Annotated in this window: 60 protein-coding genes (1 of these 60 only partly in view); 16 read left to right on the top strand and 44 right to left on the bottom strand. The window is 58.5% G+C overall.

Translation table 11 applies throughout. The features are described 5' to 3' along the window. Nucleotides 1-62 carry the 5' portion of a hypothetical protein gene (locus tag HUO14_RS05830; RefSeq protein ID WP_176278950.1) on the bottom strand. The gene continues 271 nt to the left of window position 1, outside the view, so the window shows 62 of its 333 coding nt (coding positions 1-62); its start codon is at nucleotides 60-62; its stop codon lies off the left edge, out of view. Between the two features lie 119 nt (nucleotides 63-181). Between HUO14_RS05830 and HUO14_RS05825 the strand changes: the two genes are divergently transcribed. Next, nucleotides 182-2,479, top strand: coding sequence for an ATP-dependent helicase (locus HUO14_RS05825; protein ID WP_484555885.1), 2,298 nt, complete (start codon nucleotides 182-184; stop codon nucleotides 2,477-2,479). Between the two features lie 358 nt (nucleotides 2,480-2,837). Here HUO14_RS05825 and HUO14_RS05820 read toward each other — a convergent pair whose 3' ends face one another. From HUO14_RS05820 to HUO14_RS05805, 4 genes are all read right to left on the bottom strand, one after another. After that, the gene (locus HUO14_RS05820) at nucleotides 2,838-3,125 is read right to left on the bottom strand and encodes an addiction module antidote protein (protein WP_176278948.1); all 288 of its coding nucleotides are present in this window, start codon (nucleotides 3,123-3,125) and stop codon (nucleotides 2,838-2,840) included. 8 nt (nucleotides 3,126-3,133) lie between these two features. Next, nucleotides 3,134-3,427, bottom strand: a complete 294-nt coding sequence (locus tag HUO14_RS05815) for a type II toxin-antitoxin system RelE/ParE family toxin (RefSeq protein ID WP_176278947.1) — start codon at nucleotides 3,425-3,427, stop codon at nucleotides 3,134-3,136. Between the two features lie 224 nt (nucleotides 3,428-3,651). Then, complete coding sequence (locus HUO14_RS05810; protein WP_176278946.1) at nucleotides 3,652-3,894, bottom strand: hypothetical protein; 243 nt, start codon at nucleotides 3,892-3,894, stop codon at nucleotides 3,652-3,654. 36 nt (nucleotides 3,895-3,930) lie between these two features. Beyond that, nucleotides 3,931-4,071 carry a hypothetical protein gene (locus HUO14_RS05805; protein ID WP_176278945.1) on the bottom strand — a complete coding sequence of 47 codons (141 nt, stop codon included), beginning with the start codon at nucleotides 4,069-4,071 and terminating at the stop codon, nucleotides 3,931-3,933. Nucleotides 4,072-4,491: 420 nt separating this feature from the next. On the opposite strand from HUO14_RS05805, the gene HUO14_RS05800 reads away from it, so the two are divergent. Continuing rightward, the gene (locus HUO14_RS05800) at nucleotides 4,492-5,559 is read left to right on the top strand and encodes an aspartyl/asparaginyl beta-hydroxylase domain-containing protein (RefSeq protein WP_176278944.1); all 1,068 of its coding nucleotides are present in this window, start codon (nucleotides 4,492-4,494) and stop codon (nucleotides 5,557-5,559) included. A gap of 32 nt (nucleotides 5,560-5,591) precedes the next feature. Here the strand turns inward: HUO14_RS05800 and HUO14_RS05795 are convergent, their stop codons facing one another. Beyond that, the gene (locus tag HUO14_RS05795; protein ID WP_246255404.1) at nucleotides 5,592-6,284 is read right to left on the bottom strand and encodes a L,D-transpeptidase family protein; all 693 of its coding nucleotides are present in this window, start codon (nucleotides 6,282-6,284) and stop codon (nucleotides 5,592-5,594) included. A gap of 171 nt (nucleotides 6,285-6,455) precedes the next feature. After that, nucleotides 6,456-8,174, bottom strand: coding sequence for a DUF885 domain-containing protein (locus HUO14_RS05790; RefSeq protein ID WP_176279499.1), 1,719 nt, complete (start codon nucleotides 8,172-8,174; stop codon nucleotides 6,456-6,458). Between the two features lie 173 nt (nucleotides 8,175-8,347). Here HUO14_RS05790 and HUO14_RS05785 point away from each other — a divergent pair, with 173 nt between their 5' ends. From HUO14_RS05785 to HUO14_RS05775, 3 genes are read left to right on the top strand one after another with little or no spacing between them, the layout of a single operon-like run. Then, nucleotides 8,348-9,628 (top strand): MFS transporter, encoded by a 1,281-nt coding sequence (locus tag HUO14_RS05785; protein WP_343046062.1) that lies wholly within the window; start codon nucleotides 8,348-8,350, stop codon nucleotides 9,626-9,628. 15 nt (nucleotides 9,629-9,643) lie between these two features. Beyond that, on the top strand, nucleotides 9,644-10,564 hold the full coding sequence (gene cysK / locus HUO14_RS05780; RefSeq protein WP_176278943.1) for a cysteine synthase A: 921 nt from the start codon (nucleotides 9,644-9,646) through the stop codon (nucleotides 10,562-10,564). Further along, on the top strand, nucleotides 10,561-11,304 hold the full coding sequence (locus tag HUO14_RS05775; RefSeq protein WP_176278942.1) for a dienelactone hydrolase family protein: 744 nt from the start codon (nucleotides 10,561-10,563) through the stop codon (nucleotides 11,302-11,304). The genes cysK and HUO14_RS05775 overlap by 4 nt, the downstream gene beginning before the upstream one ends. A gap of 52 nt (nucleotides 11,305-11,356) precedes the next feature. Here the strand turns inward: HUO14_RS05775 and HUO14_RS05770 are convergent, their stop codons facing one another. Next, entirely contained in the window at nucleotides 11,357-11,629 is a 273-nt protein-coding gene (locus HUO14_RS05770) for a hypothetical protein (protein WP_176278941.1), read from the bottom strand. A gap of 272 nt (nucleotides 11,630-11,901) precedes the next feature. Here HUO14_RS05770 and HUO14_RS05765 point away from each other — a divergent pair, with 272 nt between their 5' ends. Next, nucleotides 11,902-12,687: an aspartyl/asparaginyl beta-hydroxylase domain-containing protein gene (locus HUO14_RS05765; RefSeq protein WP_176278940.1), complete on the top strand. Its 786-nt coding sequence runs from the start codon at nucleotides 11,902-11,904 to the stop codon at nucleotides 12,685-12,687. Nucleotides 12,688-12,696: 9 nt separating this feature from the next. On the opposite strand, the gene HUO14_RS05760 is transcribed toward HUO14_RS05765, so the two are convergent. The 4 genes from HUO14_RS05760 to hisI are packed head-to-tail and all read right to left on the bottom strand — an operon-like array spanning nucleotide 12,697 to nucleotide 15,920. Next, a complete protein-coding gene (locus HUO14_RS05760; protein ID WP_176278939.1) occupies nucleotides 12,697-14,499 on the bottom strand; it encodes an acyl-CoA dehydrogenase C-terminal domain-containing protein in 1,803 nt (600 codons plus the stop codon). 53 nt (nucleotides 14,500-14,552) lie between these two features. After that, nucleotides 14,553-14,990, bottom strand: a complete 438-nt coding sequence (locus HUO14_RS05755; RefSeq protein ID WP_176278938.1) for a MerR family transcriptional regulator — start codon at nucleotides 14,988-14,990, stop codon at nucleotides 14,553-14,555. 37 nt (nucleotides 14,991-15,027) lie between these two features. Beyond that, nucleotides 15,028-15,552: a hypothetical protein gene (locus tag HUO14_RS05750; protein ID WP_176278937.1), complete on the bottom strand. Its 525-nt coding sequence runs from the start codon at nucleotides 15,550-15,552 to the stop codon at nucleotides 15,028-15,030. Further along, nucleotides 15,549-15,920 (bottom strand): phosphoribosyl-AMP cyclohydrolase, encoded by a 372-nt coding sequence (gene hisI, locus HUO14_RS05745; protein ID WP_176278936.1) that lies wholly within the window; start codon nucleotides 15,918-15,920, stop codon nucleotides 15,549-15,551. Before hisI ends, HUO14_RS05750 begins: the two co-directional genes overlap by 4 nt. A gap of 177 nt (nucleotides 15,921-16,097) precedes the next feature. Here hisI and purF point away from each other — a divergent pair, with 177 nt between their 5' ends. Further along, nucleotides 16,098-17,621: an amidophosphoribosyltransferase gene (purF, locus tag HUO14_RS05740; RefSeq protein WP_176278935.1), complete on the top strand. Its 1,524-nt coding sequence runs from the start codon at nucleotides 16,098-16,100 to the stop codon at nucleotides 17,619-17,621. Nucleotides 17,622-17,623: 2 nt separating this feature from the next. Then, nucleotides 17,624-18,325: an SDR family NAD(P)-dependent oxidoreductase gene (locus HUO14_RS05735; protein WP_176278934.1), complete on the top strand. Its 702-nt coding sequence runs from the start codon at nucleotides 17,624-17,626 to the stop codon at nucleotides 18,323-18,325. Here HUO14_RS05735 and HUO14_RS05730 read toward each other — a convergent pair. The 8 genes from HUO14_RS05730 to HUO14_RS05695 form a co-directional block, all read right to left on the bottom strand. Next, complete coding sequence (locus HUO14_RS05730; protein WP_176278933.1) at nucleotides 18,318-19,523, bottom strand: serine hydrolase domain-containing protein; 1,206 nt, start codon at nucleotides 19,521-19,523, stop codon at nucleotides 18,318-18,320. The two genes, HUO14_RS05735 and HUO14_RS05730, sit on opposite strands and share 8 nt — an antisense overlap. A 20-nt stretch (nucleotides 19,524-19,543) precedes the next feature. After that, entirely contained in the window at nucleotides 19,544-20,788 is a 1,245-nt protein-coding gene (locus HUO14_RS05725) for an SAM-dependent methyltransferase (RefSeq protein ID WP_176278932.1), read from the bottom strand. A 67-nt stretch (nucleotides 20,789-20,855) separates the two neighbouring features. Continuing rightward, the gene (locus tag HUO14_RS05720) at nucleotides 20,856-21,638 is read right to left on the bottom strand and encodes an SDR family oxidoreductase (RefSeq protein WP_176278931.1); all 783 of its coding nucleotides are present in this window, start codon (nucleotides 21,636-21,638) and stop codon (nucleotides 20,856-20,858) included. Between the two features lie 160 nt (nucleotides 21,639-21,798). Next, nucleotides 21,799-23,187: a cryptochrome/photolyase family protein gene (locus tag HUO14_RS05715; protein WP_176278930.1), complete on the bottom strand. Its 1,389-nt coding sequence runs from the start codon at nucleotides 23,185-23,187 to the stop codon at nucleotides 21,799-21,801. After that, nucleotides 23,184-24,239: a metal-dependent hydrolase gene (locus HUO14_RS05710; RefSeq protein WP_176278929.1), complete on the bottom strand. Its 1,056-nt coding sequence runs from the start codon at nucleotides 24,237-24,239 to the stop codon at nucleotides 23,184-23,186. The genes HUO14_RS05715 and HUO14_RS05710 overlap by 4 nt, the downstream gene beginning before the upstream one ends. A gap of 45 nt (nucleotides 24,240-24,284) precedes the next feature. Next, on the bottom strand, nucleotides 24,285-24,674 hold the full coding sequence (locus HUO14_RS05705) for a GxxExxY protein (RefSeq protein WP_176278928.1): 390 nt from the start codon (nucleotides 24,672-24,674) through the stop codon (nucleotides 24,285-24,287). A 45-nt stretch (nucleotides 24,675-24,719) separates the two neighbouring features. After that, complete coding sequence (locus tag HUO14_RS05700; RefSeq protein ID WP_176278927.1) at nucleotides 24,720-25,751, bottom strand: 2-oxoacid:ferredoxin oxidoreductase subunit beta; 1,032 nt, start codon at nucleotides 25,749-25,751, stop codon at nucleotides 24,720-24,722. Next, nucleotides 25,748-27,640: a 2-oxoacid:acceptor oxidoreductase subunit alpha gene (locus HUO14_RS05695; RefSeq protein WP_176278926.1), complete on the bottom strand. Its 1,893-nt coding sequence runs from the start codon at nucleotides 27,638-27,640 to the stop codon at nucleotides 25,748-25,750. The genes HUO14_RS05700 and HUO14_RS05695 overlap by 4 nt, the downstream gene beginning before the upstream one ends. A gap of 182 nt (nucleotides 27,641-27,822) precedes the next feature. On the opposite strand from HUO14_RS05695, the gene HUO14_RS05690 reads away from it, so the two are divergent. From HUO14_RS05690 to HUO14_RS05680, 3 genes are read left to right on the top strand one after another with little or no spacing between them, the layout of a single operon-like run. Next, complete coding sequence (locus HUO14_RS05690) at nucleotides 27,823-28,767, top strand: alpha/beta hydrolase (RefSeq protein ID WP_176278925.1); 945 nt, start codon at nucleotides 27,823-27,825, stop codon at nucleotides 28,765-28,767. Then, entirely contained in the window at nucleotides 28,764-29,252 is a 489-nt protein-coding gene (locus HUO14_RS05685) for an RNA pyrophosphohydrolase (protein WP_176279497.1), read from the top strand. Before HUO14_RS05690 ends, HUO14_RS05685 begins: the two co-directional genes overlap by 4 nt. Before the next feature lie 23 nt (nucleotides 29,253-29,275). Further along, entirely contained in the window at nucleotides 29,276-30,226 is a 951-nt protein-coding gene (locus HUO14_RS05680) for a DUF481 domain-containing protein (RefSeq protein WP_176278924.1), read from the top strand. Nucleotides 30,227-30,246: 20 nt separating this feature from the next. Here HUO14_RS05680 and HUO14_RS05675 read toward each other — a convergent pair whose 3' ends face one another. The 5 genes from HUO14_RS05675 to HUO14_RS05655 form a co-directional block, all read right to left on the bottom strand. Next, nucleotides 30,247-30,777, bottom strand: a complete 531-nt coding sequence (locus HUO14_RS05675; RefSeq protein WP_217907932.1) for a tetratricopeptide repeat protein — start codon at nucleotides 30,775-30,777, stop codon at nucleotides 30,247-30,249. A gap of 69 nt (nucleotides 30,778-30,846) precedes the next feature. Beyond that, nucleotides 30,847-32,025 (bottom strand): RsmB/NOP family class I SAM-dependent RNA methyltransferase, encoded by a 1,179-nt coding sequence (locus tag HUO14_RS05670; RefSeq protein ID WP_176278923.1) that lies wholly within the window; start codon nucleotides 32,023-32,025, stop codon nucleotides 30,847-30,849. Next, nucleotides 32,022-32,240, bottom strand: coding sequence for a hypothetical protein (locus tag HUO14_RS05665; protein ID WP_176278922.1), 219 nt, complete (start codon nucleotides 32,238-32,240; stop codon nucleotides 32,022-32,024). Before HUO14_RS05665 ends, HUO14_RS05670 begins: the two co-directional genes overlap by 4 nt. A gap of 9 nt (nucleotides 32,241-32,249) precedes the next feature. Next, the gene (guaB, locus tag HUO14_RS05660; protein WP_176278921.1) at nucleotides 32,250-33,728 is read right to left on the bottom strand and encodes an IMP dehydrogenase; all 1,479 of its coding nucleotides are present in this window, start codon (nucleotides 33,726-33,728) and stop codon (nucleotides 32,250-32,252) included. 50 nt (nucleotides 33,729-33,778) lie between these two features. After that, nucleotides 33,779-35,281: a M28 family peptidase gene (locus HUO14_RS05655; protein WP_176278920.1), complete on the bottom strand. Its 1,503-nt coding sequence runs from the start codon at nucleotides 35,279-35,281 to the stop codon at nucleotides 33,779-33,781. A gap of 102 nt (nucleotides 35,282-35,383) precedes the next feature. On the opposite strand from HUO14_RS05655, the gene HUO14_RS05650 reads away from it, so the two are divergent. Beyond that, complete coding sequence (locus tag HUO14_RS05650) at nucleotides 35,384-36,352, top strand: SPFH domain-containing protein (protein ID WP_176278919.1); 969 nt, start codon at nucleotides 35,384-35,386, stop codon at nucleotides 36,350-36,352. Between the two features lie 26 nt (nucleotides 36,353-36,378). After that, on the top strand, nucleotides 36,379-36,858 hold the full coding sequence (locus HUO14_RS05645; protein WP_176278918.1) for an NfeD family protein: 480 nt from the start codon (nucleotides 36,379-36,381) through the stop codon (nucleotides 36,856-36,858). Here the strand turns inward: HUO14_RS05645 and HUO14_RS05640 are convergent. Next, the gene (locus HUO14_RS05640) at nucleotides 36,848-37,228 is read right to left on the bottom strand and encodes a hypothetical protein (protein ID WP_176278917.1); all 381 of its coding nucleotides are present in this window, start codon (nucleotides 37,226-37,228) and stop codon (nucleotides 36,848-36,850) included. The two genes, HUO14_RS05645 and HUO14_RS05640, sit on opposite strands and share 11 nt — an antisense overlap. A 27-nt stretch (nucleotides 37,229-37,255) precedes the next feature. Next, a complete protein-coding gene (locus tag HUO14_RS05635) occupies nucleotides 37,256-37,831 on the bottom strand; it encodes a DUF937 domain-containing protein (protein WP_176278916.1) in 576 nt (191 codons plus the stop codon). 247 nt (nucleotides 37,832-38,078) lie between these two features. Between HUO14_RS05635 and HUO14_RS05630 the strand changes: the two genes are divergently transcribed. Together HUO14_RS05630 and HUO14_RS05625 are read left to right on the top strand one after the other, a co-directional pair. Continuing rightward, a complete protein-coding gene (locus tag HUO14_RS05630; protein ID WP_176278915.1) occupies nucleotides 38,079-38,444 on the top strand; it encodes a DUF3597 domain-containing protein in 366 nt (121 codons plus the stop codon). A gap of 41 nt (nucleotides 38,445-38,485) precedes the next feature. Continuing rightward, the gene (locus HUO14_RS05625) at nucleotides 38,486-39,166 is read left to right on the top strand and encodes a uracil-DNA glycosylase family protein (RefSeq protein ID WP_176278914.1); all 681 of its coding nucleotides are present in this window, start codon (nucleotides 38,486-38,488) and stop codon (nucleotides 39,164-39,166) included. On the opposite strand, the gene aguB is transcribed toward HUO14_RS05625, so the two are convergent. From aguB to rpsD, 5 genes are all read right to left on the bottom strand, one after another. Beyond that, on the bottom strand, nucleotides 39,139-39,987 hold the full coding sequence (gene aguB / locus HUO14_RS05620; protein ID WP_176278913.1) for an N-carbamoylputrescine amidase: 849 nt from the start codon (nucleotides 39,985-39,987) through the stop codon (nucleotides 39,139-39,141). The genes HUO14_RS05625 and aguB overlap by 28 nt on opposite strands. Nucleotides 39,988-40,005: 18 nt before the next feature. Next, nucleotides 40,006-40,860 carry a class I SAM-dependent methyltransferase gene (locus HUO14_RS05615; protein WP_176278912.1) on the bottom strand — a complete coding sequence of 285 codons (855 nt, stop codon included), beginning with the start codon at nucleotides 40,858-40,860 and terminating at the stop codon, nucleotides 40,006-40,008. A 77-nt stretch (nucleotides 40,861-40,937) separates the two neighbouring features. Further along, entirely contained in the window at nucleotides 40,938-41,918 is a 981-nt protein-coding gene (locus HUO14_RS05610) for an agmatine deiminase family protein (RefSeq protein WP_176278911.1), read from the bottom strand. Nucleotides 41,919-41,938: 20 nt separating this feature from the next. Further along, nucleotides 41,939-43,615, bottom strand: a complete 1,677-nt coding sequence (locus HUO14_RS05605; protein ID WP_176278910.1) for a M28 family metallopeptidase — start codon at nucleotides 43,613-43,615, stop codon at nucleotides 41,939-41,941. Between the two features lie 192 nt (nucleotides 43,616-43,807). Beyond that, nucleotides 43,808-44,422 (bottom strand): 30S ribosomal protein S4, encoded by a 615-nt coding sequence (rpsD, locus tag HUO14_RS05600; protein WP_176278909.1) that lies wholly within the window; start codon nucleotides 44,420-44,422, stop codon nucleotides 43,808-43,810. Nucleotides 44,423-44,640: 218 nt separating this feature from the next. Here rpsD and HUO14_RS05595 point away from each other — a divergent pair, with 218 nt between their 5' ends. Next, nucleotides 44,641-44,949 carry a chorismate mutase gene (locus HUO14_RS05595; protein ID WP_176278908.1) on the top strand — a complete coding sequence of 103 codons (309 nt, stop codon included), beginning with the start codon at nucleotides 44,641-44,643 and terminating at the stop codon, nucleotides 44,947-44,949. A 12-nt stretch (nucleotides 44,950-44,961) separates the two neighbouring features. On the opposite strand, the gene HUO14_RS05590 is transcribed toward HUO14_RS05595, so the two are convergent. The 12 genes from HUO14_RS05590 to ccmC form a co-directional block, all read right to left on the bottom strand. Beyond that, nucleotides 44,962-45,702, bottom strand: a complete 741-nt coding sequence (locus tag HUO14_RS05590) for an RNA methyltransferase (RefSeq protein WP_335647044.1) — start codon at nucleotides 45,700-45,702, stop codon at nucleotides 44,962-44,964. Then, complete coding sequence (gene nrdR, locus HUO14_RS05585) at nucleotides 45,699-46,160, bottom strand: transcriptional regulator NrdR (protein ID WP_176278907.1); 462 nt, start codon at nucleotides 46,158-46,160, stop codon at nucleotides 45,699-45,701. The genes HUO14_RS05590 and nrdR overlap by 4 nt, the downstream gene beginning before the upstream one ends. A gap of 15 nt (nucleotides 46,161-46,175) precedes the next feature. Continuing rightward, nucleotides 46,176-47,483 (bottom strand): serine hydroxymethyltransferase, encoded by a 1,308-nt coding sequence (gene glyA, locus HUO14_RS05580; RefSeq protein ID WP_176278906.1) that lies wholly within the window; start codon nucleotides 47,481-47,483, stop codon nucleotides 46,176-46,178. Then, nucleotides 47,480-47,932, bottom strand: coding sequence for a ribose 5-phosphate isomerase B (gene rpiB, locus HUO14_RS05575; protein ID WP_176278905.1), 453 nt, complete (start codon nucleotides 47,930-47,932; stop codon nucleotides 47,480-47,482). The genes glyA and rpiB overlap by 4 nt, the downstream gene beginning before the upstream one ends. Before the next feature lie 215 nt (nucleotides 47,933-48,147). Next, on the bottom strand, nucleotides 48,148-50,088 hold the full coding sequence (locus HUO14_RS05570) for a potassium transporter Kup (protein ID WP_176278904.1): 1,941 nt from the start codon (nucleotides 50,086-50,088) through the stop codon (nucleotides 48,148-48,150). A 154-nt stretch (nucleotides 50,089-50,242) separates the two neighbouring features. Then, on the bottom strand, nucleotides 50,243-50,899 hold the full coding sequence (locus HUO14_RS05565) for a tetratricopeptide repeat protein (protein ID WP_176278903.1): 657 nt from the start codon (nucleotides 50,897-50,899) through the stop codon (nucleotides 50,243-50,245). Further along, a complete protein-coding gene (locus HUO14_RS05560; RefSeq protein ID WP_176278902.1) occupies nucleotides 50,896-51,312 on the bottom strand; it encodes a cytochrome c-type biogenesis protein in 417 nt (138 codons plus the stop codon). Before HUO14_RS05560 ends, HUO14_RS05565 begins: the two co-directional genes overlap by 4 nt. Further along, entirely contained in the window at nucleotides 51,309-51,836 is a 528-nt protein-coding gene (locus tag HUO14_RS05555) for a DsbE family thiol:disulfide interchange protein (RefSeq protein ID WP_176278901.1), read from the bottom strand. Before HUO14_RS05555 ends, HUO14_RS05560 begins: the two co-directional genes overlap by 4 nt. After that, complete coding sequence (locus HUO14_RS05550; RefSeq protein ID WP_176278900.1) at nucleotides 51,833-53,770, bottom strand: heme lyase CcmF/NrfE family subunit; 1,938 nt, start codon at nucleotides 53,768-53,770, stop codon at nucleotides 51,833-51,835. The genes HUO14_RS05555 and HUO14_RS05550 overlap by 4 nt, the downstream gene beginning before the upstream one ends. Further along, nucleotides 53,767-54,216, bottom strand: a complete 450-nt coding sequence (gene ccmE, locus HUO14_RS05545) for a cytochrome c maturation protein CcmE (RefSeq protein WP_176278899.1) — start codon at nucleotides 54,214-54,216, stop codon at nucleotides 53,767-53,769. Before ccmE ends, HUO14_RS05550 begins: the two co-directional genes overlap by 4 nt. Then, nucleotides 54,213-54,344: a heme exporter protein CcmD gene (locus tag HUO14_RS05540; RefSeq protein WP_176278898.1), complete on the bottom strand. Its 132-nt coding sequence runs from the start codon at nucleotides 54,342-54,344 to the stop codon at nucleotides 54,213-54,215. The genes ccmE and HUO14_RS05540 overlap by 4 nt, the downstream gene beginning before the upstream one ends. Then, nucleotides 54,341-55,060 (bottom strand): heme ABC transporter permease CcmC, encoded by a 720-nt coding sequence (ccmC, locus tag HUO14_RS05535; protein ID WP_176278897.1) that lies wholly within the window; start codon nucleotides 55,058-55,060, stop codon nucleotides 54,341-54,343. Before ccmC ends, HUO14_RS05540 begins: the two co-directional genes overlap by 4 nt. Between the last annotated feature and the right edge of the window lie 58 nt (nucleotides 55,061-55,118).

The following is a 55,118-nucleotide window of genomic DNA, read 5'->3' as shown; positions in this document are numbered from 1 at the left end:
GCCACGCCACCGATCATCAATCCGGTTGCCGCAACGGCGCTCCATATCAATCGCTTGCTCATTTCAATCTCCTTCATACCCGGCCAATCCGGTAGGGAGATAATGATCCTGATGGTGAAAAGTTCCCCAAAAGGCCCTAATCCACTTGCCGCCGTCGCCGATGTTCCCTAACTGTTCACGCGTGTCCGAACCTGTCAAACATCCGCAAGAATCCGATCCGCCTTATGTGAAGGGATTGAACGCGCCGCAGCGCGAAGCCGTTCTCACGACCGAAGGCCCGGTACTGGTGCTGGCTGGCGCAGGCACCGGCAAAACCGCTGCCCTCACCCGGCGGCTGGCGCATATCGTCTTTTCGCGCAAGGCCTGGCCGAGCGAGATTCTCGCGGTGACCTTCACCAACAAGGCCGCCCGCGAGATGAAGGAACGGATCGGGTCAATCGTCGGCGAGAGTTTCGAAGGCATGCCGTGGCTCGGCACCTTCCACAGCATCGGCGCGAAAATGCTGCGGCAGCATGCCGAGCTGGTCGGCCTGCAGAGCAATTTTACCATTCTCGATACCGATGACCAGCTTCGCCTGCTCAAGCAGCTGATCCGCGCCGCCGAGATTGACGAGAAACGCTGGCCCCCACGGATGCTGGCCGGCCTGATCGACCAGTGGAAGAACCGGGGGCTCAATCCCCAGGACCTCGATGCCAGTGAAAACGAACGCTACGCCAATGGCCGCGGCCAGGAATTTTACGCTGCCTATCAGGCCAGACTGATCGCGCTCAACGCATGCGACTTCGGCGATCTTCTGCTCCATATTCTCAACCTGCTGAAAACCGACCGGCAGATATTGAAACGCTATCAGGAGCGGTTCAAATATATTCTCGTCGACGAATATCAGGACACCAACAGCTCGCAATATCTCTGGCTGCGACTGCTCGCCCAGAGCCATCAGAATATCTGCTGCGTCGGCGATGATGACCAGTCGATCTATTCGTGGCGCGGCGCGGAGGTCGCGAACATCCTGCGCTTCGAGAAGGATTTTCCCGAAGCAAAGGTGGTCAAGCTGGAGCAGAATTACCGATCCACCCCGCATATTCTGGCCGCCGCATCGGGGCTGATCAACCACAACTCGGGTCGTCTCGGCAAGACATTGTGGACCGAGGAAACCGAAGGCGAAAAAGTACAGGTTGTCGGCGTCTGGGACGGTCCCGAGGAGGCCCGGCGTACCGGCGACGAGATCGAGGCGCTGCAGCAGATCAAGCAGGCATCGCTCAACGATGTCGCGATCCTCGTCCGCGCCCAGTTCCAGACCCGCGAGTTCGAGGACCGCTTCATCTCGATTGGCATGCCCTACAAGATCATTGGTGGCTTCCGTTTTTACGAGCGTCAGGAAATCCGCGATGCCCTCGCCTATCTGCGGGTAATCGCCCAGCCCGCCGACGATCTCGCCTTCGAACGGATCGTCAACACGCCCAAGCGCGGCCTTGGGGATAAAACTGTGGAAAAGGTCCACCGCCTTGCCCGGGCCCAGGGTATCTCCATGGCCGCCGCCGCGCTCACTATCTGCGATACCGACGAACTGCCGACCCGCGCGCGCAGCACCTTGCTCGCACTGATGCGCAATTTCGGGCGATGGCGGGAACTGGCCAGCGTCACCGATCACGCCGAACTGACCCGGATCGTGCTCGACGAATGCGGCTATACGACGATGCTCCAGGCCGACCGTTCCACCGAAGCCGCCGGTCGCCTCGAGAATCTCACCGAACTCGCCCGCGCGATGGAGGAATATGAAACGCTCGGCGATTTTCTCGAACATGTCAGCCTCGTCATGGACAATGACGCACGCGACGACGAGGCCAAGGTCACGATATTGACCATGCACGGCGCAAAAGGCCTCGAATATGAATATGTCTTTTGCGCCGGCTGGGAAGAAGGCGTGTTTCCCTCGCAGCGCAGCCTTGACGAGGGCGGCATAGCCAGCCTCGAGGAAGAACGCCGCCTCGCCTATGTCGCGATCACCCGCGCCCGCAAGAAATGCACGATCTTCCACGCCGCCAACCGGCGGATCTACGGCCAGTGGAACAGCGCGATCCCCTCACGCTTCATCGGCGAATTGCCCGAGGACCATATCGATCAGGAAAGCAGCATGAGCGGCGGCGAAAGCCTGTGGCGCGCCAACTGGAGCGAGAACAGCGACCCGTTCGCCCACCTCGCCTCGGCCAATGCCACCCGCGCCGGAAAACGCGGCCCCGGCTGGCAGCGCGCCGCATCATCGGGCTTCGACAAGACCCCGAAAAACATAAAGGAAGCCCGCCGCAGCGCCGTCTCGCTCGGCAGCAAGGGCCGCGACGACGTAACGGTCGGCATGCGCGTCTTCCACACCAAATTCGGCTATGGCGAAGTGAAGGTGAAGGAAGGCAACAAGCTGGAGATTGCGTTCGAGAAGTCAGGCGACAAGCGGGTGCTGGATAGTTTTGTCGAGGTGGCTTGAGGGCTACCGGTAATATTAAGGCTACACGTCCGTTCGTCCTGAGCTTGTCGACCCGAAGGGCGAGCGCAGCTCAACGACCTCTAGCGGCGAGAAGCAGTGGTTCGACAGGCTCACCACGAACGGTTCTGCTCTCACCCCCTCCTTTTCAAAGGAGGGGATAGGGGTGGTTTATGAGGAAATTGGTTTGATGCCAATTTCTGAATTTTGCGAACGCAGGCAGACCTCTATCAATCTCTCACTTTCATGGAATGGAATAACCGCGAACCGGGTCGATGCCGGTGAGTGGCTTTTTCGCGCAAGCTCGGCTTTGCCTCGCCACCACCCCACCCCCTCCTCTGAAGAGGAGGGGCTTGAGCCTTCACCCCACCACCGACATCTTCACCCCCAGCGCCTTCAATATCGCCAGCAGCGTGTCGAGCGTCGGATTACCGCCCTCGCCCAGCGCCTTGTAGAGCGCGGATCGCGACAGGCCGGTCTGCTTTTGCAGATCGGTCATCCCGCGCGCGCGCGCGACATCATTCAGCGCGACGCGAATCAGTTCGGAATCACCCTCCTCGAAGGCAACCGCCAGATATTCCGCGATCATCTCTTCGCTGTCGAGATATTCGGTAACATCCCAGGGTTTCAATTCCAGTTTATCAGCCATCACGATACTCACAGGTTTTCTGCCATTTCCTTCGCCCGCGCGATATCGGCACCCTGCCGTTTCTTTGTGCCGCCGCACAGCAAGATGACGATATGGCCACTCGAGCGTTGTACAAAATAGAGCCGATATCCTGGACCATAATCAATCCTGACCTCGCTTACGCCTCCGCCGACCGGCTTGACGTCTCCCAAATTGCCCAGCGAAATCTTGCGGATAGCAACCGAAATGCGAGCCACTGCATGACGGTCCTTGAGTTTCCGGACCCAACGCTCATAAACCCCGGTGCGAACGATCTGAACCATCCAGCAATCATGACGCTACACATCTCAATTGTCCACCATAGTGCACATATCGACCGCAACTGTCAATCACCAAACGCGTCCTTGATCGGCGGACCCGGGACATCATCCCTCAATATTCCCCGCGTTTCCTTTTGTTTTTCTTGCGGATAACGATCACGACCGCGCTCAGACCGCCAACCAGCAGCACGATCAGGCTATAGGCAACTATCAGCCGAAGCTCCATGTCAGGAGCCGCCCTGCAACGCGTTTGCGGCGTCTTCATCGGCAAATTCGGACGTGATCTCCGCGTCGAGCTTGTCGCGCGGGCTGAGATGGCCGGCTTCTCGCCTTTCGGCCTGGATCGCTTCGAGACCCCATGCCTTGGCGGCAGCCGCAGCGACGATGCGACGGGTCTCTAGAGGGTCATTGGCAGCGAGATCGAGTTGCCGCGCTTCCTGTTCGCGGCATGTAGCGGCTTTTACGCGCATTATCTTTGTCCTGTATTTGGCGTCCGGATTGTCATCCTAGGACCCGCGATTGTTTTTCATGTTTTCAAGGCCCGCCACTACGCCCGGCTTGGCCGAAGGATTGGACGCATTGGTCTTTTTCTTCTCAGCCTTGGGTTTGCGGACCTCGCGATTGGATTTCTTCTGTGACTTGGCCATGATATTTCCTTCCAGGGGTGGTTTTCGCGCGGCAGCCAGCGGGTCATTGCAAAGAAAACAAGCGACCGGATCGGCAGACGGCGAACAAACTCAAACGATAGTGCTGCGAATGATGTCCTGCCTCAGGAAAGCCGATCAAAGGAATTTTTGAGCGTGAAGAGACAATGCCGGTGGGGATTGCAGATTGGCAATCACGAAGGCCTATTGAACATATAGGAAGTCAAAAGGCTTTTGTAAGGCTTGAGCCTTGCTTGCCGACATAATATTCTCGTCAGCCAGTTGCTCTAGAAATCAGCACAAATCAACAACGCTTGCCACGTCCGGATCATCTTAAGTGGCCCTTTTGCCACCATGAACAGGGTCGGCAAATCTATCTGTGGACCCGCTTGTCTACTCGAGGGACTGCGCTATAAACCGGCCATGAGCATACATCCTGAAACTATCGAATCCTTGCTTGGAGAGGCGGAAGCCGCATTGCACAGCGGCGATGTTACCGGCGAAGAAAAGGCATTACAAAGACTGCTGTCGATCGACAAGCGCCATCTGACGGCCCTGTTCATGATGGGCGAACTCAAGGCCAGGACCAATGATGACCGCGCGGCAAACGGTTTTTACAAGGCGGCATTGAATATGGTCAGCGTGGGTGCGGCGGTTTCAGATGACTTACGGCCCAAGATCAAGCAGGCGGAAGAATTTCTGGCCGGGGCCCATGGCCGTTTTGAAGCCTTTTTGTTCCGCAAACTGGATGAATCCGGACTGGCCGGCAACGACACACCGATCCCGGTTCGCCAGGCCATCGACCTGCTTATGGGTCGCAAGGAAATATTCTACCAGAAGCCTTCGGTGTTCTATTACCCTGGCATGCCACAGCGGGAATTTTACGAAAGATCGGAATTTCCGTGGCTGGTCGAACTGGAAGCTGCCATTCCGGACATGCAGGAAGAATTGCAAGGCGTGATTACGCGGACGCAGGAATTCGAACCCTATGTACAGGGCCAGCCCAACCGGCCCCGGCCCAATAACCCGCTGCTCGACGATCCCAGTTGGGGTGCCCATTATTTCTGGAAAGACGGCATCGAAGTTACGGAAAACTCGGTTCATTGCCCGAAGACCATGGCTGCGTTGGCAGGCGCGCCGATCCCGGTTATTCAGGATCGTTCTCCCATGGCCCTTTATTCTGTGCTTGAACCGGGGACCCACATTGCGCCACATTATGGCATGCTCAACACCCGGCTGATCTGCCACATCCCGTTGGTGCTGCCGCCCGATTGTGCCTTGCGTGTCGGCGGAGAAACCCGTCCCTGGAAAGCGGGAGAAGCACTTATTTTTGACGACAGTTTCGAGCATGAAGCCTGGAACCGCAGCGATCAGCGACGGGTGATCTTGCTGTTCGAAATCTGGCGTCCGGAAATCTCCGAAGACGAACGCCGTGCACTGACCACCATTTTCGAGGCAATCAACGATTATCAGAAACCGGTTGAAATCTAGCGTTCATCGATTGGTATCGCGGGGATCCAGTCCTACAATATGGAGTCGCCCACACCCATCATCTTGCCGTTGGTGACAATCACCCGGTCACCGAGGCTGGCCTGCTCGAACAAAAGCCGTGCAAATTCCAGTGGTACGCCGATGCAGCCGCGTGTGCCCCAGCCCCATTTGACGTCCGAGGCGTGGATCGCAATCCCGTCATTGGTCAGTCGCATCATATAGGGCATGGGCGAACCGTAGATATTGGAGACATGGTCCTTGTTCTTCTGGGTGATCGGGAAGACGCCGGTCGGTGTGGGCTTGAGCGAGTCGCCGAAAGTGATCACCGCAGCTCCGATTTCATAGCCGCCGCGAAAGACCGAAATGCTCTCGGCCTTAAGATCGACCGTCACCACCAGCTCACCCGCTGGCACGCCCTCGTCGTCCCATTTGAAATAGCCGTGCACAAAAGGCTCGTCGATCTGGAGGATGCGCTTAACCACAAATTTGTCACTCAGCGGGAGTTTATCCACAATTTCAGCTGGTTGCTCCGCAATCGGCCCGGCCACGGAGACATTCTCCACGACCGCTTCGGGTGCCGCGCTGTCGGCAACGGCTTCGGTCGTCCGCTGGGAAGAAGAGCCGGCATCGGCGCGGGTCAGTCCCATGACCAGCATCGCGACAATTGCCAGGCCCGTCAGCAGCAGGATCGACGCGCTCACCCGATATGCGATTTTTTCGACCATCACTGAATACTCCATTCGTTAAGGGAGTATTTACCATGGATATGCGGGCAAGAAACCGCCGTTTTTCGGGCCGTCCCGCAGCGGTACGGCGGTGGCGGGAATGTTAAGGACCAGCCTTAACGGGCGCAACGGGGCGCCTGCGCCGGCAGGCACCCCTGGTTGCCATAATCGCTAGAAGACCGCCCTGGCTTCGGCTTCCTTCATCATCGCCTTGCGGACCATCGGAATCGGCGGTCCACCGTAGCTGAGGAATTCGTCGTGGAAGGCCTTCCATTTGCCACGATCACCGCCGGTCCAGTCTTCGCGCAGCTTGCGGATCATCAGCTTGCCCATTGTATAGTTGAGATAGGCCGGATCATAGGTTCCGCGCGCTGCCTGCTGGGTGGCGTTGCCAAGGTCCTGATAGCATTGCTTCCGGAACATATCGAGGCTCTGCTCGACCGTCATCCCGCGGGCGTGCAGGCCGATGGCCGAGAGATAGCGGCAGTTGCGCAGCAGCGCGTTGGACAATTGCCCGATTTTGGTTTCCGGATCACCATCGTGCAGGCCGGCTTCGACCATCATCTCTTCGGTATAATGGGCCCAGCCTTCGGCAAAGGCATAGCCGACGAACAATTTGCCAAAGATCGATTCGGCGCGGTTGGCGTGGAGGAAGTTCAGAAAATGGCCGGGCCAGACCTCGTGGATCGTGGTGCCGAGCAGATCCATCTTGCCGGGAATATAGGCGGCGCGGGTTGCCTCGTCCCAGGACGGGTCCGGTGGCGAGATATAATAGACGCTCGGCAGGCCTTTTTCATATGGTCCGGGAATGTCGATATAGGCGCTGTTCTGCCGGTTGTAGGGCGGCGATTCCTCGACTTGCGCGACTTCGGTGCCGGGGATGCTCACGAGATCTTTCTCGATCAAAAATTCGCGCAATGGCGGCAACTGGTCGCGGGCTTCCTGCACCGGCCCCTTCTCCGGCTTGTTGGCTGCCATTTTCGCAAAACAGTCAACGATGCTCGCGCCCGGCGCAAATTTGCCGCAAGCCTTGGCCAGAGCCGCCTGGTTGCGCTTGAGATCGGCCCGACCGATGGCTTCCAGTTCGTCGAGCGAGACATTGACGCCCTCGGTCTTGCTCACCATCGCGGCAAATTTTTCGGCGCCCAGTGCAAAGCCGTCGCTGGTCGCCGGAACCGAGCCGATATGACCCGCCAGGTCCTTCATCGCCGCAGCCGCCGCCGCCGCGGCAACATCAAACTGTCGCTGGAGTTCGGGATCCTTCACCTCGGCAAAGGCGGCCTTTGCGTCCCCGGTAAAATAGTCGGCAAAACCGCCGAAGCCGGCTTGCCCGAATTTGAGATAGGTTTCGGGCAGCGGCAGCTTCAGATTGTCCTTGATCTGCTGGGCCGCCACCGGGACCGCATTGGCATATTTGATAAACGCCTTCATCCGCGTTGCCGCATCCGCATAGGGCCGGGCGATATAGACATTGGGATCGAGCGCGCCGACATAATAAGCCGGATTCTTGTGTGGAGAGTCAGCGGTTTCCAGCCAGAAAAGCTCGCCCTCCATCACGTTGACCAGATAATCCCGTTCAAATTTTTCCGCTTCGCTCAGGTCGGCAGCGTCGATCGCCAGCGCGTCGGCAATCGCCTGTTTGCGGATGTCGACGGCCTTTTTGAGGCCTTCAGCGCTCCAGTCGGGAAGCTGGCCGTCAAATTCATGCTTGCCCTGATAGACGGCGAAATTCGGATTTACCGGGAAATAACCGTCCAGAAAGCCGGAGAGATAGCTGCCCCAGGCGCTCGATTGATCAATCTTCATCGCCGCGACCGGTTCGGCCTCGATTTTCTTGCATCCGCTCACGGTCAAGGCGGCCAGCGATACCGCCAGCAATAGATTGCGCATTTTCATTTTCATCTCCCCGGGGAATATTCCATTCGATTATTATCGTACCTGTTGATTGGCATAGTCGCCGGTCGCTTGGCCAGCCATATTCGACGAACTGCGGGGCGTCCGAATCTTTCCGTGCGGGCATGAATTGATTGCAGCAAGTTACGGGAATCGCTAGCAGTCATCTCGTGATCAGCCCCGCACCACATCCCTTTACCATAGCCAATTATCGCTATCTCTGGTTCTCGCGCCTGGCGTCGATGTTCGCGCTTTATGCGATGATGCTGATCCTCGGCTGGCAGGCCTATAATCTGGCGCGTGAGGACATGGGCATAAGCGCGTCGGCCGGCATATTGGGTCTGCTCGGATTGCTCCAGTTCGTGCCACTGTTCATCCTGACCCCGCTGGTCGGCTGGGTCGCCGACCATATGGATCGCCGCTGGATCGCCCGCATCGTGCTCGCGGCGCAGGCCCTGATTGCGCTTGCGCTCGGCCTGATGACCGCGTCGGGCGGAATCACGCTCGGGTCGATCTACGTGATTGCCGTATTGCTCGGCATTTGCCGTGCCTTTCTGGGACCCGCAATCACGTCACTGGCGCCCAATCTTGTTCCGAAGGCATCGTTGCCCCGCGCGATTGCGCTCTCGACCATCGCCTGGCAAGTCGGCGTCATAGCCGGTCCCGGCATGGCCGGCCCGCTCTACAAGGTCGATGCGGCCCTGCCCTATTTTGTCTGCGCAGCGCTTTATACGCTGGCGACGCTGGCGATTTTCCTGATCGGCCCGGTGCCGCGGGCTGCAGCCGACAAGACCAAAAGCCCGCTGCAACAGGTCGGCGACGGCATGGCCTATGTCTGGACCAACAAGCTGGTGCTGGGAGCAATCACGCTTGACCTGCTGGTCATGTTCCTCGCCGGTGCAACCGCCATGATCCCGGTATTTGCCAAGGATATATTAAACGCCGGTGAAATCGGCCTGTCGCTGCTGGCGGCCTCGCCGGCCGTGGGCGCGGTGATCGTCGCGCTGATCTTTTCCTTCGCCCCGCTGAGCAAGAATGTCGGCAACAGCATGCTGGTTGCCATGGCCGTATTTGGTCTGGGCACAATCGGCTTCGGTCTCAGCACCAACCTCTATCTCTCGATGGCCTGCCTCGGAATATGCGGTGCCGCCGACATGTTCGGGGTCTATGTCCGCAGTTCCCTGATCCAGCTGCACACGCCGGACGCCAAGCGCGGACGCGTCGGCGCGGTCAGCCAGATGACGATCAGCGCATCAAACGAACTTGGCGACGCACTGTCCGGAGGCCTCGCGGTTCTGGTCGGACCGATTGCGGCCATTGTCGCGGGCGGTGCCGGTGCTATAGTGGTCACCGGACTATGGTCGCGCCTGTTCCCCCAACTCGGTGCTGCCAAGACATTTGATCCGCCGGAAGATCTCGAATCCGAACCGGCAGCAGGAATGAAAAGATAACAGGAGTGCAGGATAATGATTGCCAATAACATTCTCGAAACAATCGGAAATACTCCCCATATCAAGATGCAGCGCCTGTTCGGCGACGCCAATGTCTGGATCAAGTCGGAACGCTCCAACCCGGGCGGATCGATCAAGGACCGGATCGGTCTTGCGATGATCGAAGATGCGGAAAAATCCGGCGCGCTCAAGCCCGGCGGCACAATCATCGAGCCGACATCGGGCAATACCGGCGTCGGGCTGGCGATGGTGGCGGCGGTCAAGGGTTACAGACTGATATTGGTCATGCCCGAGTCGATGTCGCTCGAACGCCGGCGCCTGATGCTCGCCTATGGCGCGAGCTTTGATCTCAGCCCGAAAGAAAAAGGCATGAAGGGCGCGATCGAACGGGCACAGGAGCTGATCGACCAGACTCCCGGCGCATGGATGCCGCAGCAATTCGAAAATCCCGCCAATTTCGAAGTCCACAAGCGCACCACCGCCATAGAGATTCTCAATGATTTCAAGGATGATCCGCTCGACGCGATCATCACCGGCGTCGGAACGGGCGGTCATATCACCGGTGTTGCAGAAGTGCTGAAGGAACATTGGAGCCATTTGAAAGTCTATGCCGTCGAACCCTCTGCCTCTCCCGTGATCAGCGGCGGCCAGCCGGGTCCCCATCCGATCCAGGGCATTGGTGCCGGCTTCATCCCGGGCAATCTCCACACCCAGTCCATCGACGGCGCAATCAAGGTCGAACCGGCCGACGCCAAGGCCATGGCGCTGAAAGCCGCGAGGGAAGAGGGAATGCTGGTCGGCATATCATCCGGCGCGACGCTGGCGGCGATTGCGCAAAAGCTTCCGGATCTCGGCCCTGAGGCCAGAATCCTCGGCTTCAATTATGACACCGGCGAACGCTATCTGTCGGTTCCAGAGTTCTTGCCCGAAGAATGAGCTCCATCGAGGTCCAGCAGTTCACCTATCGACACGGTGACGTAGAATTGGCCGGATATATGGCTCAACCCAGCCGTTATCCGCGCGGGGCGATCTTGATCGTGCCAACCATCACCGGTCCGACCAAGCAGATGTATGATCGGGCGAGATGGCTGGCCGCGCTCGGCTATAGCGCGATGGTCTGTGATATTTACGGCAAGGGATTCGTCGAGGACATGCGCGAAGCCCGCACGCTGGCGAACGAGCTGCGCGCGGATGCCGAATATTACCGCGAGCGGTTCCGCTGCGCGCTCACCGAATTGCGCGAACGGTCAAAGCTCGGCAACCACCGGATCGGCGCGATCGGCTATGGCATGGGCGGAGAAATCGTGCTGGAAATGGCCCGCGGCGGCGAGGACATCGCGATAGTGGTTAGCTTTCACGGCTTGCTGGCAACACCGTTGCCAGCCAAGCGCGGGACGATAAAAAGCAGGATATTGGTGTTTCAGGGCCGCGCCGACCCGCTGGTACCGCCGAAACAGGTTCGCTCTTTTCAGGAGGAAATGGATATTTCCGGCGCCGATTGCCACGTTCACATCTATTCCGGCGTGCTCCACGGATTTACCGATATCAACAGCAGCTCCCGGTCGATGGACGCAGTCAAATATGACGCATCGGCGGACCGGCAGAGCAAGGCAGCAATGCTCAGCATGTTCGAGGAAGTGTTCGAAACCAACAAGACGCCCGGCCAGTATCAGTAGAACACCGGGCCAGAATCAGGCCCGGTGTTTCAATAATAATCGAATATCTGGCCTAGTCAGGCTTTCCATCGCCATCATTGTCGAGCGCATCGGGCTGTCCGTCGCCATCGGTGTCCCATGCGTCCGGTTGTCCGTCTCCGCTGCGATCCCATGCGTCCATGACGCCATCACCGTCGGTATCCAGAGTCGGGGCCGGGATTTCGGACGGCACTTCGTCCGAAAGTTCGGGCTCTGCGGCACTGGCTGTAACCGATAATCCCAGGGATGCGGTAATCAGAAAAGGCACCATCCGGCGGAGGTGGTTTGCGGCTTTTTTGGAATGCATTGCATATACTCCTTATGCATATCATTCCCCTGTCACCCCCTTGCTGGCCGATTTCCGATGCCGGGTCCATCACCCTTCGACCATATGGTTCACAGCGGCGCTAAACGGCTGTTTTCTGCAATTCATCGGCAAATTTGCACAATCTGTCGGGACCGGCTGCGGAAGAGCGGCTTTGACAGATTGTCGGCACCAGTTTGTCGAAAAATGGTCACAATTCCGGATATAATTCAGAAGAACGGGTCTGGGCCAAATCAACGAAAAGGTTGTGAGCCATGTCCACGAAGAAGGTTCCGCAGATATCCACGGCGGCGGCGGGAAGCGGTAGACCGTTGATCATAAGGCTCGGCAAGCGCCTGCGCGGGTCGATGAACAGAATATCCGCGGCCCAGTCAAAAATTCCCAACGGATCGATCATCGAGGCCAGCGCGTTTCCGTGGACCGATCATCTGGCCGAGAACTGGCAAACCATCGCCCAGGAAGCAGCCGCGATCCTGCGGCATCGCGATGCCGTGCCGCCGCTCAACGATATTTCTCCCGATCACGCGCGAATTGCCGGTGATGGCAACTGGCGCTCGTTCTTTCTGGTCGGCTATGGCTATGAAGTGCCGGAAAATTGCGCCCGCGCTCCGGCGACGGCGGAACTGGTCCGCCAAATTCCCGATCTCAATTCGGCCTTTTTTTCGATCCTCGAGCCCGGAGCCGTCATCCCACGCCATCGCGGGGTGACCCACGGTCTGGTGACCTGTCATCTGGGTCTGATCATTCCCGACAGGCCTGAGGATTGCGTGATACAGATCGAAGATACCGACTGTTTCTGGGAAACGGGCAAGTGGCTGGTCTTTGATGACAGCCAATATCACGAAGTCCACAACCGGACGGATCAGCGCCGGGTCATCCTGCTGATCCAGGTCAAACGCCCGATGCGGTTTCTCGGCAGGCTTGCCAATGATCTGGCAATATGGGGCATTCGCCGGTCACCCTTTGTGCAGGATGCCCGGCGAAACCTGGGTCATTGGGAAGAAGCCTATCGACAAGCAGAACAGAATGAAGCCGCTTGACCGATCGGATCAGGCGACCCCGAACATTTCAGGGTCGAGTGCCATGATCGCGTCGGCACCGCCTTCGATCTTGCGACGCAGCGATCCGGTGTCGGGCAGGAAGCGCTCGGCAAAATATTGCGCGGTCACCAGCTTGGCTTCGTAATATTTCGGATTGTCCGTACCCGCGTCAAGTGTGGCCTGCGCCGCCTTGCTCATCCGCAGCCACATCAGTCCGAGCGATACGATGCCCATGATGTGCATGTAATGATAAGCGCCGGCGCCGGCGTTGTTCGGATTGGCCATGCCGTGCTGCATGAACCACATCGTCGCTTTCTGCAGCTCGCCGTTGGCCTTTTCGAGGGCTTCGGCAAATCCGGAGAGTTTTTCGTGACCCTTGGCTTCCGCAATCTCGTCGGCAACCACCTTGAAGAAGGCCTGGACGGCGCGGCCACCATTCTGGCCGAGCTTGCGACCGACCAGATCCATCGCCTGGATGCCGTTGGTGCCTTCATAGATCATGGCAATCCGCGCATCGCGCACGAACTGTTCCATGCCCCATTCCTTGATATAGCCGTGTCCGCCATAGACCTGCTGCGATTCCGTGCAGATGTCATAGCCCTTGGCCGTACCATAGCCCTTGATCACCGGCGTCAGCAGGCTGACCAGATCGTCGGCCATTTGCCGCTCGTCTTCGCTTTCGGCCTTGTCCGCCAGATCGACCTGCAAAGCGCCCCACAGAACCAGCGCGCGCATGGATTCGGTAAACGCCTTGCCGTCCATCAGCATCCGGCGCACGTCCGGGTGGACGAACAGCGTATCCGCTTTCTCTTCCGGATCCTGGGCACCGGTCAGCGCCCTGCCCTGGCGACGGTCACCGGCATAGATCACCGCATTCTGATAGGCGATTTCGCCCTGCGCCAGCCCCTGCAGGCCAACGCCCAGACGCGCCGCGTTCATCATGATGAACATCGCCCGCAGACCCTTATTCTCTTCGCCGACCATATAGCCGGTGGCACCGTCATAGTTCATCACGCAGGTTGCATTGCCGTGGATGCCCATTTTTTCCTCGATCGAACCACAGCTGACACCATTGCGTTCGCCCAGCGAGCCGTCATCGTTGACGAGGAATTTCGGCACGATGAAGAGCGAAATGCCCTTGGAGCTGTCGGGCGCGCCCGGGGTCTTGGCCAGCACGAGGTGAATGATATTTTCCGCCATGTCATGCTCGCCGGCAGAGATAAAAATCTTCTGGCCGGTGATCGCGTAGCTGCCGCCGGGCATCGGTTCCGCCTTGGTGCGGATCAGGCCGAGATCGGTACCGCAATGCGCTTCGGTCAGATTCATCGTTCCGGTCCATTTGCCGGAGATCATCTGGGTCGCGTAAGTCTGCTTCTGCTCTTCACTGCCCTCGGTGAGAATGGATGCAATCGCGCCCTGGGTCAGGCCGGTGTACATTTCCAGCGCCTGGTTGGCCGAGACCATGAACTCCATCACCGCATTGCCGATCACCCGGGGCAGGCCCTGGCCGCCGAATTCTTCCGGCGATGACAGGGTCGTCCAGCCACCGTCGGTAAGCTGCTGATAGGCTTCCTTGAAACCCTTTGGCGTCGTGACCGATCCGTCTTCATGACGGGTGCAGCCTTCTTCGTCGCCGGACTGGTTGAGCGGATGCAGGACCTCGCTGGAAAATCTGCCGGCCTCGGTCAGGATCGCGTCGACCATTTCCGGCGTCGCATTTTCGAACCCGGGCAGGTTCGCATAGCTCTCCAGATTGAGAACTTCGTTGAGGATGAAACGGACTTCGCCAACAGGCGCGGTATAGCTAGGCATAAATAATACTTTCTACTCAAATGGGGCAACCGGATGGTACCGGCGTCAATCCTCTATTGATGCTGGGCTTTTGCGTCCGCCATGGCGTCCTGCACAGTCTTTATAAAGCCGGTCAGTTCCTTGATCGAACTGTCGATGTCGGCGCGCTGCTTTTTCAGCGTATCGACCTTTTCCTGACATTTTTCGACGGTGACCTGCATCTGCGTCTTGCGACCGTCACCAACGTCATAAAGGTCGATCATCTCGCGAATTTCGATCAGGCTGAAACCGACATTCTTGGCGCGCATGATCCAGGCAAGGCGCGCCCGGTCACGTTTGGTATATACGCGCGACAGTCCCTTGCGGTTCGGAGCGATCAGCCCCTCATCCTCATAGAAACGCAAAGCCCGCGCGGTTACACCAAATTCTTCCGACAGGTCGGAAATGGTAAAGGCCTCCCGGTTTTGCAGGTCGGGCGTGTCAATTTCAGCATGGCTTGGCGATTGCGACATGCCCGCTTCATAGCTTACGCTAACGTAAACGTCAAGCCTAGGGAGCCGGGCACAGATTGTCGAAATCACGACCGCTGGTAGAACGGGCGACCGCGTCACCCTCCCCGATCATGTAGAAGCTGACTCCGTTGAAACCCGCCCGCGGGCTGCAATAGCTCGCACAGCTATCGGGCAGCGCGCCCGGCATTTTCAGCTCGACACCATCGAAACGCGCCGTAAAGCTGCATTTTTCTTCGCTGTTGAGGGTGATCCGGACATTTTCGCCATCGCGCTCCGCTTCGCCCATGCCCTCGCATTTGCTGTCCGGCCCGAAAACGGCGATCATCCCGACCTGATAGCCATTCTCGTCATTGCCGACCGCGCAGAAACTGTCGGTGCCGAGATCGCTTTGCCGCTCGAAAGCGCCAGACAAGGTGACTTTGCGGACATCGGGTATGACGCCGGCATCGATCGCCGCCTGTTCCAGCGAGGAAACTTCCGCAGCCTGCTCGTCTGGCCCGGACTCACCGGCGCCACAACCTGCCAGAGACATTGTCAACAGCAGCGCAACGGCAAGTCTCACGCGACCGGTTCCAGCTTTCCGGCAACAATCTTGCGATAGAAGCAACTGGTCTGGCCGGTATGGCAGGCGGGGCCGGCCGGTACAGCCTTGATCCACAGCGCATCCTGATCGCAATCGATCCGCATCTCGGTGACCGACAATATATTGCCCGATGTTTCGCCCTTCTTCCACAGACACTGGCGGCTGCGGGAGTAGAAATGGGCGACCCCGCTATCCTGCGTCAATTGCAGCGCCTCGGCATTCATGTGCGCCAGCATCAGCAGCTCGCCGGACGAATCATCGGTGACCACCGCGGTGACCAGACCGTTCGAATCATATTTCGGCTGGAGCATAGTGCCGGTTTCGGGATCATTTTTTCTGTCTGTCATAGCGGTGAATTAAGACCCGATCGGCCTATGCGCAACGGCTAATGGCGCTATTGATGCCGTAGCGGCTTGCTCAATCGCCCGATATGATGATTTTATGACATTGGGGGCAGACAAAGCCCTGTTTCAAACCTATATGGCAGGCATTCCCCGCCCGACCACTTAGAAGCCAGGTGAGATATGCTGACAACCCACCCGTTTGATGACGACAAGCTACGGGAAGAGTGTGGCGTGTTCGGGATCGCCGGCATTGACGACGCCGCCGCCATGGTTGCGCTCGGCCTCCACGCCCTCCAGCACCGTGGTCAGGAAGCCGCCGGCATCACCTGCCGCAACGGCAAGGAATTTTACAGCCACCGCGCGCTCGGCCCGGTCGCCGGTAATTTCGACAGCGAAGAAATAATCAACCGGCTGCGCGGCGATTCCGCCTGCGGCCATGTCCGCTATTCGACCACCGGCGCGGGCACGTTGCGCAACGTCCAGCCGCTCGAAGCCGACCTCGCGTCCGGCGGCTTCGCCATCGCCCATAATGGCAATATTTCCAATGCCCTGGCACTGCGGGACGAACTGGTCCGCCATGGCTCGATTTTCCAGTCGACCAGTGACACCGAGGTCATTATCCATCTCGTCGCCACATCCAAATATCGCACCCTGCTCGACAAGTTCATCGATGCCCTGAAGCAGGTCGAAGGCGCTTATTCTCTGATCTGCATGACCGCCGAAGGCATGATTGCCTGCCGCGATCCGCTCGGCATCCGTCCGCTGGTGATGGGCCGGATTGGCGAAGCCTATGTCTTCGCTTCCGAAACCGTTGCGCTCGATCTGGTCGGCGCCGAATATGTCCGCAGCGTCGAACCCGGCGAACTGATCGTGGTTACCAACGGTGAACTGCGCTCCCATCGTCCCTTCCCGAACAATCAGGCCCGGCCCTGCATTTTCGAACATGTCTATTTCTCGCGCCCCGATTCGATTGTCGATGGCAGCTCGGTTTACAGCGTGCGCAAGGGGATCGGCGCGCAGCTGGCGATCGAAAGCCCGGTCGATGCGGATTATGTCATCCCGGTGCCGGACAGCGGCACGCCTGCCGCGCTCGGCTTTTCCGAACAATCGGGCATCCCGTTCGAACTGGGCATCATCCGGTCGCATTATGTCGGTCGGACCTTCATCCAGCCGGGCGACGGCGTTCGCCATCTCGGAGTCAAACTGAAGCACAATGCCAACCGGCCATTGGTCAACGGCAAGAAAATCGTGCTGGTCGACGACTCGATTGTGCGCGGCACCACCAGCCTCAAGATCGTCCAGATGATGCGCGAAGCCGGTGCTGCCGAAGTCCATATGCGGATCGCCAGCCCGCCGACGATGCACAGCTGCTTCTATGGTGTGAACACGCCGAAGCGGGAAAAGCTGCTCGCCGCCCGCAAATCGATCGAGGAAATGCGCGAATTCATCCAGGCCGACAGCCTGGCATTTGTCTCGATCGACGGTCTCTACCGCGCTGCGGGTGAAGACACCCGCCACGATCTCCAGCCGCAATATTGCGACGCCTGTTTCACCGGCGCCTATCCGACCGTTCTCACCGACCGCGATGGCGAGGAGGAAACGGACCAGCTGACGATGCTCAACGAGCGATCGGATTCATCCGGCACGGCGCGGGACCATGAACCATCCGGCGACCTGCCCCGCCTCAAGCAATCCGCGAACTGACTATGAAGTTTGAAGGTCAACTGGCGCTCGTTACGGGTGCAAGCCGCGGTATCGGTGCGGCGACCGCCCTCGCCCTGGCGAAAGAAGGCGCCCATGTCGTCATCACCGCGCGCAGCGCCGACGATCTCGAAAAGATCGAAGAGCAGATCCATCAGGCCGGCGGCAACGCGACCATCGCGCCGCTCGACCTGACCGACGGCGACAGCATCGGGCGTCTCGCCACCGCAATCTCCGGTCGATGGGACGGGCTCGATATCCTCGTGCTCAACGCCGCCATGCTCGGATCGCTGGGACCGGTTCCCGCCATTGATGGCAAGGAATTCAACAAGGTCCTGACGCTCAATCTGATCGCACAGCAGGCCCTGATTGCCGGATTTGATCCGATGCTCCGCAAAAGCGAAAACGCCCGCCTGCTGGCAATCACCAGCAGCGTCGGTCGCAAGCCGCGTGCATTTTGGGGCGCATATGGTGCATCAAAAGCCGCTCTTGAGACACTTGTGCTCAGTTATGGTGAAGAAATGCGCAATCTGGGCAAGATTCGCACGGCGATTGTCGATCCCGGCAAGACCCGCACCGAAATGCGCGCCAGCGCCTATCCGGGCGAAGATCCGGCCAGTCTCAAGCCACCCTCGGCGGTCGCCGACCGGCTGGTGGAAATACTCGCCAGCGATTTCGAAACCGGCGAGCATTTCCAGGTCAGCTGACCGGCGGCTCTGCCGCCACATATTTCTGCACCGCTTCGTAAAAGGCGTTCCGCTGGTTCTTCTGCTCGTCGGGTGACGCGCTCGGCCAGTTGCCGTTGGTGGCAATTACCAGCTTGTGCGCCGGATCGATAAAGATCCCCTGGCCGAAAATGCCCTGACCGGCAAAGCTGCCGTCATCAAAGGTCCACCACTGATAGCCATAGCCGCGTCCCGGTGCGCCAATGTCCGCCTGTTTCTTGCCGGCCTTGGCAAACCAGCCGTCGGGCACGACCGAAGTCCCGCCGATCTTGCCGCCGTCCATCGCAAACTGTCCGAACAGCGCATAGTCGCGAACCGTCGCGGAAATGCAGCAACCGCCGATTTCCTTGCCGCCTTCGTTGAGCAGCCATTCCGCATCCTGCCCCATGCCATAAGGCTTCCAGACCTTTTCGGACAGATATTCAGATAATGTCTTGCCGGTTGCCTTTGCCACCAGCACCCCGATCAGATTGGTCTCGCCGGTATTATACTGCCAGCGCGTGCCCGGCGTCGCTTCGTTCTCCAGCGTCTTCATGTAGACGATGATCGGATCCATGCCGTCGACCGGCTTGGTTTCGTTGAACAGCGCCACATCGGATTTCGGATCGGCATAATCCTCGTTCCACTTCACCCCCGAGGTCATGGTCAGCAGCTGCAATACCGTGACCCCGTCATAGCCGCTGCCCTTGAGCTCCGGGATATAGGCGGTCAGCGGATCGTCGATCGACTTGATATGCCCGTCCTTGATCGCCGCACCGACCAGCGTCGAGACCAGCGACTTGGCAACCGAGAAAGAGGTCCAGCGGTCGTCCTGTTCGAAATCGCGGCGATATTCTTCCTTGCGGATCTTGCCATCCTGCAAAATGACCATCCCGGCCAGCCTTTGCTGCTCCATATATTCGCTGATCGACAGCGGTTTGCCGGCAATTTCGAAACTGTCCGGCAGCGGATTTCCGGCCTCCAGTTTCCGTGGATTATCACCAGCTTCAATCGTGTTGGACGGGGCCAATGTGTCCATCATCCGGAAAGCCTTGTCGCGCTGTGCATCGGTCCAGAACAGGATATTCTTGTCGGTCGGCAGACCGGCAACGTCGGCCGCCGCTTTCTGCACCTGCTCGCACGCCGTCAGGCTCAGGCAGGTTGCGCCCAGCAATGCCAATGTCCCCAAAATCCTCATCATCCGTTCTCCCGCTATTATGTTTATTTTATCAATGTAACCTGTGCGACATCGATGCCGCCGCCGCGAAAACCACCTTCGCAATAAGCGAGATAGAAACGCCAGAGCCGGACGAACCGCTCGTCGAAACCGGTCGGCAGTGCCCCGCGTTCGACCGCATCGTCGAAACGCTCGCGCCAGATTCTCAGCGTCTCCGCATAGTCGAGGCCGAAATTCTGCTGGTCGCTCCATTGCAGCCCGCGCTCCTCGGCCAGTGCCCGGAAGCGGCTTTCCGAAAGCAGCATGCCGCCGGGGAATATATAGGTCTGGATAAAGTCGGCGCTGGAGGCATATTGTTCGAAAATATCATCGGCAATCGAGATATATTGCACCGCCGCCCGGCCGCCGGGCTTCAGGTTTCGCGCGATGCAATCGAGAAAATCGGGCCAATATTGCTGACCGACCGCCTCGACCATCTCGACGCTGGCGATGGCATCATATTGCCCCTCCACGTCGCGGTAATCCTGTATCAGGAACTGGGCCTCGGGATGATGTTCCCGCGCCCAGGCGGTCTGCTCGTCGGACAGCGAAATGCCGGTCACGTCAAGACCATGATCGCGCGCCAGACTGCCGGAAAGCGAGCCCCAGCCACAGCCGATTTCCAGCACGCTGTCGCCTGGACTGGCCAACAACCGCTCCGCAATGGACGCGATCTTGTCATGCTGTGCATCAGCCAGGCTATTGTTTTTATTAGAAAAAATCGCACTGGAATAGCTCATGCTCTCGTCAAGCCAAAGGCGGTAGAAATCGTTACCGAGGTCATAATGATATTGAATATTCTGCCGTGCGCGCCGTTTGTCATTGCCACGTTTCTTGTGATGACGCTTGACCACCCAGTTGAAAAAACCGGAAGCCCGACCGGTGCTTTTCAGCCCCTCGCGGTTGCGGGTGAACAGGTCGAACACCGACACCAGATCGTCACTTTCCCACTCGCCCAGTTCCCATGCCCGATACCAGCCGACCGATCCGCCGTTGATCAGCCGCAGCAGGGCATTCCAGCTGTGCAGATCGACCGTCACCATCGGCCCGTCGCCGCGGCCGCCCAATATTCTAGTGGTCCCGTCGGGCAATTTGCCCTCGAACGTGCCATGATCCATGCCCGCATCGATCCGGTCGAGAATATGGTGAAAGCCCGGCGCGAACAGGCGCGCGAAAAAACCGCTGCCGGTGGCAAAGCGTTTGCGCGCATCCAGCAGATGCTGCCCGCGTTTGGGAGTTTCGACGTTCATGGCGCAAATATGGACCAGCGTTAACCGCTTGGCAACGTAGAACTATCCCTTAGTTCCCGGTGACCGGTCAGCTTCCCGGGGCCGCTGCCGACCCGGCAAGAATGCCGCCATCGATATTGAGTTCCGAGCCGGTGATATAGGTCGCTTCGTCCGATGCCAGCAGCACCGCGATCGCCGCCACTTCGCTGTCCTTGCCGAACCGCTGCAGCGGCGTATCGCGGACCAAAGCCTTTTCCGATTCTGCCCGCGCTTCGCCCTCGCCCAGCATCGTTTCCCACATCGGCGTCATGATCGCGGCGGGATGGATCGAATTGCAGCGAATCTGCCAGCCCTGCTGCGCACAATAAAGCGCAACCGACTTGCTGTGGTTGCGGATGGCGGCCTTGGACGAGGCATAAGCCGCTGCGCCGGGTATGCCGACCAGCCCGGAGCGCGACGAGATGTTGATGATCGATCCCGTTCCCTTGTCCTTCATCGCCCTGATCGCATAGCGACAGCCGAGAAAGGTCCCGTCCAGATTGACCCGGTGGACAGCGCGCCAGTCTTCGAGCGAGGCATTTTCCGGGTCATGCGGCCCCACGCCCTTTTCAAAGCCGGTGACGCCCGCATTATTGACCACAACATCGGCCCTCGGGTGCAAGGCGGCAAGTCGTTCCCAGTCCGCCTCCTGCTCCACGTCCAGCGGCAATGTGTCGCAGCCCAGTTCTTCCCCGGCGGCCTGCAGCATCTCGGCATCGCAGTCGGTAAGCAGAACCGTCGCGCCTTCGTCGACAAAGGCCCTGGCAATCGCCTTGCCGATGCCGCGGGCAGCACCGGTGATAAGGCAAAATTTTCCTGATAATCTGTGCATGATAGATCCTGAATATAGGTGTCAAAATGTCCAGCCCGGCGGACTGGAGCGCGCATATTTTGATAGTGCCTGACGGCGACCTACTCGTTCATCGACCCGATATCCTTGTGATCTGCGCTCCAGTGATAGCTGCCCGGCGCGCAGATTTCAATTCCCCGGCTCATTTGACCTTTGCATAAGCGCCGAGGGCGCGTTGTCTCGCCTCCTTGTGGCCGATGATCTTGGCGGGATAATCCGCCGGCCTGCAACCATGATCCTCCGGATCGTGAATATAAGGATCATCAATTTCCGCCAGTTCCGGCACCCATTGGCGGATATAATCGCCCGCATCGAACTTTTCCGACTGCGTCAGCGGCGCCATGATCCGCACGAACATGTTGCTGTCGACGCCGGTGCCCGACACCCATTGCCAGTTGACGCTGTTGGAGGCGTAATCGGCGTCGACCAGAGTGTCCCAGAACCATTTCTCGCCCTCGCGCCAGTCGATCAGCAGATGCTTGATCAGGAAGCTCGCCGCAATCATCCTGACACGATTGTGCATCCAGCCGGTCGCCCACAATTCCCGCATCCCGGCATCGACGATCGGATAGCCGGTCCGGCCCTGACACCAGGCCCCGAAATCGGCCTTCACCGCATCATCGCCCAAATCCCGCCACGGTAGCGCGCGCATTTTCTCGCGATAGCTCTCGCCGCCATATTGCGGGAACTGGTCGATCACATTTTGCGCATAGTCGCGCCAGACCAGCTCCTTAAGATAGGTCTCGACCTTGCTCCCCTGCCCCGCCAGCCGGTTCCAGACCGTCGCCGGGCTGATCTCGCCGAAATGCAGATGCGGCGACAGGCGGGAGACCAGTTCCTCAGACGGCAGGTTGCGGCCCTCGTCATAGTCCGCCGCCTTGTCGGCAAAATCCTCGAGATTATCCTCCGCGCCCGCCGACCCGGGTTGCCAATGGTCACCAAAAGCGGCGGCCCAGTTCGGCTTGGTCGGCAAGAGCCCCCAGTCGTCCAGAGCATCGCTGTCCGGCCAGTTGTCCGGTGCATCGAGGCTTTCAGGCGCGGGAGCGGCTTCCCCCGGCGGCATATGCTGGCGCAGCGCCTTCCAGAACGGCGTGTAGATTTTATAGGGCGTACCGGCTCCGGTCGTCACCGTCCCAGGCGGCAGCAGATAATTGCCGTCGTGCAGGATCAGCCGGGCCTCGTCGCCGAGAGATTTTTCCAACATCCTCTCGGCATTGATCCACCACGGCTCGTAATGGTGCAACGCATGGATTTCATCCGCGCCACTCGATTTGACAATTTCGGCCAAATGCTCTGCAGCCGGCCCCTGCCGCAGGATCAGCCGCGACCCCAGACTCTGCAAACATGCTTCCAATTCTTCCAGTGACCGGTGTAGCCACCAGCGCGAAGCCCCGCCCATGATGCGGTGTTTCGGCGTTTCATCGTCGAGAATATAGACCGGGATGACGGGGCTGTCGGACGCGGCGGCCACAGCCGCCTGGTCAGAAAGGCGCAGATCGCGGCGGAACCAGATAATTTTGGGTTTTGTCATTCGACAACAGAGCCTTCCTTTATACCCCTTTCATTAGCTGTCTCCATGAAGATATTCCATGGAACAACAAGCCGCACGGAAAACCTATCGGCGACGATCGGATCAAGAAACCGCATATCACCAAATTGTATCGACACCCCTTGCTCGGACTCCAGCTCTACATTTTCCCGGATTACAGGTAGCCGGGACCAGAATAGAAACGCATCGACATTTTTGTCGGTGTCCCGCGAATAGCGAATTATCTCATTGATCATCAAGTTTTTCACGATCGCGCCATCGGGCATCGGCTGTTCTCGATTGAAGAGACTATAGGCTCCCGCACCATATTGATTTTCTCCGGGAACGTCCGAATCGGGAGCAATCGGCATCTGCCAGAGCATATCCCGTTTCCAGAACATCACCGGTATCGGATTGGCCACCACAAGTTCAGGCGCCGCCCCGATCATTTGTTCGACCGCTTTCGCAGTCTCCGCTTCTGCCTTGCCGGTGATCATGCCATTGGCAAAGATATAGGCGCAGACCGCAGCAAAGCTGATCCACGCGGGTCGCTGCCAGTTGCCAGCCCGCTTCTTCTCGCGCCGCCGCGAAAGCCACAGGCCCGCGATCAGCGCCGCCCAGATCCAGATATCGATGATGAAGATGCTGTCGCCATAAAACCATTGCGATGAAAAGGGCTCTAGCAGGCGGATGCCATAGCTGTTGAGCCAGTCGAGCGCCGGATGGCTGAGACAGCCGATATAGGCCAGCGCCAGCAACCAGCCCCTGTGGATCGGCAGGCGATCAGCAGGCCGCTTCCCCCGCATCCCTTGCCAGCGGTCAAAGCCGATCATGATCCCGGTCAGCAGCAGCGGCAGCAACAACATCGCGATCGGCCCGTGGGTGATCCCGCGCCGAATCGCCAGATGCTGCACCCCGTCGAGCAAGGTCGCCACCGCGTCGATATCCGGAATATTGGCGGCGATGATTAGCGTCGCCATGCCGAGGCCGGTTTTTTTCTTGAGCCCCATCTGGCCGAGAACGGCACCGGCAAGGCTGTGGGTCAGATTGTCCAAATTTTTTGCTCACACGAAGACACAAAGTCACAAAGAAAGAAGTGCTTAGATTGCATAATAATCATTGGCTATCCGTTTTACGCCTTCTTTGAAAGTGGCTGCGCCAAAATTCATCAGGAAACCGAGCGGCAAATCCATCAGACGCAGATAGGTCAACAGCTGCTTGGCGTGAACAGGGGCGTAGCGTTCGGTAGACTTCAACTCTATCAACAGTCGATTTTCAACGATCAAGTCAGCCCGAAAGGCCTCGTCCAATACTCGTCCCTTGAAGACGATAGGAATGATCCTCTGTCTTTCGACAGAAAGACCTTTCTCTTTCAAACTCTCGCAAAGCAATATTTCATAGGCAGATTCAAGCAGTCCCGGGCCCAACTCCTTGTGCAGCCAGAAACCACAATCAACACAGACTTTGGCGAATTCTTCAATACGTTCCACGCCGACATCTTAGTGCCTTCGTGTCTTCGTGCGAGTCCCGAATCTTTACAGTTCCGGCCCGTCCTCCGTCACCGTCCAGGTCTGCCCCTTGTTCAGCAACGCCTGCAAATCCGGCTTCTTGCCAGCCGCTGCGGCAGCGTTCTGTGCCACAACAGCCGCCTCGAAAGTCGGCCGCGGATCGTCATAGAGCACGCCCAGTGCCATCGGGAATTCGCCGAACTGCATCTCGATCAGCATATGCGCGACCGAGCGGTTGGTGACATCATGGACAATCACGTCAGCCGCTGCCCAGTCGCCATCGACAACATCGACAACTTCCAGTTGCAGCGTCTTGCGGTTAAGCGTGATGCCCTTTTCACCCTTGGAGAACAGCATCGGTTCGCCGTTTACCAGATGCAGCTGGGTGTCGGCTGCGGTTTTCTTGGCCGCAAATTCCTCGAACACATCTTTGTTATAGACGATGCAATTCTGGAAAATCTCGATGAAGGACGTACCCTTGTGGGCATGCGCGGCTTTCAGCACATCGGGAAGTCCCTTGTGGATGTCGATCCCGCGGGCAACGAAACGTGCGCCAGCGCCGAGCGCGAACGCGCAGGGCGATGCCGGCCTGTCGACCGAACCATAAGGGGTCGAGGGGCTGTTGGTGCCCTGACGGCTGGTCGGCGAATATTGGCCCTTGGTCAGCCCGTAAATTTCATTATTGAACAGCATCAGCTGGCAGTCGAGATTGCGGCGCAGCAAATGCATCGTGTGATTGCCGCCGATCGACAGCGCATCGCCGTCACCGGTGATGATCCAGACGTCGAGCTCCGGATTGGCCAGCTTGACGCCGGTCGCTACGGCTGGCGCGCGACCATGGATGGTATGGAAACCATAAGTCTCCATATAATAGGGAAAGCGCGAGGAGCAGCCGATACCGCTGATGAAGACCGTATTGGACGGATCAGCCCCCAGATCGGGCATGGTCCGCTGTACGGCCTTTAATATGGCGTAATCGCCACAGCCCGGGCACCAGCGTACTTCCTGGTCGGTTTCCCAGTCTTTCAGCGTGGTCGTGATTTTCGTCATCTCGTTCATGACAGATTCTCCTCAATCACCGCAGCAATTTCGGCGATGGTAAATGGCTGACCGGACACCTTGTTGACCGGCTTCGCATCGACCAGATATTGGTCGCGCAAGATCGTCTTCAACTGTCCGGTGTTCATTTCCGGAACAATGATCCGGTCAAAGCTCTTGAGCAATTCGCCGAGATTTTTCGGCAATGGCCAGATGTTGCGGATATGGACATGGGCCACATCCTCACCCGCCGCGCCTGCGCGCGCCACGGCCTGATGGATCGGTCCGTAGGTCGAACCCCAGCCGACGACCGCCAGCTTGGCACCCGCCTTGCCGTAAGCAAGATCCTGATCACCAATACTGTCCGCGACACCGAGTATCTTGTCCCGCCGGATTTCGGTCATGGTCTGGTGGTTGGCCGGACCATATTCGATATGGCCGGTATCCACACCCTTCTCGATCCCCCCAATCCGGTGCATCAGGCCCTGCGTTCCCGGCTTGATCCAGGGGCGCTTGAGATTTTCGTCACGGCTGTAAGGCAGCAACGGCCCATCATCGGGCTTCTCGGTCATGAAGCTGACCGGAAAACGCTCGAGCGTATCGACGTCGGGAATCTTCCAGGGCTCCGCCGCATTGGCGATATAGCCATCGGTCAACAGCATCACCGGAGTCATATATTGCACCGCGATCCGCACCGCTTCGATGGCGCAGTAGAAAGCGTCTTCGGGTGAACGTGCGGCGATGACCGGCATCGGCGCATCGCCATTGCGGCCATAGACCGCCTGATAGAGGTCGGATTGTTCGGTCTTCGTCGGCAGGCCGGTCGATGGGCCGCCGCGTTGCGAATTGACGATCACCAGCGGCAGTTCGGTCATGATCGCCAGTCCCATGGCTTCGCCTTTCAGCGCGATACCGGGACCGGACGACGAGGTGATCCCGAGCAGGCCGGCATAGCTTGCACCAATGGCGGCGCAGATCGCGGCGATTTCGTCTTCCGCCTGAAAGGTTGTCACCCCGAATTCCTTCAGTCGGGAGAGATGGTGGAGGATCGCCGAGGCCGGCGTTATCGGATAGCCACCGAAGAACATCGGCAAACCGGCCAGCTGCGCGCCCGCAACCAGTCCGAGAGAAAGCGATTCCGCTCCGGTTACCGTCCGGTATGTCCCCGCGTCGGCGGGAGCGCGGTCCACCTTGTGCGGCGTGATATGCCCGCCACCCAGTCCGTCGCCGGAAATTTCGGCGGTTTCGCCATAAGCATGTCCGGCGTTGAGCGCGGCAATATTCGCCTCTGCAATATCCGGCAATTTGGCAAATTTGCTTTTCAGCCACTGGATAATCGGTTCGCGATCACGCTCGAACATCCACAGGGCCAGACCCAGCGTCCACATATTCTTGCAGCGCAAGGCTTCCTTGTTACCAAGGCCGAAGGGTTTCACGGCGTCGAGCGTCAGCTGGGAAATATTGAGCTTGAGTAACTGCCATTTGGCGAGCGAGCCATCTTCCAGCGGGTTGGTCTCGTAATGCGCCTTGTCGAGATTGCGCTTTCCGAATTCACCTTCATCGGCGATCACCAGTCCACCGGCGCGGACCGCCTGAACATTGGTCTTCAGCGCAGCCGGGTTCATCGCGATCAGCACATCCGGTTGGTCACCGGCGGTTTCGATCGCGCGCGAGCCAAAGTTGATCTGGAACGCGGAAACACCGAACAGCGTCCCTTGAGGCGCGCGGATTTCTGCCGGAAAATCCGGGAAAGTCGCCAGATCGTTGCCGGCCAGTGCCGTCGAGAGGGTGAACTGCCCTCCGGTCAGCTGCATACCGTCGCCGCTGTCGCCGGCAAAGCGGACGACGACATTTTCTGCGCCGTCCGGGTGGGGACTATTGGGTTCTTCCTGCTTCACTGCGGTGGCCATGATAGATTTTCCGTGCCTTTGCTTATTATTACGCAACCCGCTCTAGAGCAGCAATGCTGTCCGCTTCAAACCACAAAAACTAATAGGGATAAAGCATTTGTTTGGGGCGGAGCACCCGATTAGCGCTTGCCTAGTGAACACAGGCTGATCTAATCGGTCGGTTAACAGGTTGGAGATGATAGATGACTGACGCTTATGTACGCCCAGATGTGCAAATGATTTTGACGATGATGGCGCAGTCCGACCAGCCGCTGATGTCGGAACTGGAACCCGCTGCAGCCCGCGAAATGTACAATATGATGGGGGCGATGCTCGAAGCCGATCCGGTCGAACTGGCGCGGATCGAAGATATTGCCTGCCCCGGCCCCGCCGGCGACATAGCGTTGCGGCTGTACGACAGTCAGGCCGATCGAAGCGCGGAAACACCCGTCATCATGTTCTACCATGGCGGCGGTTTTGTGATCGGCGACCTCGAATCCCACCACAGTTTCTGCACCTATATCGCACACGAAATGGATATTCCGGTCATCGCGGTCGACTATCGCCTGGCTCCGGAAGCGCCCTTCCCGGCAGCACCACAGGACAGTCTCGCTGCAACCCGGTGGGTTGCCGACCATCAGGAACAGTTGAAGCTTGATATCAGCGGCCTGGTTCCCTGCGGCGATAGCGCGGGCGGCAACCTCGCCTTGGTGGTCGCACAAGAATTTGCGGCCTCGCCCGCTGCCGTTCCCGTCATCGCCCAATTCCCCATTTATCCCGCCACCCGCATGGACGCAGAAGGCGGCTCGATGGACGAATTTGCCGAGGGTTTCCTGCTTACCAAGGCGACAATGGAATATTTCGACAGTCATTATGCGCCAGAGGATGACGATATCAACGTATCGCCCTATCTTGGTAATCTCGCGACGACCCCGCCAACGGTTCTGGTCACTGCCGGCCTCGATCCGCTGCGCGACCAGGGACGCGATTATGCCGCCGATCTGATCCGCCACGGCGTGAATACGCATTTCATCGAAATGGCCGGAAACGTTCACGGCTTCATCAATATCCGCAAGGCGGTGCCCTCAGCCCAGCAGGATGTCGACAAGATGATAGCAGCTTGGAAGACGCTGCTCGCCAGCCTGTGAAGGATTACAGCAAACTCCCGTACCGCCCGTGCGCCGGTATCATGCTCGCCAACCGCGAAGGTCAGGTGTTCGTCGGCCAGAGGCTGGACGCGGCCGACAGCCTCTATCCCGATGCATGGCAGATGCCTCAGGGCGGGATTGACAAAGGCGAGGAGGCCGAAGCCGCTGCCTTGCGCGAACTTCGTGAGGAAACCGGCGTGGTTGAAGACCATGTCCAGGTCATTGGCCGGACCAGGGAGGAATATCTCTACGACCTTCCCGACGAACTGCTCGGCAAGGTCTGGAAGGGCAAATATCGCGGCCAGCGGCAAAGCTGGTTTCTGATGCGTTTCACAGGCGACGACGGCCATATTGATATCCAGACCGAGCATCCGGAATTTGTCGACTGGAAATGGACCGACCCCGCGGGCTTGCCAGATATCATCGTTCCGTTCAAAAGGGACCTGTATCGCGCGGTTCTCAAAGAATTCGGACCGCTGATTTAATCAATATTATCCGGGATATATTTATGTCTAGACCTGCGATAGCGACCGCAATTCTCGCGGCAGCGAGCATTTCCACGCCTGCTTCGGCTGCGCTCCCCGATCCCGTAAAAGCGATGATCGACGCCGCCATCGCTTCCGGAAACAATCAGGACGTGCTCGCGATCGTCAAGATTGCCAAGGCAACAAACCCCGATGATCAGGCCGAGATCGATGCTCTCCTCGCCGAATACAATAATAAACGGGCGGAACAGGCGGCGGCCGCCCTGTTGGAAAAACAAGAGGCAGGCCTGTTTGCAAACTGGGAAGGCCAAGGCGAACTGGGCGGATTCCGCTCGACCGGAAACACGCGCAATTTAGGGGTCACCGGTGGCATCAAGCTGGTAAAGGATGCGGTCAAATGGCGGATGAATTTCAAGGCTCGCGCCGATTATGAAACCAACGGGGGAAAAACCACCCGCGATCAGCTGAGCGCGACCCTCGAGCCGAATTACAAGTTCAACAAACGGCTTTACGCTTACGGTCTTGCCCAGTTTGAACGGGATCGTTTCCAGGGCTTTTCCGCCCGCTACACATTGTCAGGCGGCTTGGGTTACGAACTGGTCAGTACCGACGATATTCGGCTCTCCATCAAGGCCGGCCCGGCAATCCGGGTTACCGATTTCGCAGGCGGAGACACAAAAAGCAGCCTTGCCGCGCTGGTCGGACTGGATTTCGACTGGAAGATTACCGACCATCTCAAATTTTCGCAGGACGCTGGCGGAACCTATGCCAGCGATGCGCAGGGATTTACCTCGGCGGTTGCCGTCATTGACAGCGACAACACGACATTTACCGCCACCTCGGCGCTTGATGCAAAATTGATCGGCAGCCTGTCGACGCGCCTGTCCTATACGATCGAGCATGAAACCAACCCGCAGGCTGGTCGCGCGAAAACCGATACGCTCAGCCGCGCGTCTCTGGTCTACGATTTCTGAACATCCCGAAGGACGGCCTGTCAGGGCGTTTCTGTCGTCGGCTCTTCGTCACCGATCTGCGGTTTTGGCGTGACCGCTTCCGCAGACAGCACGGGCTTCTTGTCCGCTAGCTTGATCGCCGAGGCCAGTTGATCGGTTTGCGCACAGCGCGACCGGCACAATGTTTCGATCCGCGACAAGTTGACGCGCGCTTTTTCGGTTGCACCGCGCTGGATCAGGGCCTCGCCCTGCCCGGCCAGTGCATCAAGATTATTCGGGTCCAGGATCAGCGCTTCGCGATACAAGCGGATTGCTTTTCCGGGCAGGCCCTGTACCCGGGCGATCTGCGCCAGGGCGATGAAGGCCGAACCATTGCGCGGATCGACGGCCAGCGACGTTTCGTAAAGATCCGCAGCCAGATCGAGCTCGTCGCGCTTCTGCGCCGCCTCACCCAATTGCATATATTCGACCGAACGCTGCTTGATATCGATATCGGCAGACTGGCCGAAACCGGCGCTGGAAACGGTGGCAAAAACAAGGGACAAGGCAACAACGGCCGGTGAAAAACGCATAATCAGCTCCAATAGACTCTCGCGACCATAGCCAGGCTCATCTGCATGCTGGCTTAACATGATTTGCTATCACAATTTTTCGAGGCACGTAAAATAAAAGCCATCCGTTCCGTCATGATACGGTGAAAGAAGAGAACCTTTACGATATGGGCGGCCAATCGGCAAATCAATCGATATTTCCCGCCATTGCGGATGGTTTTCGAGAAACCGGTCGGTCTGGTCGCCACCTTCCGCGTCAAGCAGCGAACAGACAGCATAGACCAGCCGCCCGCCGGGCCTGACCATCTCGCTGCCCAGCTCCATCAGCCTCTGCTGCAATTCTGTCGTATGGTCTAGCCGTTTGGGCGTCATTCGCCAGCGCAATTCGGGGTTGCGCCGCCAGGTGCCCGTCCCGCTGCAGGGCGCATCGATCAACACAAGATCACATTTGGCCTTCAGATGGTCCAGCGCTTCGATTTCCTTGCCGGGCGCGAGCAAGATTGTTTCGATATTTCGCGCACTGGCCCGCCGCTTCCGCGGCTCTATCCGGCTCAGCCGACCGCGATCGGTGTCCGCAGCGATAATCCTGCTCTCCGGAGGAAGCATCGCAGACAGGGCCAGCGTCTTGCCGCCCGCTCCCGCGCACATATCGAGGACCAGTTCCGGCTTGGCGGCGGCGCCAGCCATGGCGATGGCCTGACTACCGAGGTCCTGAATCTCGATTGCGCCTTCGCGGAACAATGTCTTGTCTTCCAGCTGTGTACCGGTCGGAAGCTCATAAGCATGGGGCAGCGCCAGCGCGACGGCGTCCGGCCATGCCGACTTCACTTCCAGATCCGTCGAACGCTGGCCGTTGACCCGCACGTGCAACGGCGCGCGGTCAAACAGCGCCCTGCGTTCGGTCTCGTCGATCAGACCGGCAAACCGGTCGGCCAGCCATTCAGGAATTTGCGCGCCGCCGGCGACGGCTTCATCCGCTTCGATTGCAGCAGGCCCATAGGCCGTGCCGGTAAAAAGCTCTCGCAATTCGGGCTGTTCGTCGATCAGGCCAAGCATCGCCTGCCTGCCGCTTTCCGGCCGGTCTCCCCAGCGCCGGATGGCGGAATAGACCAGCTCGCGAATGGCGCGCCGATCACCCGATCCGGCGTAGCGCCGTTCCTTGAAGAATTTCTTCGCGATATTGTCCGCAGACGCGCCATTGTCCCGTGCTGCGGCAATGATCCAGTCCAGCATCTCTATCGCGGCCTGCAGCCGTGCCGAGGGGGTCACTTGTCCATGCGATCGTCGGCATCAAAACAATAATGGTCGACGCGCGCGTCCGCACCATATTCCGTCTCGATCATTGCCTTCCGCTCGGAAGCGCCCTGTTCGCAGCTTTCGACCGTCGCATAGACGTCGTTTATCCAGAGCGGAGTGCTTTCCGCCTGACCCGCAGGCCAGACAAACATCAGCAACAATATTTTCGCTTCGATCACGAAATTCATTCAAAGCTCCTAACGGGTGGGGTAGTTGGGCGCTTCTCTGGTAATCGCGACGTCATGGACGTGGCTCTCCTGCAATCCGGCATTGGTGATCCGGACAAATTCAGCCCGCTCGCGCAGATCTTCCAGCGTCGCGGATCCCGTATAGCCCATCGCAGCCTTCACGCCGCCGACGAGCTGGTGGATGACATCGCGCGCCGGCCCCTTGAACGGCACCTGTCCTTCAATACCTTCCGGCACCAGTTTCATCTGGTCTTTGATATCCTGCTGGAAATAGCGGTCTGCCGATCCGCGCGCCATCGCGCCGACCGAACCCATTCCGCGATAGCTCTTGTAGGCACGCCCCTGATAAAGGAACGTCTCGCCCGGCGCTTCTTCGGTCCCGGCCAGCAGCGAGCCGATCATCACCGCAGACGCGCCGGCCGCCAAAGCCTTCGCGACATCGCCAGACGTGCGCAATCCGCCATCGGCGATCACCGGAATGCCGGATTTTGCCGCTTCTTCCGCACAATCTATGATCGCGGTCAACTGGGGCACACCGACACCGGCGACAACCCGCGTCGTGCAGATCGAGCCCGGACCGATACCGACCTTGATGCCGTCAGCCCCTGCATCGATCAGCGCGCGGGTCGCGGCGGCGGTTGCAACATTTCCGGCGATGATCTGGGCACCGTTCGAACGTTTCTTGATATCTTCCACGGCGCGCGCCACCATTGCGCTATGACCGTGAGCAGTGTCGACAATGATCAGATCGCATTCCGCATCGATCAGCGCCTGGGTCCGCTCTAGCCCGGCCTCGCCTACGGTAGACGCCGCAGCCACGCGCAGGCGACCGGTGCCGTCCTTGGTGGCGTTGGGATAGGTGACCGCTTTTTCGATATCCTTGACCGTTATCAGGCCAACACAGCGATAGTCATTGTCCACCACCAGCAATTTCTCGATGCGGCGCTGGTGCAAGGTGCGCCGTGCATCTTCCTGACTCACGCCAGCCGGAACCGTGGCAAGATTGTCCTTCGTCATCAGTTCCGAAACCAGCTGCTTGGGGTTTTCCGCAAAGCGGACATCGCGGTTGGTCAAAATGCCGACCAGTTTTCCGGATTTCTCGACCACGGGAATGCCCGATATCCGGTTTTGCTCCATCGTCGCCTGGGCTTCGGCCAGCGTTGCGTCAGGCGCGATGGTAATCGGATTGACGACCATGCCGGATTCAAACCGCTTCACCTGCCGCACCGCAGCGGTCTGCTGTTCTATCGTAAGATTGCGATGGAGCACGCCGATGCCGCCCATTTGCGCCATGACGATCGCCATGTCCGACTCGGTCACCGTATCCATCGCGGACGATAGAACCGGGATATTCAGCCCGATCAGCTTGGTCAGATTGGTTTTGGTATTGGCCTGGCTTGGCACGATCTCGGACGCGGCAGGTTGCAGCAGGACATCGTCAAAGGTCAGTCCCAACCGAATTTCTTTATGCTTGCCTGGCGTGCTCATGATTGCCACTTTCCGATATGCTGAATGTGATTCTGTGGCGGCCCATGTAATCAGTTATCGGCCCCGCCGCTAGGGGCTAATCCGGGATAAGTGATGGTCGAGGCAAAATAACGGCCCAATGCGACATGGAAATTGGCGTCCGCAGCCGCTCCACCGAGCAGCAAGTCGTCATTCACTTCATCGCTGACATCATGATATGGCCCGTTGATATAGGCTTGCAGCCGTACCTCGTCGGCAAATGCGCTGGTAATCATGAAGGCAGGAATATCGCGTTCAAGAAAAACATAGCCATCCTGACGCCGCAGATAAACGTCCGGCTTGCCGCTGCGGTCAATCTCCCGCCCTTCCTGCGCGGCGACGATTTCGATATCTTCGTCCAGGCCTGACTGTCCGAGACCGATGACCGCGATCATTTTCCTGTCGTCCGACAGCGCGACCGTGTCGGCGTTGAACACCGCAACCAGATTTTCGAGCGCTACAGCCGGATTCCGGACAAACGCCCGCGCGCCCAGCAGGCCCTTTTCCTCGGCGGTGGTCGCGAGGAAATAGACGTCCCGGTCATGATCATCGGGCGAAAGCCTTTTGGCGGTCTCTATCAGCAGCGATATCCCGCTCGCATTGTCGATTGCACCATTGCAGACACGGTCCGCTTCCGGCGTCAGAGGGTCTTCGATACGGCATTCGCCAAAATGGTCCCAATGCCCCATGAACAGCAAGGCCCCGCGCTTCGGATTGGTGCCTGCTATTTTCCCGATGACATTGTGGGATGTATAGGTGCGAACCTGCGTTTCTGCCACTGCGTCCGCATTCAAACCAAGATCAACATAAGAGATAGCCGCTTGATCGGCGAGCAGGCTCTTCGCATCCAGACCGGATTTTCTCGCCAACCGGCTGAATTGGTCGAGACTGATCAACCCTTCGAGCGCGGCATGTTCCTGCGGACCCGCCAGGGCAGTTGCGCCCCGCTGATAAGAGCGCCGAAATCGGGACCAGCGCTTCTGATCGTCAACCACACCAATCACACCGACCGCACCGTTGCGGATCAGCTCGAGCTTGCGATCTCTGTAGCTCTCGCTACCGTCTCCGCCCTCGGGTGGCTCGACTGGCAGCAGCACAAGCTTTCCGGCCATCGGCAGAGCGTCCTGCCCTTGCCCGTAATCGGCATAGCCAGCAAAAACGACCGCCATGCGGGATTGCCGGAAGGATGGATCACCGCTCCGCAAGATGATCTCGTCCTCGCGCAACCGGATATTCCTGCCGCGCGAATTGTCCGAAAAATATATCTGCGAACGTTCCGGAATACGCTCCACCAGGGAAACCGGCGCGTACCAAGAACCCTGAACGCCAGCGGGCTTCAGCCCCGCCGCCAACCATTGACTGGCGATGTAATGGACGGACTTGTTCTCGCCGGTCGTGCCGGGCTTTCGTCCCTCGAATGCATCGCCAGCCAATATCTCGATATGGCGAAGCAAATCCGCTTCGCCAATCGGCTCGGCGCGCAGACTGGCGGAAAAGACCAGACTCGATAAAAACAAACCGGCAATGATACGCATTGCAACAAGCACCCTTTTTCTAACCCTAATAATTCGCTTTTCCCTTGGCATTATCGCGCAAATAATCAATGATAATGAGACGGTTCGCAAGGGAGAATGGAAATGGGCGTTTCGCTATTATTATTGGTGCTATTGGTCACCATCATCTATCTTTTTGCGAGCATCAAGATCGTCCGGCAGGGCTATCATTATACAATCGAATATTTTGGCCGGTTCACGACCACGGCACAACCGGGGTTCAATTTCTATCCGGCATTTCTCTATCGCGTCGGCCGCAAGGTCAACATGATGGAACAGGTGCTGGACATTCCCGGACAGGAAATCATCACCAAGGACAATGCGATGATCTCCACCGACGGCGTGGTATTCTTCCAGGTCCTCGATGCCGCCAAGGCGGCTTATGAGGTCAATGATCTCTACAATGCGATCCTCAACCTCGTCACCACCAACCTGCGCACCGTCATGGGATCGATGGACCTTGACGAAACATTGTCCAAGCGCGACGAGATCAACGCACGGCTGCTGACCGTGATCGACGATGCTACGACGCCTTGGGGGATCAAGATTACCCGGGTCGAGATCAAGGATATTCGCCCGCCTCAGGATATCGTCAACGCGATGGCGCGCCAGATGAAGGCCGAACGCGAGAAACGCGCCAACATCCTCGATGCGGAAGGCGCACGCGCTTCCGAAATCCTTCGTTCCGAAGGCGAAAAACAGGGCCAGATTTTGCAGGCCGAGGGCCGCAAGGAAGCCGCCTTCCTCGACGCGGAAGCCCGCGAACGTGAGGCCCAGGCCGAAGCGAAAGCGACCGAGATGGTGTCCGAAGCGATTGCCGGCGGCAACGCGCAGGCGATCAATTATTTCGTCGCGCAGGATTACGTGAAGGCGGTCGAAAAATTCGCCACCTCGCCCAACGCGAAAACCATATTATTCCCGGTAGAGGCCACCCAGCTGATCGGATCGCTCGGCGGCATCGGCGCGCTCGCCAAAGCGGCACTGGGCGAAGATGGTCATGCCATCACGCCACCGCCCCGGCGCAAGGGACCCTTTGACAATCAGGACGGATGATCCCGGTATCGAGCGGAGTATGAGCCATGGATGATTTCTCGATCAACAATCCGGAATATGTCTGGCTTAGCATAGCTGCACTGTTAGCGCTGGCGGAGCTGTTCGTGCCCGGCGTATTCCTGATCTGGGTGGCAGCAGCAGCAGCGGTGACCGGAGTCCTGTCGCTGTTCATCGACATGACCTTTGCCGGTCAGCTTACCGTATTCGGACTATCCACCATAGCCGCTGTGCTCGGCGGGCGCCGGTGGTACCTGACCCACAATGTCAAGAGCGAAAGCCCGTTGCTCAACAACCGTTCGGCGCAACTGGTCGGACGGACCGTCACCGTCGTAGAGGCGATTTCGTCCACCAGCGGACGAGTGAAAGTCGCGGATGGCGAATGGAAAGCCAAGGGTCCGAATATGGAAAAAGGGACCGTTGCGAGGGTCGCAGCGGTCGAGGGCGGTGTCCTCCGGCTGGAAGCGCTGGAAGACACCGCAATACTGGAATCCAAACCTATTTCTTGAAGAAACCCTTCGCCATATTGGTGATGTCGTTGATCGGATTTCCGTCGCCATCGCGATCCAGAAAACTGGTCGCCTTGCCGAGCAGGCCTTCATCTCCGGTGAGCTTGTCCATCAGGCTGCCCTCGCCATCGAGACCGGCTTTTTCCGCCAGAGCAGGCAACAGGCCCTTGAGCTTTTCAGCATCAACACCGGCTTCAGCGGCCGCTTCCCTGATTGCGGTCACCTGGTCGGTGCTGCCGTCGCGCAATTTTGCGAACAGGGCTTCACCGCCCTTTTTCGCTTCGTCAGCCGTCATTCCGGCTTTTTCCGCAATATCGTCGATGCTGAAATTTTCGGGCAGCATATCCATGATTTTTTCAAGCATATTCATAGTCTATATCCTTCAGTAGAAGTTGGTTCAGCGGACCAGTTTTCCGGCCATGCCGATGATGTCATCCAGAGGATTGCCATCGCCGTTCAGGTCGAGCATCGAGGCGACACCGCCGAGACCGCCTCCAGATGTCTTGCTGCCGCCGCCGAGCAGACCACCGATCAAGCCTCCCAGTCCGCCGCCATTCCCGGCGCTGCCAGAGCTTTCCTTGGCCATATATCCGGCCACCATCATGGCAACAACCGGCAGCATTTTCTTGAGCAGATCGCTGCTGATTCCGGTCTGCTGTTCCGCGCCCGCGGCAACGGTCCGGCTAACTTCCTTGGAACCGAAAATCTGGCCGAGCACTTCATTGCCCTTGCTTACCGGAGTCGGCTGGGTGCCAAGCACGCTGTCGAGCAGTCCGCCACCGCCGAGCTGGCCCAGCAATCCGCCGAGCCCGTCGAGGCCGCTTGGTTGCGCCTGGGTCGTCTTCTTGAAGCCGCCCAATATGGCGGGCAACAGGGCTGCGGCGCCCGCTTGCGCGACGCTTTCGTTGACGCCCAGTTCCTTGGCCATCGTGCCGATGCCACCCGACTGCTGCAACATGTCCATAATATTCATCGTCGCTCTCCTACTTGGCCCTAACGGCATGTGTTGAATCATTGCTTGCCCAGCCCCTAGCATATTTTCGGGCCAGAAACCGGCTAATCCGCAGTGTTACGAGTGTTTACAACGATTTGACGGCACATCGCCGTCATCAGGAGACAAGGGCAATTGACTCCACGACCGTGAACATCGAAATGATAAGCCAAGGGCGTAGCCTGGCAAAAGCCGGACGAGGAAGCCCCAATTCAAAAAGGAGCAAGACATGAGCATTTTCGGAAAAATCAAGAACGCGATCTTTGGCGGCGAAGCCAAGGCAGCGGAACCCGAAGCGAAAACCGCAGCACCGGCAGCAGCACCGGTCGAGCGTGCAGCGATCAGCGAAGTCGACGTGGCCTCGCGGCTCGACAGCATCCCGGGATCGGACAAGCTAAACTGGCGCACCTCGATCGTAGACCTGATGAAGCTGATCCAGATCGACGCCAGCTATGGCAACCGCAAGGAACTGGCGCAGGAACTCGGCAACAGCGATTATAGCGGGTCCGCCGAAGACAATATCTTGCTGCACAAGCAGGTCATGAACAAGATCGCGGCCGCCGGCGGCATCGTTCCGGCTGAACTGAAAGACTAATCATCTGGACGACCAGTCCGATTGAATTTAGGCGGGGGGCTGTGAGCGATCATGGCCCCCTTGCTTTTGCCCCACTTCCCGCTGCGGAAGCGCCAAGAGGCTGCCGCCGCTGTCCGCGACTGGTCGGCCTGCGCAAAAGCCTGCGCAGGAAACATCCGGACTGGTGGAACGCGCCCGTCCCTGCTTTCGGTGACCCCGAGGCATGGCTGGCCATCGTGGGCCTCGCGCCGGGCACCGAAGGCGCCAACCGGACCGGCAGACCGTTTACCGGCGACGCGTCGGGCGAAACGCTGTTTGCCACCCTCTCCAAATATGGATTTGTGAATGGTCAATTCGCCAATGATCCAGCCGACGGCATCACTCTCAACGGTGCCATCATCCTCAACGCTGTCAAATGCCTGCCGCCGGAAAACAAGCCGACCGGGGCCGAGATCAACAATTGCCGCGATTATCTCAAGAAACCGATCCGCGCCCTGCCCCGGTTGCGGGTCATAGTGGCGCTGGGCAAAATCGCCCATGACAGCATCATCCGGATGGAAGGACTCAGATTGGCGGATAACAAGTTCGCCCACGGCGCGCACCACGCCCTCCCTGACGGCCGTGTTCTGATCGATAGCTACCACTGCAGCCGCTATAATCTGAATACGGGGCGGCTCACGGTGGCGATGTTTGAACAAGTGTTCGAGCAGGCGGTCTATTTGTCCTCGGCCAGCCGCCCATAAAGCTCCGGCCGCCGGTCCCGGAAAAAGCCCATGCCGGCACGATGCTTGCGCGCCTGTTCGAGATCGAGTGACGCCGTCAGCACGCCGGTTTCCTGCGAGCCATATTCCGTCACCAGATCGCCCCATTCATTGGTGATGAAACTGTGGCCGTAAAAGGCCTGCTCCGCTTCGACGCCGATGCGGTTGCTGGCGACCACCGGCATGCAGTTGCTCACCGCATGGCCCTGCATCGCCCGGCGCCACATGCGGCTGGTGTCGAGGTCGGCGTCATAGGGTTCGGAGCCGATTGCGGTGGGATAGAAGAGGACTTCCGCGCCCATCAGCGCCATGGCCCGCGCCGTTTCCGGATACCATTGGTCCCAGCAAATGCCGACGCCGACCCGCGTGCCGAATACATCCCAGACCTTGAAACCCGTATTGCCCGGGCGGAAATAAAATTTCTCCTCATAGCCGGGTCCGTCGGGAATATGGCTTTTGCGATAGACGCCCATGATCTCGCCACCGGCATCGATCATCGCGAGGCTGTTATAATAATGCTGGCCGTCCCGTTCGAAAAAGCTCGCCGGAATGGCGACGCCATATTGCTTGGCCAGCTTCTGCATGGCCAAAACCGGCGTGCTTTCATTCACCGGCTGCGCCAGCGCAAAAAGCGCCTCGTCTTCGGTCTTGCAGAAATAGGGTCCGGCAAACAGTTCGGGAGGCAGGATGATCTGGGCACCCTGCTCCGCCGCTTCGGCGATCAGGCCGCTGACGGCGAAGATATTGGCCTGTTCATCGCCGCTCAGGGGCAGCTGCAGGGCTGCTACGGATAAATTGGTCATAGCAGCCCCATTAGCGGCTTAAGGACGCTTCTTAAACAATAATGTCATGCGGTCGGATTCGCCAATCGCTTCATATTTGGCCTTGTCGCTGTCGCCCAGCGCCAGAACCGGAGGCAATGTCCAGACGCCGCGGTCATAGTCGGACTTGTCCTTGGCATTGGCGTTGATTTCGGATTGGCTGACCAGTTCAAAGCCGTTCAACTCGAACAGGGCGATGACCGACGACTGTTTCAGATATCCTTTGGTGCCGTTGGACATGGCATAGGATGCGTCCTTCTTGGCCCGGTGCTGGACGACGCCGACCATCCCTTCATCGGCGAGCATATCACGCAGGGCGCGCAGTTCGGAGTCCGCCCGGTTTCCGTTGAGCATACCGTGCAACGAGCGGAATATCAAAATCCGGTCAACCTTGCCCTTCATGTCATCCGGCATCTCGTCGCTTTCGAAGGCAAGTATCTTGCCGGCGTCAACACCGGTCCACTTGGCCGCCGTTTCCGGAAAGCTTTCGGGCCAGCCCTTTGTCCGCGCTTCGCGCGCGCGATCCGCAAAGCTGCTGGACGAGCTGTCGGCATTGATCGCGATATATCGTCCGCTTGCGGCAAGATAAGGCGCCAGCACGCGCGTGTACCAGCCGCCGCCTGGTCCATATTCGACGACTGTATGCTCCGGTTTGACACCGAAGAAGCTCAGCGTTTCGGCTGGATGGCGATACATGTCACGGGCCTTGTCCCCGGCGCGGCGCTCATGCGACAGAACCGATTGCAGGCTGGCGTCGGTCATTTCCGCGCCGTCTTTTGCATGATGTTTGGCGGTAACGGGAGCGGCCATTGCCAGCAGTGCCAGCGAAGCGCTCGCCATCAGTAGATTTTTCATGATATTTTCCTCTCGATTAATATTCTCTGCCCCCATCTCTACCCTGTGTTCACGGGGAGACAATATGTAATAAAGGACTAATCTGTCTGCGGGATCTGCTGCGATATGCAGTGAAAACTGCCGCCGCCGCGAAGCAGCGCCTGGCTGGACAGCCCGATCACCTTGTGGTCCGGAAACAGCGCGGAGATCTGGTCGACCGCCTTGGCATCATTTGCCGCCCCATATTGCGGCACAGCCACCACCCTGTTGCCGATATAGAAATTCATATAGCTGGCCGGCGCGATATCTCCGTCGACTTCATATCGTCCGGCGGAAGGCAGGCGAACGACCTGCAATCCCGATGCAGCGGCGCGCGCTGCGGCATCGTCGAATATCGCTTCATTGGGATCGTCAGCATTATCTGCTTGCGGAATGGCAACCCTATTCGGAGCCACAAAACGTGCGAGATTGTCGACATGGCCATCGGTATGGTCGGCCGCCAGCCCGTCTCCCAGCCAGCAGATATCCTGCACCGCCAGAGCATCGCGCAACCGCCCGGCGACCTGCTCCCTGTCCAGCCCGTCGTTGCGGTTGGGGTTGAGGACGCATTGCGCGGTGGTGATCAGCCGGCCTGCGCCATCGCCATCGATAGCGCCGCCTTCCAATATCCAGTCCTGCTCGCTGACCGGCAGGTCAAACCGCTGTGCCAGCCGCTGACCGATATCCTGATCACCGGCCATTTCATATTTGCCGCCCCAGCCGTTGAAGCGAAAGTTCCGGCCATCAAGCCCGCTGGGACCCGCGACAAAAACCGGCGCGCTGTCGCGCAACCAGATATCGCCGAAGGGTTCAACAACAAGATTTACGCAGGGCTGAACCAGCGATCGGGCGATATCCTGATCAGCCGCATCGCGGCACACCAGAACAACCGCCTCGCCAGCGCCGTCATCGGCAATCGCATCGGCAAAGGCCGCAACTTCGCGCTGGGCGGCTTCCCGTCCCGCCGGCCATTCCGCCGGATCGCCGGGAAAGCCGATCCAAACCGCCTGATGCGGTTCCCATTCTGCTGGCCATCTCATCACCCGGTCAGTGATCGTAATCAGCTACCGGCGCGGCTTTCATCCCGCGTGGCGCGGAATTCGTCGCCTTCGTTCCAGTTGGGCCAGTCCTCGGTCATCGCCAGCATCCGGGCAACGGTATAATAAACCTTCAGGTCACCCATCACGCCGTCCCAGTTCCAGTTCGGATCATATTCGTCCTTCGGACCATGATAGCGATTTTCGGTATAGTCTTTCGAAATCGCTTCACCGGCCTCCCGGCCACCGTCGACCAGATCTTCGCCACCTTCGAAATAGATCATCGGCACGCCCAGCTTGGCGAAGCTGAAATGATCGGAGCGGTAATAATAGCCCTTCTCCGGTGTCGGCTCGGCTTCGGCCACGCGGCCATCACCGGTGAGTGCTGCCTCAAGATAGCGGTCGAGACCGGATTTGCCCTTGCCAACCACGATCACGTTCTTCGCAGGTCCGGCCATGCCGAACGCATCCATGTTCACGCCCCCGACAGTCTGGCTGAGCGGGTAGACCGGATTTTCCGCATAATATTTCGAACCCAATAGTCCGGACTCCTCAGCGGTAACGGCAAGGAATATAATGCTGCGATCTGGTGCACCGGCTTTGACATGCGCTTCTGCCAGAGCGACCAGCGCCGCCGTGCCGGTCGCATTGTCGACCGCGCCGTTGCAGATATCGTCCCCGTCCGCCGCAGGCTTGCAGCGTCCGAGATGATCCCAGTGCGCGGTATAGATCACATATTCGTCCGGACGCGTCTTGCCCTTGAGAATACCGACAACATTCTTGCTGTCCATCTTGCCGATCGTGTTTTCAAACGAAGCCGATGCCTTCAGCCCGAGATCAACGGCCTTGAAGCCCTTCTTCTTGGCCGCTTTCATCTGCGTTTCAAGATCCTTGCCCGCTGCGGCAAATATTTTCGCTGCAACGTCTTTCTGGATCCAGCCATTTGCCTTGGTATTATCGGCTCCGCCGTTGGCCGTCTGCGCGTAAAATTGCGGTCCGCTCCAGCTCGATTCTACGACATTCCAGCCATAGGCGGCGGGATCGGTATCATGAATGATCAATGCCGCCGCAGCACCCTGACGCGCCGCTTCCTCATATTTATATGTCCAGCGACCATAATAGGTCATCGCCCGGCCACCAAAATCGCCTTCCAGGCTTTCGGTGCCGAAATCGGGGTCATTGACCAATATGACCACCGTCTTGCCTTTGACATCGACGCCTTCATAATCGTTCCAGCCGCGCTCCGGCGCGTTCACGCCATAGCCGACAAAGACCATGTCGCTGTTGGCGACATCGATCTTCGGCTGTTCCCGATAGCTGGTGACCACCATTTCAGGGCCGTAAGCAAAGCTGAGCTTCTCGGACCCGCCGGTTACGGTCAGCGGCGAAACATTTTTCGCTTCAATCGAAACGAGCGGCACATCCTGGAACCAGCTGTCGCCATTGCCCGGCTCGAGGCCCGCGGCAGCAAATTTTTCGGTCAGCAGCGCGAGCGTTTTTTCCTCGCCCGGCGTACCAGGCGCGCGGCCTTCAAAAGCATCGGAAGACAACTGCTCGGTGATCGATTTCATCGTTTCCACCGACAATTCCGGTGCCGCGATTTCGGGGATTTTGGCGCCCGTAGCATCGTCATCTATCTTCGTGCAGCCAGCCAGTATCAGCGATGGTGCCAGCAGCACCCAAAGCGACCGTTTCAACATATAGCTATCCTTCTAAAATTCTGTGTCTCGAAAAGCGTTAGAGGCTCAATGCCAGACACATTTCAGCAAGGCAAGAAGCGTTGCGGGCCACAGACCCCCAACCCACACTTCATTGCCGAGGGCGACGAAAATACAGACAAAAAAAGGGCGACTCCAACGGGCCGCCCTTTTTTGTGAATTTCTTTGAAACAATCAGCGCGAATAGAATTCGACGACCAGATTGGGTTCCATCGTCACCGGATAAGGCACTTCGTCCAGGGTCGGGATGCGGACGTAGGTTACCTTGTCGGTACCGTCTGGCGTGACATATTCAGGAATATCACGCTCTGGCAGGCTCTGCGCTTCGATAACGAGCAGCATTTCCTGGGCCTTGGCGCTCAGCGAAATCACGTCGCCCGGTACAACCTTGCGCGAAGCAACATTACATTTGACGCCGTTGACGCGGATATGGCCGTGGCTGACGAGCTGACGGGCAGCAAAGATGGTCGGGGTGAACTTGGCGCGATAGACAACCATGTCGAGGCGCTGTTCGAGCAGGCCGATCAGGTTCTGGCTGGTATCGCCCTTCATCGCTGCGGCTTCTTTATAGGCGCGGCGGAACTGCTTTTCCGTCACGTCGCCATAATAGCCCTTGAGCTTCTGCTTGGCGCGCAACTGAATACCGAAGTCGGACAGCTTGCCCTTGCGGCGCTGACCGTGCTGGCCCGGGCCATAATCGCGACGATTGACGGGAGATTTGGGACGGCCCCAGATATTCTCGCCCATGCGGCGATCGAGCTTATATTTCGAACTTGTACGTTTGGTCATATCAATGACTCCTCATTTGCTGTTTATCGTCTTCCCGGAGCGCACCATCAGAACAGTCATTCTGATGCGGCTACCGCTTCACCGGGGTGCGGAGCCAATTGCAAGAGCGCGCCTATGGCGAGCAAAGCCGCCATTGTCAACAGGATTAGCCGGCGATTATCTTGCGAATATAGTCACCGGCTCTCGACTCTCTGATGGCTGGCGATTAATGGGCTGGCATGAATGATCCCGAGCCACTGCCGCCCATGGAAACCATGACCGATGTCCGCGAACAAGTGGACCGTATCGATGGGGAGCTCATCGCCTTGATGGCCCAGCGTTTTGCCTGCATGGATGCCGCCGCCCGGATCAAGCAGGATCGCAACGTCGTCCGCGATGAAGTGCGCAAGGCGGCCGTTTTGCAGAATGTCAAAACTCTGGCGGAAGAAGCAGGCGTTCCGGTGCCAACGATGGCGGCGATCTGGGAAATGCTGGTCGAAACATCGATCAGCTACGAATTACAGAAATGGGATCAGCTGCGCAAATAGTCCGCTTACGGGCTATTTTTCGGCCTTGTCCTTGCGGGGCGGCCGTTCGAGCGACGAGATAACCCCGCGCCATGTCTTGACCTCTTCATTGGTCCAAGCCGGCTTGGTCAGCATATTGCGAAGCGTCACTTTTGTCGCCATCGCCCGCTCCGCCGGGTAGAAATAGCCGTTTTTATCCAGCGCCCGTTCAAGATGCTCGTAAAACATATCCAGTTCTCTCTGCGGAGCCGGTTCGGCTGCTATTTTTTCGAGCGTTGGCTGGACATTACCGACGCTATCCATTTTAGATATTTCATAGGCTACAAGGATGACAGCCTGGGCCAAGTTGAGCGACCCGAATTCCGGATTGATCGGCACGGTAATGATCTTGCGCGCCAATTCGACATCGACGATTTCCAAACCGGCTCGCTCTGGCCCGAACAGGATCGCGCATTTACCGCTCGCTTGCGCCATGTCCTCGGCAGCCTCCCAAGGCGTCAGCACTGTCTTGGTCATCGCCCGCTTACGTACCGTCGTGGCATAAACATGGGCGCAGTCGGCAACCGCCTCGGCGGTGGTTTCAAATACCTGAGCACGTTCAAGCACCATATCCGCGCCCGACGCCGATGGACCGGCATCGGGATTGGGCCATCCGTCCCGCGGTTTGACAATGCGCATCTCGGTCAGGCCGAAGTTGAGCATCGCCCGTGCGGCCTTGCCGATATTCTGCCCGAGTTGCGGATTGACCAATATGATGGCGGGCTGGTTGCTCACGCGCCGCCGACGTCTTTCACGCTGCCGGCAAATTCCTTGAAATCCTTGGCTTCGGTGAAATCCTTGTAGACCGAAGCGAAGCGGATATAGGCCACGCTGTCGAGCGTCTTCAGGCCGTCCATCACCATCTCGCCGATTTTTTGCGAAGGGATTTCGGTCTCGCCACTGGTTTCCAGCTGGCGCTGGATGCCCGAGACCAGCTGATCCATCTGCTCCTGTGCAAGCCCGCGCTTGCGGCAAGCGAGCGCTACCGAGAGGTCGATCTTCGTCCGGTCAAACGGTTCCTTGCGGTCCTCGCTCTTGACCACGGTTATTTCCCGCAATTGCACGCGCTCGAAAGTCGTGAACCGCGCGCCACAGCCCTCGCACTGACGCCGGCGTCTGATCGTCGTATTGTCCTCGGTGGGACGGCTGTCTTTGACCTGACTGTCGTCATGGGCGCAAAAGGGGCAACGCATCTTATCGCTTTCCGATCAATCCTGGTAAATCGGGAACCGGTCGCAGAGCGCCTGGACCCGTTCGCGTACATCGGCTTCGATATCCGGGTCCCCCGCCTCGCCTTTCTGGCGCAAACCGTCGAGCACATCCGCGACCATGTCGCCGATCATCTTGAACTCGGCAGGGCCAAAGCCACGGGTGGTACCGGCGGGCGATCCGACGCGGATACCGCTGGTTTTCATCGGTGGCTGCGGATCATTGGGGATGCTGTTCTTGTTGCAGGTAATCCCGGCCCGTTCGAGCGCTTCGTCGGCGTCACGCCCGGTGATGCCGAGCGGCGACAGATCGATCAGCGCCAGATGGGTATCGGTGCCACCGGCGACCACATCGGCGCCGCGTTCCTTGAGCGTTGCCGCAAGGACTTTGGCATTTTCGATGACAGCAGCAGAATAGCTTTTGAACTCCGGACGCAGCGCTTCGCCAAAGGCGACGGCCTTGGCCGCAATCACGTGCATCAGCGGACCGCCCTGGAGGCCAGGGAAAACCGCAGAGTTGATCTTTTTCGCAATCGCCTCGTCATTGGTCAATATCATGCCGCCCCGGGGACCGCGCAGGGTCTTGTGGGTCGTGGTGGTCACGACATCGGCATAGCCGAGCGGGCTCGGATGCAGTCCGGCAGCAACCAGTCCGGCGAAATGCGCCATGTCGACCATGAACAAGGCACCGACGGAATCGGCAATCGCACGGAATTTGGCGAAATCGATCTGGCGCGGATAGGCAGAACCACCGGCAATGATCAGCTTCGGCTGATGTTCCTTGGCCAGCGCCTCGACTTCTTCATAATTGATCAGATGATCGTCGTCGTTGACGCCATATTGGATCGCGTTGAACCATTTCCCCGACTGCGCCGGTTTCGCGCCATGGGTGAGATGTCCGCCGGCGTCCAGCGACATGCCGAGGATCGTATCGCCCGGCTTGACCAGCGCCAGCATCACCGCGCCATTGGCCTGCGCGCCTGAGTGCGGCTGGACATTGACAAAGCCGCAATCGAACAATTGCTTGGCGCGTTCGATCGCCAGATTCTCGACATCATCCGAGGGCGCGCAGCCCTGATAATAGCGGCGACCGGGATAGCCTTCGGCATATTTGTTGGTAAAAACCGAACCCTGCGCCTGCAGCACGGCCCTGGAAACGATATTCTCCGACGCTATCAGTTCGATCTGGTTCTGCTGGCGCGCCAGTTCCGAGTTGATCGCACCGGCAACCGCCGGATCGCTTTCATCGACCGAAAAGTCGAAAAATCCGGTCTGACGGATATCCTGTATATCTGCGACGTTGCTCATGCGCTTGTTCCTTCAACTTGGGGGGCAGACAATTTATCGACCCGGCGCTGATGCCGGTCGCCGCCAAATGGGGTTTTCAGAAAGACGTCGAGACAGTCTTTCGCGATTTCGATGCCGACCAGCCGCGCGCCCATGGCGATGACATTGGCGTCATTATGTTCCCGCGCCAGTTTCGCCGACAGGCCTTCCGAGACCAGCGCGCAGCGGCAGGCCGGATTGCGGTTGACCGCCATCGAGATGCCGATACCGGAGCCGCACAGCGCCACGCCGCGTTCGGCGCGCCCGGAGGCCACTTCCTCGGCCAGCTTATAGCCAAAATCGGGATAGTCGACGCTGTCTGCAGTCATCGGCCCGAGATCGCTGACTTCGTGGCCTGCCTCCTGCAACCAATCCACCAGCGCGGCCTTCATATCGAGAGCGGCGTGATCGGAGGCGATGGCGATGCGCATGGGCAATTCCTGTGTCGAGAATCGGATGGCCGCTATTTAGTAGAGAGTCCCGCGATAGGCCACCGAATATTTGACGCGCCACGTCATGCCAAGCGTGACGAAGCGTCAACCTCGGCGAAGGCCGGGGTCCCACTCGATTTCATAAGGATTTCTCAGCCATATCAGTCGAGGATATCATGTTACGTTCAAATCGACCTGTCGGATGTCCCGGGCCGTCAGATTTCCATCTGGCTACCGAGTTCCACAACCCGGTTGGTGGGAAGTTTGAAAAACTCCATCGCGGTCGCCGCGTTGCGCAGCATCCATGCAAAGAGCTTCTCTCGCCAGACCATCATCTCGGGCTTTTTCGACGGCAGCAGGGTCTGGCGCGACAGGAAGAAGCTGGTGGTCATCATATCGAATTCCATGCCACAGCCGGTCACCTCTTTCAGGGCCTCCGGCACATTGGTTTCCTGCATGAATCCGAAATGGAGAATAAGCCGGTAGAAACCATGACCGATATCCTTCACCTCGCAGCGTTTCTCTGCGGCTATCGTCGGCACATCGTTGATGTTGACCGTCAGGATGACGACCCGTTCGTGGATGACCTTGTTATGCTTGATGTTGTGGAGCAGCGCCGAGGGAACGCCAGCCGAGGACGATGCCATGAAAATGGCGGTGCCGGGCACCCTTGTGGCGCTATTGGCCGCGGATTTGGTAAAAATCTCGATTGGCATCGCCGATTCTGCCATGTTTTTGCGCATGATCTGGCGGCCCTTGGCCCAGGTCGTCAGGATCACGAACGCCACGCCGCCGACCGCCAACGGGAACCAGCCGCCATCGGGAACCTTGGTCAGGTTGGCCGCGAAATAGGCACCGTCGACGATGAAGAAGACTGCCAGCAACGGAATTGTGAACCACAACTTCCATTTCCAGAGCACCACCATCACGATGGCCAGCAAGCAGGTGTCGATGAACATCGCGCCGGTGACAGCGATGCCGTACGCCGAAGCAAGATTGCTCGAGGTCTGGAAGGTCAGCACCAGCAGGATTACCGAAATCATGATCGCCCAGTTGACGAAGGGAATATAGATTTGACCGGCTTCCGAGGCGCTGGTGTGCTTGATCGTCAATCGGGGGATAAAGCCGAGCTGGATCGCCTGATGGGTCACCGAGAAAGAACCGGAGATCACCGCCTGGCTGGCAATGAAGGTCGCCATTGTCGCCAATATGACGAGAGGCAAACGAAGCACTTCCGGTGCCATGATGAAGAACGGACTTTCGATCGCTGCTGCAGCGCCCGCAGCATCCAGGGACAGGATCATCGCGCCCTGCCCGAAATAGTTGCACAGCAGCGCCGGCATCACGAAACCGTACCAGGCAATCCGCATAGGTTTCTTGCCGAAATGCCCCATGTCGGCGAACAGCGCTTCGGAACCGGTTACCGCCAACACCACGGAACCCAGCGCCAGGAAGGCCTTGAACCCGTCGGTTATGAAAAACTGTACGGCATACCAGGGGTTAAATGCATAAAGAACCGACGGATGCCCGACGATCTGGATGATTCCAAGTGTCCCGATAACGGTAAAATAGACGAACATCACCGGCGCGAACAATGCGCCGATTTTGGCGGTGCCCCGAGACTGGATCAGGAACAGAAACACGAGCAGGGTTAGCGCGATCGGAATAACAAGATGGCCCAATGCGGGCTGCACAACGGCAAGCCCTTCCACGGCTGACAATACCGAAATGGCAGGCGTGATCATGCTGTCGCCGTAAAACAACGCAGTTGCGAAGACCCCAAGCAATACAGCCAGCCAGCCATATTTTGATCGTCGCATCACTCCGGACAACAGCGCAACCAGCGCCAGACTGCCGCCCTGCCCTTTGTTATCGGCCCGCATGGTGATGCTGACATATTGGATTGTCACCACCAGAGTCATTGACCAGAAGATCAGGCTGACCACGCCGAGGACATGCACACGATCAAGCTCGAGCGGATGAGCGCCGATGAATGTTTCGCGAAATGCGTAAAGCGGACTCGTGCCGATGTCGCCGAACACGATCCCGATCGCGCCTGCGGCGAGCTTGGCAATAGCTGTGTTGCGCTGCGGCGAACCGTGTGTTTGCACGGTATTGCCTGGCGTTTCTGCACCTTCGGTTGGTTCTGCGGACATTGATTGGCCGTTAAGGCTATACCCCGATCAATTTGGACACAACATACTGTTTACTGGCATTCGTGTCAGCAAGCGCGGGCGCTTAGCACGAGCATTTAGCAGGTGCAACAAAACGACTGACGGCGAATATCAACTCATTCAAAATGCTAGGCTTTTACTGTTCTGCCGGCAATTCCGGCTGAACCGGGAGTGTCGGCTGTATCTGCTCCATAGTCGCCAGCCGCGACTCGAGATCTTCGCGCCACGGAGCATCTTTGCTGCTTCTGGCGAGCAATTCGGTCCAGATCGCCCTCGCCTGATCGATTTTGCCCGACTGGGCATAGGCCAGTCCGAGGAAAAACGGTGGTCCGGGATGTTCGGGCGACAGATCGGCCGCCTTCTGGAAAGCAAATTGTGCGGCGGGTGTAATCACGCCGTTGGCATGAACCACCAAGGCGTTGCCCAGTCCGACCCAGAGATCGGGGTCTTCGGGATGTTCCTTCACACCGTTGCGGAGATAGTTGGCAGCAGCCCCGTGCTTGCCTGAACGGTTGAGTGAATCAGAGAAAACGAGCCATTCCTGAGCGGTGCCAAATCGCTCGCCCAGGTCGTTGCGTGCATCAATCGTCGTGTCATCAAAGCTATTGGGAGCTTCCTTCGGTTCCACCGAAACGCCGGCCATGCCCGGATTGCCCTGCCATGCGTAACCGGCAACCCCGAGCAACAGCGCAGCGGCAGTGATCTCATAAGTGGTACGGCTCAGCTTCCCGAGCCAGATCAGGGCAGCAGCGCAAATCAGCACCAGTACGAAAATTATGATCCAGCCCATCATTCACCATCCTTTGGCTTACGGAAACGTCCGCGCGCCAGCCACAGGGCGGCAAGCAGCAGGACGATCGGTGCAATCCACAGAGGCCAGGTCACGACCGAGGCGATCGGCGGATCATAAGACACCCAATTGCCATAGCGCTCGACCAGCCAGCTTCTGACCGCCTCCGGCGATTCACCGGCGGCAATTTTTTCCCGCACCTGACTGCGCATGTCGCCCGCCATCGGCGCATTGCTGTCGGCGATCGACTGGCTCTGGCATTTCAGACAGCGCAATTCTTCCATCAGGTCGCGCGCGGCGGCTTCCTGCTGCGGATCGTCGAGCTGGCGGTCGGCATAAGGCGCGGGCGGCAGGCTGGTCTGCGCCGCAACGGGGGCAACAAGACATATGCTAACAAGGATGAGGAGACGCTTCACTTCGCATCCTCAAGCAATTTCAGTATCTTGGGGACATCTTCTTCGCGAATGTCGCCGATATGCTGGTGCACGATAATACCATTGCCATCGATCACGAACGTCTCGGGCACGCCGGACGATCCCAGTTCCAGCTGCACCTTGCTCGTCGTGTCGGTTCCGATCCGGCTATAGGGATTGCCCCACCGATTGAGGAAATTAGCGATATCTTGAGGTGTGTCGCGGCTGGCGATCGCATTTATTTCGGCGCCCGCCTGCTGCAGGGCCAGCAGATGCGGTGCTTCCGCGATACAGGGCACGCACCAGCTGGCAAAAATATTGAGCAGTGTCGGCTTGCCCTCGGCCAGATCGGCGCTGCTCAAGGCAGGCCGTTGCTCGACCGCTCCCGGCAAGGAAAATGCCGGCATCGGCTTGCCGACCATCTTGCTCTCGATAATATTATCCTTCGGCATGATCAGGCCGGTCGCGAAGGCAGCGAAGAACAGGCCGAAGAGCGCGAGCGGCAACCAGAGCAACCAGCGGTTCATAACATAGCCTCAGCAAATTCCCGTTGTTTACGCTGCTTATAGCCACGCCGCAAACGACCGACCATTGCCAGCAAGCCGCCGAGCGCAACCAATATCCCGCCATACCAGATCAGCGTCACGAACGGCTTCCACCAGACCCGTATCTGCCAGCGGCCCTCGCTGTCACCGTCGCCGAGCACGACATAGAGTTGACCGTTCCAGCGGGTCAGCAACGCGGCTTCGCTGGTTTGGGTTTGTGCCGCGGCAAACATCCGGTTCTGCGGATTGATCGGATGCAGCGCACCATCACCATATTGCGCCGTAATCCGGCTTTCAAGCGCGGTCCAGTTGGGTCCGGCTACCGGCTCGATCGCCTCGAACTTGAGCTTCCAGTTGTTCACGACAATTTCGTCACCCGGCGTCGCCGCCACCAGTTTTTCTTCGGTGAAACTGGCTTCGGAGGCCATACCAACCAGTGCCACAGCAATACCGAAATGTGCGATCACCATACCGTAGGTGTGCATCGGTGTGCGGCGCAGGTTGCGTTTCCACAACGGCGCGAAACTGGCAATAGCGACACCGGCCGCGAGCCCCATGCCCAGCAACGATAGGATCGACATTCCGGTGGTGAACAGGGCCAGCGCAAACAGCGATGCGGCGGTGATCAATATCGGGATGGAAATGCGGTTCAGCAATGTTCTGGGATTGTCGCGGCGCCAGCGCAGCAGCGGTCCCGCCGCCATGACCGCCACCAGCATCAGAGCCAGCGGACCGGTCGCGAGATTGAAATAGGGTGGCCCGACCGACAGTTTGTCGCCGGTAATCGCTTCGACGAACAGGGGATAAAGCGTGCCGATGAACACCAGCGCCAAAATGACCGAGAGCAGCAGATTATTGGCAACCAGGGCGCCTTCACGGCTGACCAGCTCAAACCGCGAACCTTCTTTCACCGTGCCGACGCGTAGCGCGAACAAGGCCATGGCTCCCCCGATGTACAGGGCGAGCAGGGCGAGAATGAAACTGCCTCGTTCCGGATCGACGGCAAAGGCATGCACGCTCGTCAATATGCCGGAGCGAACCAGAAATGTCCCGATCATCGACATCGAGAAAGCAACCACTGCCAGCATCAATGTCCAAGCGCGCAATCCGTCGCGGGTCGCCAGCACGGTCACCGAATGGAGCAGGGCGGTCGCCGCCAGCCATGGCATCAGCGACGCATTTTCGACCGGGTCCCAGAACCACCAGCCGCCCCAGCCGAGCTCATAATATGCCCAGTAGCTGCCTGCGGTAATGCCGAGGGTCAGGAATATCCACGCGCCCAATACCCATGGCCGCATCGCCTTGGCAAAGGCTGCGCCGACATCGCGGGTAATCATCGCGCCTACGGCGAAGGAAAAAGCGACCGAAAGTCCGACATAGCCGAAATAGAGCGTCGGCGGGTGGAAAGCGAGACCGGGGTCCTGAAGCAATGGATTGAGCCCCTGCCCGTCTGCCGGTACCGGAAACATCCGCTCGAACGGGTTGGAGGATATCAACAGGAAGGCGTAAAAACCGAGGCTGATAAAGGCCTGCGCGGCCAAGGTCGCAACCAGCGTTCTGGTTTTAAGCGAGCGCTCGAACAGCGCGATGAAGGCACCGGCCAGTCCCATCACGGTCACCCACAGCAGCATCGACCCTTCATGATTGCCCCAGGTGCCGGCAAATTTGTAGAGCAAAGGTTTTACCGAAGCGCTGTTCATCGCCACCAGCTTGACCGACATGTCGGAGCGCAGGAACAGCCAGATCAGCAGCAGAAAGGACAGGGCTACAAACAGCCCCTGAGCAATCGCCACCGGACGGATCGCGGCAAAATAGGCCTCGCGATCGGTCCGCAGGCCAACTGCCCCGAGAATGAATTGCAATAATGTCAGCGCGCCGGCGAGCCAGAGCGCGATCAGTCCTGTTTCGGCGATCATTGGACCAGCGTCTCCGTCTTGCGTTTGCCGGCGGTCATATCAATGCCTTCTAGCTCGCGCGGAATGTAATTTTCATCATGTTTGGCGAGCAAGGTCTCGGCGACAAACATGCCCTTTGCGTCGAGCCGCCCATCGGCGACGACACCGGAACCTTCGACGAACAGATCCGGGGTGATCCCCGTAAAAGTGACCTTTTGCTGCGCACTACCGTCTTGCACGATAAACTCTACGGTCACACCGTCAGCCGAACGCTGGATCGAACCTTCCTCGACCATGCCGCCCAGACGGATGGCGGTGCCCGCTTCCGGGTTCTTGGCTGCAATATCGGATGGCGTATAGAAATAGCTTGCCTGATCCTGAAGCGCATAGGCGCCCAGCACACCGGCACCGACCAGCGCGACCACCGCCAGCAGCACAAGAGTGAGTCTTTGATGTTTTGCCTTCATTTGCGCTTACCCAATTGATCTGCCTTGCGCTCGGCCCTGCGCATCGAGACATAGCTGTTCACGACAACCGCAGCTGTGCCCAGCAGCACTATGGCATAAGCTGCATAGACGAAAGACCAGTGGTTCATTCAGCTGCCATCCTTTTCAGCCGGGCATCGACTTTGGTTTGCGCCAGAGTGGCGCGCATCCGCATAAGCACGATCGCACCGAACAGGAGAGAGAAACCTGTCGCCGAAACCAATAGAGGCCATAAATAGAGCGCATCGATCGTCGACTTTCCCATGATGCTGATGCTCGTGCCCTGATGCTGGGTCTCCCACCATTCGACCGAAAAACGGATGATCGGCAGATTGACGATGCCTACCACACCGAAAATAGCGGCAATCCGGCTCTGGCCATTATTCTTGCTCGTTTCGTTGGCGAGCACGATATAGGCGAGATAAAGGAAAAACAGCACCAGCATGGAGGTCAGGCGACCATCCCAGACCCACCAGGTTCCCCATGCAGGTCGACCCCAGATCGAGCCCGTGACCAGACATAGAAGAGAAAACAAAGCCCCCGGCACCGCAATCGCACGGGCCGCGTGCGAGGCCAATGGATGGCGCCAGATCAGTTCGGTCACGCTGGCGACCGCTATTCCGGTCCATCCGGCCATGCCGAGCCAGGCCATCGGCACATGCACGAAAATAATCTTCACCGTATCACCCTGCAGCCGTTCGGCCGGCGTGGCCCAAAGCCCCCAGATGCACGCGACCAATACCATCGCAATGCCGCCTAACAGCAGAAATGGTGTCAACGGCTTGGCTAGCGCCAGGAAACGGGTAGGATTTGCAAATGCGTGCATGGATTAAGCGGTGATTGCCTCGAGCTAGATCGCGTCCAGTGTCATTGGCCATTTCGAT

Origin of the sequence: Parasphingorhabdus flavimaris (assembly GCF_013371215.1) — a bacterium.
Taxonomy (GTDB): Bacteria; Pseudomonadota; Alphaproteobacteria; order Sphingomonadales; family Sphingomonadaceae; genus Parasphingorhabdus; species Parasphingorhabdus flavimaris.
This window is presented reverse-complemented; position numbering and strand designations above follow the sequence as displayed.

What these genes read in the sequence shown, in the direction of transcription:
- HUO14_RS05820 (WP_176278948.1), bottom strand. Translation starts at nt 3,125, where the DNA reads ATGGCTGATAAACTGGAATTGAAACCCTGGGATGTTACCGAATATCTC.
- HUO14_RS05815 (WP_176278947.1), bottom strand. Translation starts at nt 3,427, where the DNA reads ATGGTTCAGATCGTTCGCACCGGGGTTTATGAGCGTTGGGTCCGGAAA.
- HUO14_RS05810 (WP_176278946.1), bottom strand. Translation starts at nt 3,894, where the DNA reads ATGCGCGTAAAAGCCGCTACATGCCGCGAACAGGAAGCGCGGCAACTC.
- HUO14_RS05805 (WP_176278945.1), bottom strand. Translation starts at nt 4,071, where the DNA reads ATGGCCAAGTCACAGAAGAAATCCAATCGCGAGGTCCGCAAACCCAAG.
- HUO14_RS05800 (WP_176278944.1), top strand. Translation starts at nt 4,492, where the DNA reads ATGAGCATACATCCTGAAACTATCGAATCCTTGCTTGGAGAGGCGGAA.
- HUO14_RS05795 (WP_246255404.1), bottom strand. Translation starts at nt 6,284, where the DNA reads ATGGTCGAAAAAATCGCATATCGGGTGAGCGCGTCGATCCTGCTGCTG.
- HUO14_RS05790 (WP_176279499.1), bottom strand. Translation starts at nt 8,174, where the DNA reads ATGCGCAATCTATTGCTGGCGGTATCGCTGGCCGCCTTGACCGTGAGC.
- cysK (WP_176278943.1), top strand. Translation starts at nt 9,644, where the DNA reads ATGATTGCCAATAACATTCTCGAAACAATCGGAAATACTCCCCATATC.
- HUO14_RS05775 (WP_176278942.1), top strand. Translation starts at nt 10,561, where the DNA reads ATGAGCTCCATCGAGGTCCAGCAGTTCACCTATCGACACGGTGACGTA.
- HUO14_RS05770 (WP_176278941.1), bottom strand. Translation starts at nt 11,629, where the DNA reads ATGCATTCCAAAAAAGCCGCAAACCACCTCCGCCGGATGGTGCCTTTT.
- HUO14_RS05765 (WP_176278940.1), top strand. Translation starts at nt 11,902, where the DNA reads ATGTCCACGAAGAAGGTTCCGCAGATATCCACGGCGGCGGCGGGAAGC.
- HUO14_RS05760 (WP_176278939.1), bottom strand. Translation starts at nt 14,499, where the DNA reads ATGCCTAGCTATACCGCGCCTGTTGGCGAAGTCCGTTTCATCCTCAAC.
- HUO14_RS05755 (WP_176278938.1), bottom strand. Translation starts at nt 14,990, where the DNA reads ATGTCGCAATCGCCAAGCCATGCTGAAATTGACACGCCCGACCTGCAA.
- hisI (WP_176278936.1), bottom strand. Translation starts at nt 15,920, where the DNA reads ATGACAGACAGAAAAAATGATCCCGAAACCGGCACTATGCTCCAGCCG.
- purF (WP_176278935.1), top strand. Translation starts at nt 16,098, where the DNA reads ATGCTGACAACCCACCCGTTTGATGACGACAAGCTACGGGAAGAGTGT.
- HUO14_RS05735 (WP_176278934.1), top strand. Translation starts at nt 17,624, where the DNA reads ATGAAGTTTGAAGGTCAACTGGCGCTCGTTACGGGTGCAAGCCGCGGT.
- HUO14_RS05730 (WP_176278933.1), bottom strand. Translation starts at nt 19,523, where the DNA reads ATGATGAGGATTTTGGGGACATTGGCATTGCTGGGCGCAACCTGCCTG.
- HUO14_RS05725 (WP_176278932.1), bottom strand. Translation starts at nt 20,788, where the DNA reads ATGAACGTCGAAACTCCCAAACGCGGGCAGCATCTGCTGGATGCGCGC.
- HUO14_RS05720 (WP_176278931.1), bottom strand. Translation starts at nt 21,638, where the DNA reads ATGCACAGATTATCAGGAAAATTTTGCCTTATCACCGGTGCTGCCCGC.
- HUO14_RS05715 (WP_176278930.1), bottom strand. Translation starts at nt 23,187, where the DNA reads ATGACAAAACCCAAAATTATCTGGTTCCGCCGCGATCTGCGCCTTTCT.
- HUO14_RS05700 (WP_176278927.1), bottom strand. Translation starts at nt 25,751, where the DNA reads ATGAACGAGATGACGAAAATCACGACCACGCTGAAAGACTGGGAAACC.
- HUO14_RS05695 (WP_176278926.1), bottom strand. Translation starts at nt 27,640, where the DNA reads ATGGCCACCGCAGTGAAGCAGGAAGAACCCAATAGTCCCCACCCGGAC.
- HUO14_RS05690 (WP_176278925.1), top strand. Translation starts at nt 27,823, where the DNA reads ATGACTGACGCTTATGTACGCCCAGATGTGCAAATGATTTTGACGATG.
- HUO14_RS05680 (WP_176278924.1), top strand. Translation starts at nt 29,276, where the DNA reads ATGTCTAGACCTGCGATAGCGACCGCAATTCTCGCGGCAGCGAGCATT.
- HUO14_RS05675 (WP_217907932.1), bottom strand. Translation starts at nt 30,777, where the DNA reads ATGCGTTTTTCACCGGCCGTTGTTGCCTTGTCCCTTGTTTTTGCCACC.
- HUO14_RS05665 (WP_176278922.1), bottom strand. Translation starts at nt 32,240, where the DNA reads ATGAATTTCGTGATCGAAGCGAAAATATTGTTGCTGATGTTTGTCTGG.
- guaB (WP_176278921.1), bottom strand. Translation starts at nt 33,728, where the DNA reads ATGAGCACGCCAGGCAAGCATAAAGAAATTCGGTTGGGACTGACCTTT.
- HUO14_RS05655 (WP_176278920.1), bottom strand. Translation starts at nt 35,281, where the DNA reads ATGCGTATCATTGCCGGTTTGTTTTTATCGAGTCTGGTCTTTTCCGCC.
- HUO14_RS05650 (WP_176278919.1), top strand. Translation starts at nt 35,384, where the DNA reads ATGGGCGTTTCGCTATTATTATTGGTGCTATTGGTCACCATCATCTAT.
- HUO14_RS05645 (WP_176278918.1), top strand. Translation starts at nt 36,379, where the DNA reads ATGGATGATTTCTCGATCAACAATCCGGAATATGTCTGGCTTAGCATA.
- HUO14_RS05640 (WP_176278917.1), bottom strand. Translation starts at nt 37,228, where the DNA reads ATGAATATGCTTGAAAAAATCATGGATATGCTGCCCGAAAATTTCAGC.
- HUO14_RS05635 (WP_176278916.1), bottom strand. Translation starts at nt 37,831, where the DNA reads ATGAATATTATGGACATGTTGCAGCAGTCGGGTGGCATCGGCACGATG.
- HUO14_RS05630 (WP_176278915.1), top strand. Translation starts at nt 38,079, where the DNA reads ATGAGCATTTTCGGAAAAATCAAGAACGCGATCTTTGGCGGCGAAGCC.
- aguB (WP_176278913.1), bottom strand. Translation starts at nt 39,987, where the DNA reads ATGACCAATTTATCCGTAGCAGCCCTGCAGCTGCCCCTGAGCGGCGAT.
- HUO14_RS05615 (WP_176278912.1), bottom strand. Translation starts at nt 40,860, where the DNA reads ATGAAAAATCTACTGATGGCGAGCGCTTCGCTGGCACTGCTGGCAATG.
- HUO14_RS05610 (WP_176278911.1), bottom strand. Translation starts at nt 41,918, where the DNA reads ATGAGATGGCCAGCAGAATGGGAACCGCATCAGGCGGTTTGGATCGGC.
- HUO14_RS05605 (WP_176278910.1), bottom strand. Translation starts at nt 43,615, where the DNA reads ATGTTGAAACGGTCGCTTTGGGTGCTGCTGGCACCATCGCTGATACTG.
- rpsD (WP_176278909.1), bottom strand. Translation starts at nt 44,422, where the DNA reads ATGACCAAACGTACAAGTTCGAAATATAAGCTCGATCGCCGCATGGGC.
- HUO14_RS05595 (WP_176278908.1), top strand. Translation starts at nt 44,641, where the DNA reads ATGAATGATCCCGAGCCACTGCCGCCCATGGAAACCATGACCGATGTC.
- nrdR (WP_176278907.1), bottom strand. Translation starts at nt 46,160, where the DNA reads ATGCGTTGCCCCTTTTGCGCCCATGACGACAGTCAGGTCAAAGACAGC.
- glyA (WP_176278906.1), bottom strand. Translation starts at nt 47,483, where the DNA reads ATGAGCAACGTCGCAGATATACAGGATATCCGTCAGACCGGATTTTTC.
- rpiB (WP_176278905.1), bottom strand. Translation starts at nt 47,932, where the DNA reads ATGCGCATCGCCATCGCCTCCGATCACGCCGCTCTCGATATGAAGGCC.
- HUO14_RS05570 (WP_176278904.1), bottom strand. Translation starts at nt 50,088, where the DNA reads ATGTCCGCAGAACCAACCGAAGGTGCAGAAACGCCAGGCAATACCGTG.
- HUO14_RS05565 (WP_176278903.1), bottom strand. Translation starts at nt 50,899, where the DNA reads ATGATGGGCTGGATCATAATTTTCGTACTGGTGCTGATTTGCGCTGCT.
- HUO14_RS05555 (WP_176278901.1), bottom strand. Translation starts at nt 51,836, where the DNA reads ATGAACCGCTGGTTGCTCTGGTTGCCGCTCGCGCTCTTCGGCCTGTTC.
- HUO14_RS05550 (WP_176278900.1), bottom strand. Translation starts at nt 53,770, where the DNA reads ATGATCGCCGAAACAGGACTGATCGCGCTCTGGCTCGCCGGCGCGCTG.
- ccmE (WP_176278899.1), bottom strand. Translation starts at nt 54,216, where the DNA reads ATGAAGGCAAAACATCAAAGACTCACTCTTGTGCTGCTGGCGGTGGTC.
- HUO14_RS05540 (WP_176278898.1), bottom strand. Translation starts at nt 54,344, where the DNA reads ATGAACCACTGGTCTTTCGTCTATGCAGCTTATGCCATAGTGCTGCTG.
- ccmC (WP_176278897.1), bottom strand. Translation starts at nt 55,060, where the DNA reads ATGCACGCATTTGCAAATCCTACCCGTTTCCTGGCGCTAGCCAAGCCG.